Below are 57,044 nucleotides of genomic sequence, written 5' to 3'. Positions count from 1 at the left end.
AAGATATAGCTTTCCAGGATGATGCTGCGCTCGGCTGCCGCGATCGCGCTGAGCATCGCGGCATAGGCGGCGTCGCCGGTCTCCAGCGTCTCGATGCGGTTGCCGGTGGTCAGCGGATGGCGCGCGACGCGGTCGCCGAGCGTCTTGAGCGCAAGGAAGCGCCGGCCGAAATGCGTCTCGACCACCTCGTCCTCGACATGGAAGTCGGCCGCCGCCATGCCGTGGCCCGGCCGCTGCGCCAGGATCGAGGCGCGCCGGATGCGGTTGACCCCGGCGATGGCGTAGAGCAGCGGCCCGACGATCGGCGAGAGGATGATGACGCCGACCCAGCCGATGGCGGCGCGGACCTCGTCCTTCGTCATCACCGCATGCGCGCCGGCGACGGTCGACGTCACGATGGTGATGACGGCGAGGATATGCGGCCAATAGGCTGAGAGAATCTCCCACATGCGGCCAAGGCTAGCGTGGGGACGGGCGCTCCGCCATGCTCAGCCGGTTTTGGCGGTTCCCGCTCCCGGCCGCTGCATGATCGTCGCCTGAGCGAGCATGCGGACCGTCGCGATCACGGCGATGGCGGAGATCGCGGTCGCCAGCGAGAACAGGACGCCGTAGCCCATTGCGTCAGCGAGCTTGCCGGCCAGCATCGAGCCGGCGAGATAGACCAGCAATTGCGCGCAGGCGAGGATGGTGAAATCCGTGCCGGGCTGGTCCGAGGTCGTCACCGCCATGAACAGCGAATAGAGCGCGACGATCTCCATGTAGCGGATCAGGGTCTGGAAGCCGGCGGCGCCGAACAAGGGCCAGACCCCGACCACGGCGCCGAGCGCATGCGCCGCGAACAGCGCGAAGCAGATCGTCCGCAGGCCGCCGAGCAGGGCGAGCACGAAGGAGAGCCCCTGCCGCTGCACCATCCAGGCGGCGATCGCCGAACCCGCAAGCCCCGCGGTCGTCGCCGAGAGGCCGGAGAGATAGCCGATCTGGTCGAGCGGGATGCCGGCATCGACGAGATAGGAGCCTTCCATCGCCTTCACGAGACCTTCGCTCGCCCGATAGGTCAGGGCGATCCAGAGGATCTGGCGGGCCTCGGGGCGCTTCAGGAAGGTGCGGATCGACGGGCGCGGCGCCGGGGCGATGCCGGGCACGGGATCGTCCTCCCGCATCATCGCGGCGGCGATTAGGGGCAGGAGCGAGATCGCGGCGATGGTGACCAGCATCCCGGTCCAGCCGATATGATGGTAGAGCACGAGGCCGAGCGTGCCGCCGATGACGACGCCGAAGGCGACCGAGCCGCCCTGGATGGCGTTGCCGATGGCGCGGTCTGCCTCGGGCAGATATTTCGCGGCATAGCCGTCGGTCGCGATATCCTGCGTCGAGATCAGGAGCGAGGCGACGAAACCGATCGCGATGATCGCATTGACCTCAGTCGGCCCCACTAGGATCAGGGCGAGGATGGCAAGGATCGTCAGGCTCTGGGTGATGAAGACCCAGCCGGCGCGGTGCGCCCGCGCGAAGGGCCGGATGCGATCGACCCAGGGCGCCCAGAGGAATTTCAGGACGAGCGGCAGCAGGAGGATGCTCATCATGCCGATGGCGGTGCGGGAGACGCCGAGCTCGCGCATGATCGGCGGCAGTGCCGCAACGAAGAGATAGGACGGGATCGCCTGCGCCAGATAGAGCCCGCCCAGCACGGCGAAGAGCCGATAGCGCTGGCTCGGTTCAAGCGCGGCGGTTCTGCCCGAGGGCTCGATAGCGCTGCTCATGACGCTGCACCGTTGTAGTGGCTCAGCAGAAAGGCCCGGCCCACGGCCTCCTCGCGCTCTGCGACGATCGGGAAGGGCCAGAGCCGGCGGAAGATTTCCGCGGTCTTCTCGCTGGCATCGGGCCGCACGATCGCGCAGGCGCGGCAGGCGAGCGAGACCCGGTCCCGCGTCGCCTTGAACCAGAGCGCCTGCTCGCGCTCGCCCGCCTGCGAGAGGGCCCGCCCGCCGCCGAAGATCGTCAGTAGCGTATAGGGCTCGTCGCGCTGGCCGACCTGATGGAGCGCGTCGAGATAGGCGCGCTCGTCCTGCGGCTCATAGGGCGGCATGAAGCGCAGCGTCACCACCGCGTCGGCGTCGATCTCGAGGCTGACCATCAAATTCACCAAAATGACTTGGGCAGCTCAGCCCTCATCCTGAGGAGCGCTCGGAGAGCGCGTCTCGAAGGATGTTCCAGTGCGCTCTGGAGCATCCTTCGAGGCGCCGTTTCACGGCTCCTCAGGATGAGGGCTGAGGCATCCTATCTCAGAAGGTTTTGCGGAAGCCGACGGTGACGGTGCGGCCCCAGCCATAGTTCGGCAGGTTGCGCACCGAGGTCGCGGTCGGGTTCTGGTAGGCGCGGTCGAACAGGTTGTTGACCGCGACATAGGCCTCGCCCTCCCAGATCGGTGCGGTGAGCGCGAGGTTCATCGTCGCCGCGCCCTTCAGCTTGTAGCGCGTGCCGCGCAGGTCGATCGCGACGTCGCGGTCCGAGAAGGCCTCGCCCTCGACCCGGAACTGCATGCCGTTCACGAAGCGGTAGCTGCCATAGAGCATGCCGCGCCAGGGCGAGCCGATGCGGTTGTTCGGCAGGTTGCTGTCGAGCCTGCCGTCGCCGTCGGTGTCGTAGCGACCTTCGCGATAGGACAGGACCGTACCCATGGTGAAGGCGTCGGTGATGGTGACGTCGCCGGTCGCCTCGACGCCCCAGATCCGCTCCTTCTGCTGCGACATCGTGTTGGTGACGGAATCGAAGGTGACGCCGTCATCGGAGGTGCTGACGAAGCCGGTCAGCGAGCCCTTGAAGCGGTCATAGCTGCCGCGGATGCCGAGCTCGTAGCTGTTCACGATCTGCGCCTTCGGCGCGATCGCCGAATAGCTGATCGTCTGGCGGTTGGCCGGCAGGCAGCTCGGCAGCGCCACGGGGCAAGCGTATTGCGTCGAGATGCCGGCGCGGCGGGTGAAGGCGCCGACATCCGGCAGCGCGAAGCCCTGCGAGAAGCCGCCGAAGATTTCGCTGGTCTCGGACAGCTTGATCGTCGCGCCGAGATTGGCGGTCAGCGCCGAATAGTCGAAATCGCCGCCGAGCACGCGCAGCGCCGGCAGCACGAAGGCCTGGTAGCCCTGCGGGTTGTTGGCGGCGACCGCCGCATAGGCGGCCGGACGGGTATAGTCGCTGACCGAGAGCGAGAAATGCTCGTAGCGCAGGCCGCCGCGCAGCACGACGCGCTCGCCGATCGGGATCTGCAGCTGGCCGAAGCCGGCGGCCGTCGTCTGCTTCAGCGGCGTGAAGACGTCCTGTCCGCTGGTCAGGGTCTGCCAGGTCTTCTCCTGGATCAGGTCGCCGCCCCAGGTCAGCTTGGCGCCGGGCAGAATCACGTCGAGCGGGGTATCGATCGTGAGGTTCAAGCCACCACGCTGCGAATAGAGCGTCGTCTGGTTGTCCCGGCTCGTCGGCGAGAGCGGGTTGAACGAGTAGTAGACCTGCGAATTATACGGGAAGGAGAAGGTCGAATAATTGAAGCGCTTCTTGATATCGTTGTAGTAGCCGAGCACGCTGAGCTTGCCGAGCGCGAAATCGGGATCGCTATAGCGCAGCGACACGGACTTGGTGTCCTCCAGCACGCTCTGGCCGTTATAGAGCTGCGTCCGGTCAGGCCGGGCGAAGGGCGCCGCGTAATTGGTCAGGTATTTCGGGTCCTGGTCGAAGCCGATCCAGGAGGCATTGAGTTCGATGCGCTTGCCGCCGGCAAAGTCGTAGCCGAGCTTGGCCAGCAGATTGCCGGCCTTGTAGCGGTCGCCGCCGCCCTGGCCGAGCAGGCCGTCCGAGGGGAGTTCGCGCCCGGCGCCGTCATAGGTGCGACCCGCGCCGCGAATCTGGCCCGAGAACAGATAGTCGAAGCCATCCGGTACCTTGCCGGAGACCGTGACCGAGGTTTCCGGCGCCAGCGAGCGGCCGATATTCTGGGTGAAGCCGCGGATCGCGGTGTTGACCGTGACGCGCGGCTTGCCCTCGGCCGCCTTCCGCGTGATGAAATTGACCGTGCCGCCGGTGGCGCCCGCGCCATAGAGGCTGGAGGCGCCGGCGACGACCTCGATGCGCTCGACCGTGTTGAGGTCGATCAGCGAGAGGATGCGCGAGACGTCGCGCAGCGGCGTGTTCATCGGCACGCCGTCGATCATCACCAGCAGGTCGCGGCCGCGATAATTCTCCGAGGCGCTGGAGACCGTCTGCGTCGACATCGAATAGCCCGGCACCAGCTTGCCGAGCGCGGTCGCGGCATTCGGGCTGAACTTGAGCTGCTGCTCGATTTCCGTCCGGTCGATGACCTGGACCGATTGCGGCGTCTCGGCCGTGCTGCGCTCGGTGCGGGCGGCGGTCACCGTGATCGTGTCGAGATCGATCGTCGTCGGTGCGGACGCGGCGCGGCCCGGCGCTGCCGCGCGGCTTCCGGACTGTGGCGAAACCTGCGCCACCGCCATCGAGGAGGCGAGGAGGGCCACGAGGCTGGTGGCGAGGCTGATCGATCTGGTCATGGTTCTACCTGGCGGCGCCGGCAGCGGTTCTGCTCATGTCTTGGGCAGGAAACCGATGTCGCTCTGATGGTGGATTACTTGTCTTGCTTCAGAATTAGTTCTTTAGAATTATAGTAAAGTAGCTTGATTTCATCGCGGATTCGATGTGTGATGAGTGTCATCAGCGATTTCAGTTGTTGCTGTAATGTTGTTTCTGCGGTCTAAGCTTGGACTTCCGCGAACGCCCTATAGGACTGAGACGAATCCGGTGTCGAAAACGGGAGATGTGGCTGTCGCGACACGCCTTGGCCTGGAGGCGGCCCCGGAAGCGCGGAATTTCGTGCCGTTCTGGCTGGTTTCCGCCGATGTCGGCCGCGACGAGGCGAGCACGCTGTCGCGGCGCATCCTCGGCCGTAACGTCGCCCGCGAAGCCGCGGCGCCCGATCTGCCCCTGCCTTTCGACGCGCGCTGCGTCCTGACCACGCGCCCCGATATCGGCCTGCGCTCCTGTTTCGCTCCGGCCTCGCACTGGATCTGGCAGCCGGAGCGGGGTGAGAAGGGCGCGCGCTACATCCTCATCCGCCCGGCCGAGGCGCGCGTCGTGATCCGCCAGGGCGACCGCCGCATTGCCTTGCGGGCTCGCGAAGCGGCGGCGCTCGTCCTCGACCAGCCGACGGAGTTCGTTCTCGCCCAGCCGGGCCGCATCGACGTGATCGAACTCGACGCCGCCCTGTTGCCGCTGCTGGCCGGGGAGGGGGCGGGGCTGATGCAGGTCATCCCGCGCTCGAACCCGGGCTTGCAGGCGCTGGCGCATTACGGCGCGTTGCTGCTGCGCGGCCTGCTGCCCTTGAATTCGACCGAGCTTCAGGCTCTCGCCAAGGGCCATGTCCATGATCTCATCGGAGCCGCCCTGTCGGATCGCGAACCTGCGGCGCCGGCTGCGATGGCAGACCGGCGGGCCGGCCGCCTTGCCGCGATCAAGGCCGATATCGAGGCGCGGCTGGAGCGGCGCGAACTCGGCGTGGAGATGATCGCGACCCTGCACGGCATCAGCGCCCGCGTCGTGCAGAAGCTCTTCGAGGCGGAGGGCCGGACCTTCTCCGATTATGTGCTGGAACGCCGGCTCGACCGCGCCTGGCACCGGCTGGTCACGGCGGAAGGCGCCGCGCTGACCATCAGCGCTGTGGCCTATGAGGTCGGCTTCGGTGATCTCTCCTATTTCAACCGCTGTTTCCGCAAGCGCTTCGGCCGCCCGCCCTCGCAGATCAAGGCGCAGGCGGTCAGCGGCGAGGGCTGAGAGGTCTTTTAAACACCCGCCTCATCGCGAGAGTCTGGCCGCGAATGAGGTCGGTCATTTCAGGCGTTTGCGTTTTGACCTGAAATGCGCGGGTCATTCCGGACAAGCCGCGAAGCGGCGCCGATCCGGGATCCATTCCGGAGCGCTTCCGACCAAGGTTCAGGCATGGATCCCGGGTCTCCCTCCGGTCGCCCGGGATGACCCGTGCATTTTCCGCGATCAAATACTCTTTGAAATCATGATGCTAACTCGCGGCCAAACTCTGAGGAGCGCTTTGGGAAATGTCCAAACGGCCTTCGCTCCGCGTCACCCTCTGGCAGGGGCATGGGGACGGCCGGAAGACTCGACTCGCCTTCCGGCAAGGCTCGTTCTATAAAAGAACAAAGAGAGAACATTTATCGTGCCCCATGCCGGAAACCGCACCGACCCTGTCCGACCTGCGTCGCAGCTTTACTGAGGCCGCTCTGCGGAGCGGCCCGGCTGCGGCCGGCCGGATCGGCCTGGGCATGCCCGCTCTGGACGATGTCCTGAACGGCGGGCTCGCGCGGGCGGCACTGCATGAGGTCTATGCCGCCGAGGTGGCCGATCTCGCCGCCGCGACCGGTTTCGCGCTCGGCCTCGCATTGCGGGCGGGGCAGGCGGAAGAGAAGGCCGTCGGCCGCACCATTCTCTGGGCGCGACAGGATTTCGTCGATGCCGAGGCTGGGCGGCTCCATGCGCCGGGGCTGAATGAACTTGGCCTCGATCCGGCGCGCCTGCTGCTGGTGCGGGCGCGCGATGGCGAGGGCGTTCTGCGGGCCGGGGCCGAGGCGGCGCGCTGTGCTGCGCTCGGCGCCGTGCTGATCGAGCCCTGGGGCGAGCCGCGCCCTTTCGACCTGACGGCGAGTCGTCGTCTCGCTTTGGCGGCGGAGGCCTCGGGCGTGCCGGTGCTGCTGCTGCGCGTCGCGGCGGCCGAGGCGCCGAGCGCGGCGCGCACGCGCTGGCAGGTGAAGGCGCTCGCCTCGCGGGTGCTGGAGGCCAATGCGCCGGGCGCCCCGGCCTTCGCCTTGAGATTGCTGCGTCAGCGCGGCGGCGCGGCCGAGCGTGAGTGGCGTGTGGAGTGGGACCGTGACCGACATTGCTTTGCGGAACGCAGCCTTTTCGATCGAGCCGTCCGGACAGACCATGCCGCGCCGCTATCTCGCCCTCTGGTTCCCCTATCTGGCGACGGACAGGTTGCGGCGGACGGGCGCGATTCCGGCCTCCGGCGCGCCGGCTGAGAGGCCGCATGTCCTGACCGAGATGCAGGGTAATGCGCTGCGCCTCGTCGATTGCGACCAGCGCGCCGTCGCCCTCGGCCTGACCCGGGGGATGACGCTGGCCGATGCCCGCGCCCGCATCCCCGATCTCGTCGCGCTGGAGGCGCAGCCGCAGGCCGATCGCGAGTTCCTCGAAGCGCTCGCCGGTTTCTGCGACCGCTTCACGCCGCTCGTCGCGCTCGACGAGCCGCATGGCCTGATGCTCGATATCACCGGCTGCGCCCACCTTTTCGGCGGCGAGGCCGGGCTCGGCACGCTGGCGGCGCGGGCCATGCAGCGTGGCGGCCTTCAGCTCAAGGCCGCCATCGCCGGCACACCCGATGCGGCCCGCGCCAGCGCCCGTCATGGCCGTGGCGGCATCATCCCGCCGGGGCAGGAGGAGAGGTGGCTCCGCCCGCTGCCGACCGCCGCGCTCGATACCGACGCCGAGACCGTGATCGCGCTCTCCCGCGCCGGTCTCAAGATGCTCGATCATCTCGCGGAGCGGCCGTCCGAAACCCTCTCCGCCCGCTTCGGCGAAGAACTGGCAACGAAGCTCCGGCGCATCCTCGGCCATGAGGATCGTCGCATCACGCCGTTGCGCCCGCCGCCCGATTGCGTGGTCGAGCGCCATTTCGCCGAGCCTTTCGCCGATACCGCAAGCCTCGAGGCCGTGGTCGTCAGGCTGATCGGGGAGGCCGCGCGGGTGCTGGAAGCGCGTGGCGAGGGCGGGCGCGTCTTCGAACTCGGCTTCTTCCGCAGCGATGGCGCCGTGCGCCGTCTCGCCATCGAGACTGGCCGCCCGTCGCGCGATGCCAAGGCGTTGCTTCGGCTCTATCGCGAGCGCGTCGAGACCCTGTCCGACCCGCTCGATCCCGGCTTCGGCTTCGATGCGATCAAGCTTGCCGTGCCGCTTTGCGAGCCGCTCGACACGCCCCAGCACAGCCTCGACGGCCGCGCGGTCGAGGAGGAGGCGGTGGCCGATCTCGTCGACCGGCTCGTCACCCGCTTCGGCCGCGACCGGGTGCTGCGCTTCGCGGCGCAGGACACCCATCACCCCGTTCGCGCCGCCAAGGCGCTCTCGGCCGCGGCGCCATTGCCGGAGGCGGCATGGTCGGCGCCCGAGCCCGAGGAGCCGCCGGCCCGTCCGCTCCAGCTCTTCGAGCCGCCCCAGCCGGTCGAGGCCATTGCGGAAGTACCGGACGGTCCGCCGATCCGCTTTCGCTGGCGCCGCCTCATCCATGACGTCGCCCGTGCCGAAGGCCCCGAGCGTATCGCCCCCGAATGGTGGCGCGACGGCTCGGACGAGCCGATGCGCGACTACTACCGCGTCGAGGATGCCGAAGGCCGCCGCTTCTGGCTTTACCGCATCGGCTTCTACGAGGCCGACAGCGCCCCGCCACGCTGGTTCCTGCACGGGCTCTTCGCATGAATCAGATTGCGAATACCTTCGCCGAACCCGTTGCCGCCTCGCATTTTTCCTTCCTGCGCGGCGCCTCGCCGGGGCCGCATATGGTGCTGACCGCGCTGCTGCTCGGCTATTCCGGCATCGGCATCGCCGACCGCAACACGGTGGCGGGCGTCGTGCGCGCCTGGGCCGCGTTGAAGCAGCTGCGCGAGGACGGTCTGCCGGCGCCCGACAAGGTCAGGGAGGGTGGCAGCCCCGGCGAATATTACTGGGCCGAGAACCCTGAATTCGCCGCCCTGCCTTTCACGCCCGCGCAGATGAAGGCGAAGGTGGAGCGTTTCAAGCTCGCGACCGGCACCCGCCTCGTCTTCGCCGACGGCACGCCCGATATCGTCGTCTATCCCGCCAATCGGGCTGGCTGGGGTCGGCTCTGCCGCCTGCTCAGCCATGGCAACCTGAAGGATGGCGTGAAGAAGGGCGAATGCCGGCTCGTCCTCGACGACCTCCTGAACGACGCGCGCGACCTGCTGCTGATCCTGATGCCCGCGCGCAGCCTTGAGGGCCTGCCCGCGCTGCTCGCCCGGCTCGACGAGGCCGCGCCCGGCGCGGTCTGGCTTGCCGCCAGCATGCACCGGCGCGGCGACGATCGCCGCCGCCTCGCGCGCCTCAAGAATATCGCCGCCGCGACCCGCACGCCGCTGATCGCGACCAATGACGCGCTCTACGATTCCATCGCCCAGCGCGACCTGCAGGACGTGCTGACCTGCATCCGCGAGGGCACCACCATCGAGCGGGCCGGGCGCCTGCTCGAATCCAATGCCGAGCGCCATCTCAAGCTGCCGCAGGAGATGGCGCGTCTATTCCGCGATGCGCCCGAGGCCATCGCCGAGACGCAAGCCCTGTTCTCCCGCGTCGAGTTCGATCTCGGCCAACTCAAATACGAATACCCCGACGAGCCGATCCCGCCCGGCTGGAATGATCAGGACTGGCTGGTGGAACTGGTTCGGCGCTGCTGCCTGATCCGCTATCCCGACGGCGTGCCGGAGAAGGTCGAGAAACTGCTGGCGAAGGAGCTCGATCTGATCGGGAGGCTCGAATATGCCCGCTATTTCCTGACCATCCGCCAGATCGTCGAATTCGCCGAGAGCAAGGGCATCCTTTGCCAGGGCCGCGGCTCCGCAGCCAATTCCGCCGTCTGCTACGTGCTCGGCATCACCGCCGTCGATCCCAACGAGAATGACGTGCTGTTCGAGCGCTTCATCTCGACCGAGCGCAAGGAGCCGCCCGATATCGACGTCGATTTCGAGCATGAGCGGCGCGAGGAGGTGATCCAGTGGATCTATGAGTTCTACGGCCGCGAACGCGCCGGCATCGCCGCGACCGTGATCCATTACCGGCCACGCAGCGCCATCCGCGAGGCCGGCAAGGTGCTGGGCCTGACCGAGGACGTCACCGCCCGCATCGCCGATACCAATTGGGGCAGCTGGGGCAGCGAGATCGGCGATGCCCGCGTCCGCCAGGCCGGGCTCGACCCGACCAATCCGACGATCCGCCGCGCTGTCGGCTTCGCCACCCGGTTATTGGGCTATCCGCGCCATCTCTCGCAGCATGTCGGCGGTTTCGTCCTGTCGCGCGGGCGCCTCGACGAGACCGTCCCGATCGGCAACGCCGCGATGGACGACCGCACCTTCATCGAATGGGACCGCGACGACATCGACGCATTGCAGTTGATGAAGGTCGATGTGCTGGCGCTCGGCATGCTGACCTGCATCCGCAAGGCGTTCGACCTGATCAGGGAGAACGGGGGAAGGGATTACGCGCTCGCCGACCTCAAGGATGGCGACAAGGCGACCTACGACATGCTCTGCGAGGGCAAGTCGCTCGGCGTCTTCCAAGTCGAGAGCCGCGCCCAGATGAACATGCTGCCGCGGCTCAGGCCGCGGGAGTTCTACGATCTCGTCATCCAGGTCGCGATCGTCCGCCCCGGTCCGATCCAGGGCAACATGGTTCATCCCTATCTGAAGCGGCGGGCCGGGATCGAGGAGGTGACTTACCCTTCGCCATCATCGGAGCACGGGCCGCCTGACGAACTTTATGAAGTACTGAGAAAGACCTTTGGTGTTCCACTCTTTCAAGAACAGGCCATGCGTTTGGCCATGGTCGCTGCCAAATTCACGGAGCCCGAGGCCAACGGCCTCCGCCGGGCGATGGCGACCTTTCGCAATGTTGGCACCATCCATCATTTCCAGGACATGATGGTCGAGCGCATGGTGGAGCGCGGCTATGAGCGGGATTTCGCTCAGCGCTGTTTCGAGCAGATCAAGGGCTTCGGCAGCTATGGCTTCCCGGAAAGCCACGCGGCTTCCTTCGCCAAGCTGGTCTACATCTCCTCTTTCCTGAAGAAGCACTATCCGGCCGCCTTCGCTGCCGCATTGCTGAATTCCCAGCCGATGGGCTTCTATGCCCCGGCCCAGATCGTGCGGGAGGCGGAGGAGAACGGCGGCGTCGAGGCGAGGCCGGCCGATGTCAATTCCAGCTGCCTGGACAACAGCTTGGAGCCCGTTTCGGAATCAAGTTCTTATCGCGACCGGCCGCGCGTGGAGGGCGGGACAGATCCCTTCGCATTGCGCCTGGGCTTCCGTCAGATCGACGGCTTCAAGGATGAGTGGGGTGAGGCCATCGCCGGGGAGCGCGAGACGGGCGGCCCCTATCGCGATGTCGAGGAACTGATGCGGCGCGCTGCTCTTCCCGCTCGCGCCATGCGCCTGCTCGCCGATGCCGATGCCTTCCGCTCGCTCGGGCTGGATCGCCGCGAGGCGCTCTGGGCCGTGCGCCGCCTGCCGGACGATCCCGCTCTGCCGCTGTTCCAGGCCGCGCAGGCCCGTGAACTGGGCTCGGAACGCAGCATGGCGCTGCCGCTCATGCCGCTGGCCGAGCATATCGTCGCCGACTATCAGACCGTCCGGCTCTCGCTGAAGGGGCACCCGATGCAGCTCCTGCGCCCGCGCTTCCGGCGCGAGGGCGTGCTGAGCTGCGCGGAAACCGAGGCGAAGCCCGATGCCGCCTTCGTCCGCACGGCGGGTATCGTGCTGGTGCGCCAGCGGCCGGGCAAGGGCAACGCCATCTTCGTGACGCTGGAGGACGAGACGGGCATCACCAATGTCGTGATCTGGGCGCGCCTGTTCGAGCGTTTCCGCCGCGAAGTCATGGGCGCGCGGTTGATGCTGGTCGAGGGCAGGGTGCAGAAAAGCGTCGAGGGCGTCACCCATCTCATGGCCCAGCGCATCGCCGATCGCTCGATCGATCTGCTCTCGCTCTCGGACACGCATCGCGCCGAGGTGCCGATGCCGATCGACGAACTCAAGAACCCGCCGCTGCCGCGCCACCGCCATCCGCGCAATGTCCGCATCCTCCCGAAATCGCGGGATTTCCATTGAACGGCAGGCGTTTCGCCTCGTCCTTTCCACCCCGCGCGGGTCATCCCGGGCGACCGAAGGGAGACCCGGGATCCATGCCGGAACCTCTCTCGGTGAGGCTCCGGCATGGATCCCGGATCGGCGCCGCTGCGCGGCTTGTCCGGGATGACGGAGAGGAGAAGGCAAGGGCGAAGCCTCCCTCCAGGGGACGGTCATCATCGTCCATCAAAACAAACTTCTCCAATGGAAGTGAAATAAGAAAAAACACGCTATCTGTTGTAAATTGAACCTTTGCCGCCATGGGTATAAGTGGTTCGTTCGATTTACCGAACAGGCGGCCACGACCATGGCGAACGGCTTCGGCTCGGACGAACCCACGACGACAACGCCCGCAGAGGCGCTGTTGGCGCGTCGCGCGGCCGCGCTCGATGCGGCGTTCGGCAAGGCGGACGTTGCCGGGCGTCTCGCGGGCATCGTCGCGGAAGCGAACGGGCGGGTGGTCTTCACCACCTCCTTCGGCCTCGAAGACCAGGTCCTCACCCATTTCATCGCGACGGCCAAGCTGCCGGTCACCTTCGCCACGCTCGATACCGGCCGGCTCTTTCCCGAAGTTTACGCCCTCTGGCAGGAGACCGAGGAGCGCTACGGCATCCTGATCCGCCCGTATTACCCGCGCCATGACACGCTTGAGCTCCATGTTCGCCAGAACGGCATCAACGGCTTCTATGCCTCGCGCGATGCCCGTAAATCCTGCTGCGACATCCGCAAGGTCGAGCCGCTCGGCCGGGCACTCGCCGGTGCCTCCATCTGGCTGACCGGCCTGCGCGCCGATCAGTCGGCCGCGCGGGGCGGCGTGAAGCTGGCGGAGGCCGATGCGGCCCGTGGCCTCGTCAAGGCGAGCCCGTTGGTCGACTGGACGCATGAGCGCGCGTTCGCCTTCGCGCAGGAGAACGCCGTGCCGCTCAACCCGCTGCACGCGCAGGGTTTCGTCTCGATCGGCTGCCAGCCCTGCACCCGCGCCATCCGCCCCGGCGAGCCCGAGAGGGCCGGGCGCTGGTGGTGGGAGGACGACGCGGCGAAGGAATGCGGCCTGCATGTCGGGCAGGACGGGAAGCTGGCGCGCGTCCAGGCTGCGACGGTGGAGGTGCGCCAATGATTCAGCTCAGCCATCTCCAGAAGCTCGAGGCGGAGGCGATCTTCATCATCCGCGAGGTCGTGGCGACCTGCGACAAACCGGTGCTGCTCTATTCGATCGGCAAGGATTCCGCCGTCCTGCTGCATCTCGTGATGAAGGCGTTCTATCCCGCCAAGCCGCCTTTCCCGCTGCTCCATGTCGATACCACCTGGAAGTTCCGCGAGATGATCGCCTTCCGCGACGAGACGGCGAAGCGGCTCGGGCTCGACCTGATCGTCCATATCAACCGCGAGGGCGTCGAGGCCGGGATCAGCCCCTTCGCCTCCGGCTCGCGCGTCCATACCGACGTGATGAAGACGCAAGGGTTGAAGCAGGCGCTCGACCTCCACAGGTTCGATGCGGCCTTCGGCGGTGCTCGCCGCGACGAGGAGAAGAGCCGGGCCAAGGAGCGCGTCTTCTCGCTGCGCTCGCCTGAACATCGTTGGGACCCGAAGAACCAGCGCCCCGAGCCCTGGCAGCTCTTCAACACCCGCAAGCACCGCGGCGAGAGCTTTCGGGTGTTTCCGCTCTCGAATTGGACCGAGCGCGACGTCTGGGACTACATCGCGCTGGAGAACATCCCGGTCGTGCCGCTTTATTTCGCGGCACCGCGCCCGGTGGTCTGGCGCGACGGCGCCTGGATCATGCGCGACGACGAGCGCATGGAACTCCTCCCCGGCGAGACGGTCGAGACCCGCATGGTCCGCTTCCGCACGCTGGGTTGCTACCCGCTGACCGGCGCCGTCGAGAGCGAGGCGGCGAACCTCACCGACATCATCGCCGAGATGCGCTCGTCGCGATCCTCCGAACGGCAAGGCCGCGTCATCGACCATGACGGCTCCGGCTCGATGGAGCAGAAGAAGCAGGAAGGCTATTTCTGATGGGCTTCGCGCTCGCCAAGAAGAAAACACCGAAGCCGCCGCAGACCCCGCTTCCGGCCAACGATACGCCGGCCGCCTCCGAATCCGGCCAGCATTCGCTCCTGCGCTTCATCACCTGCGGCTCGGTCGATGACGGCAAGTCGACCTTGATCGGCCGCATGCTCTACGAGGCCGGCGCGGTCTTCGACGACCAGCTCAGCGCGCTCGACAGCGATTCCCGCAAGTTCGGCACGCAGGGCGAGGCGCCGGATTTCGCGTTGCTGGTCGACGGCCTCTCGGCCGAGCGCGAGCAGGGCATCACCATCGATGTCGCCTATCGCTATTTCGCGACGCAGACGCGCAGCTTCATCGTCGCCGACACGCCCGGCCACGAGCAGTACACCCGCAATATGGCGACGGGCGCCTCCACGGCCGATCTCGCGATCATCCTGGTCGATGCGCGTAAAGGTCTACTGCCGCAGACGCGCCGCCATTCCTTCATCGTCTCGCTGGTTGGCGTCCGCCATGTCGTGGTCGCCATCAACAAGATGGACCTCGTCGGCTATGACGCGGCCGTCTTCGAAAAGATCGCGGCCGAGTACCGCGCGGCGGTGCAGAGCCTCGGCTTCGCCTCGATCCGCTTCATCCCGGTTTCGGCCCGCGACGGCGAGAACGTCATGCGGCCTTCCGCGCTGATGCCCTGGTATTACGGCCCGGCGCTGCTGCCCTATCTCGAAGGCGTCGCGATCACCCACGCTGTGCCGGCCGATGAGGGCTTCATTTTGCCTGTGCAATGGGTCAACCGGCCCGATCTCGACTTCCGCGGCTATGCCGGTGCGGCTGTCGCCGGGCGCGCCCGCGTCGGCGATCCCGTCGTCGCATTGCCGTCCGGCCGCACCAGCCGCATCGCAAGGCTGATCGGCGCGGCTGGCGAGGCCAGCCAGATCGCCGCCGGGCAGGCCGCGACGGTGATGCTGGAGGACGATATCGACATTTCGCGCGGCGACGTCATCGCTGCAGCGGGCTCGGCGCTTCCGGTGAGCCGTGGTCTCAAGGCGCGCCTGCTCTGGACCGGCGAGCGCGCCATGCTCGAAGGCGGCCAGTTCCTGGTGAAGCTCGCGACGCAAAGCGCCAATGCCTCGGTCGAGGCGCTGCATCACAGCATCGACATCGAGGGTTTCCAGCCGCTGCCGGCGCAGAGCCTGGGCATGAACGGCATCGGCCTCGTCACGCTCCGGCTCGACCGGCCACTGGTCTCCTTGCCCTATGCGAGAAGCCACGAGCTTGGCGGCTTCATCCTGATCGACCGGATCAGCAACGAGACGGTGGCCTTCGGCTTCGTCGAGCCGGGTGAGGGAGCCGTCCAGCAGGCCGTGGGCGATGGCGGGGCGCTGGCCCGGACGAAGCGCGGCGTCGTCCGCATCGTCGGGCGGCCGGGTACGCCGGATCGCAGAGCCTGGCTTGCGGGCGTGAGCTGGCGCGTCCTGAGCACGGCGGGGCTGTTCGCGGCGGCCTTCGCGCTGACGGCCAATGCGGCGGCGTCCCTGGCGCTCGCTTTCGGCGACATCCTGCTGCGTCCCGGTTTGCGGGCGCTGCATATGCGGCTCTGGCGGAAGGCGCCGACAGGCATCTTGCAGGATGGCGCGGGGATTTGAGGGCGGGGGCTAAGCCCCCACCACCGCTGTCGCCTCGATCTCCAGCAGCGCTTCCGGCTCGACCAGCGCGGTGACGGCAACCACCGCCATCGCCGGGAAATGCCGGCCGAAGACCTCGCGATAGGCCGGCCCCATTTCCTTGAGGCTGGCGCGATAGGTCGCGATATCCGTGACATACCAGGTCAGGCGCACGATATCCTCGACGCGCCCGCCGCCGGCCTCGACCACCGCCTTGATGTTGAGGAAGGTCTGGCGCAGCTGGCCGATGAATCCCTCGGCAAAGACGCCCTCGGCATCCCAGCCGACGAGGCCGCCGGTGACCAGCACGCGGCCTTCCGCCACCATGCCGTTGGCATAGCCGCGCGGCTGCGGCCAGCCTTCGGGCAGGATGGCGCGGGATTGCGGAAGATCGGACATGGCGTATCGCCTCGGTTTCGGCCGTTCAGGCTCTGTTGGACGGAAAATCAGCTCTCGCCTTGCGCCAGCTGGCGCAGCGCGAAGCGTTGCAGCTTGCCGGTCGCCGTCTTCGGCAGGGCCGGGACGAATGCGATGGCACGCGGATACTTATAGGGCGCGATGCTGGCCTTCACATGCTCCTGCAAGAGCTTGACCAGCGCCGCGTCGCCCGTGATGCCTTCACGCAGCACGATATAGGCCTTCACGATCTGGCCGCGCTCGGGGCAGGGCGCGCCGACCACGCCGCACTCGGCCACGACCTCATGGCTGAGCAGGCAGGCCTCCACTTCCGGACCTGCGATATTGTAGCCGGCGGAAATGATCATGTCGTCGGAACGGGCCTGATACCAGAAATAGCCGTCCGCATCGCGCAGATAGGTGTCGCCGGTGATGTTCCAGCCGTTCAGGACATAGACCGCCTGTCGCGGATCGGCGAGATAGCGGCAGCCGGTCGGACCGCGCACGGCAAGCCGGCCCGGTGTGCCGTCCGCCACGTCGCACCCTTCGGCATCGACGATCTTGGCCTCGTAGCCGGGCACCGGAATCCCGGTCGAGCCCGGCCGGATCGCCTCGCGCGGCGCACCGATGAAGATGTGGAGCATCTCAGTCGCGCCGATGCCGTCGAGCAGCGGCATGCCGGTCCGGGCCTGCCAGGCGTCGAAGGTCGCCTTGGGCAAGGCTTCGCCGGCCGAGACGCAGATGCGGAGCGAGGAGATATCGCGTCCGTCGAGCTTGTCGAGGATGGCGCGATAGGCGGTCGGGGCCGTGAAGACGACGCTGACCTTGTGCTGCTCGACCGCGTCGATCAGGTCGGCCGGGCCGGCTTTCTCGGGCAGCACCATCGCGGCGCCGATCCGCATCGGGAAGAGCACGAGCCCGCCGAGCCCGAAGGTGAAGGCCAATGGCGGCGAGCCGGTGAAACGGTCGTCGGGCGAGGCCTTCAGCACGCGCGCGCCATAGCAGTCGCAGATCGCCAGCATGTCCTGGTGGAAATGCATCGTGCCCTTGGGCTCGCCAGTGGTGCCGGAGGTGAAGGCGATCAGGCAGACATCGTCGCGCGCCGTGTCGACGGCTTCGAACGCCTCATAGCCCGATTGCGCCATCAGCGCTTCGAGTTCGCTGCCGGCGCTGCCGAAGGCGACGATGCGGGCAAGCTCGGGCACCTGTCCCCTGGCGGTCTCCAGCTCGGCGGTGAGGCGGTGGTCGCAGAGCGCGAGCGTAATCCTGGCCTTGCGCAAGGGATAGGCGAGCTCGCCCGCCCGCAGCATCGGCATGGTTGCGACGGCGACGCCGCCGGCCTTGATCACGGCGAGATAGGCCGCGACCATCATCGGCGTATTGCCGGCGCGCAGCAGCACGCGGTTGCCGCTGGCCATGCCGAGATCGCGCGTCAGCACATTGGCGATGCGGTTCACCACCTTAGTGAGATCGGCATAGCTCCAGTGCAGATCGCTCGCGATCACCGCCGTGCGCCCGCCACGCCCCTCGGCGATATGCCTGTCGAGCAGTTCCGCGACGCAGTTTAGCCGCTCGGCATAGGCGAGCCCTGCCTCTTCCACTCTCAGATCGGGCCAGCTTTCGCGCGGCGGCAGGTTGTCCCGCGCGAAGCTGTCTTGGTGCCCCGATCTCGCGAATCCGGTTGCTGTCATTGCGTTCCCCTGCAAGAGCCGGACTCGATCAGGTCCCCTCGGCCTGATCGGTGAATCCGTCTCTAACGATCTGTTCTTCCGGCCTGTGCTTTCAGGAGGTCGCGCGCGATCACGACCTTCTGGACCTCCGAGGCGCCCTCATAGATGCGCAGCGCCCTGATCTCCCTGTAGAGTTCCTCCACCTTGACGCCCTTGGTGACGCCGAGGCCGCCATGGATCTGGACAGCCCGGTCGATCACGCGTTGGGCGTTCTCGGTCGCGACGAGTTTGGCCAGCGCCGCCTCGCGGGTGACGCGGGCCGCGCCGCGGTCCTTGGTCCAGGCGGCGCGGTAGACGAGGAGGGCGGCGGCATCGACTTCAGCCGCGCTCTCGGCGATCGCCGCCTGCGAAAGCTGGAGGTCGCCGAGCGTGCCGCCGAAGAGCTTGCGGCCATTGGCATGGGTCAGCGTCTCGTGCAGCGCTCGCCTTGCGAAGCCGAGCGCGGCGGCGCCGACTGTCGAACGGAAGATGTCGAGCGTCGCCATCGCGACCTTGAAGCCGTCGCCCGGCCCGCCGATGCGGTGCTCAAGCGGTACGCGGCAGCCTTCGAAACGCAAGGTGGCCAGCGGATGCGGCGCGATCACGTCGATCCGCTCGGTGATGGTCAGACCGGGTGTATCGGCCTCGACCAGGAAGGCCGAGAGACCACGGGCGCCGGGCGCCTCGCCGGTGCGGACGAAGACGACGTAGTGGTTGGCGATGCCGCCGTTGGAGATCCAGCTTTTCTCGCCGTCGATGCGGACATGGGATGCGCCATCCGGCGTCGCGGTCGTCGCCATCGCGGCGACGTCGGAGCCGGCTTCCTTCTCGGAGAGGGCGAAGGCGGCGATGCGCGTGCCGGCCGCGACATCCGGCAGGATGCGCCGCTTCATCGCCTCGGAGCCGGCGATCGAGATCGAGCCGGTGCCGAGCCCCTGCATGGCGAAAGCGAAATCGGCGAGCCCGTCATGCGCCGCCAGAATCTCGCGAGCGAGGCAGAGCGTGCGGACATCGAGCTTGTCGGACAATCCACCATAGGCGGCCGGCACGGCAGCCTTCAGGAAGCCCGCGGCGCCCAACGCTGCAACGCGCGCCCGGCAGGCCTCGTCGACATCGTCATGCGGCAGGTCGGCAAGATAGGAATCGGCCCAGCCGGACAATTCGGCGGCGAAAGCGCGATGGCTCTCCCCAAAGAACGGCCAGTCCAGCGTGTCGCCGAGGATATCGAGGCCGAGGGGAGAAGTGCTGCCCATCTCAGTTGCCCTCGAAAATCGGCTTCTGCTTGTTTGCGAAGGCGTGATAGGCGCGGGAAAAGTCCTCGGTCTGCATGCAGAGCGCCTGCGCCACGGCCTCGGCTTCGATCGCGCTCTCGACCGACATCGCCCATTCCATTTCGAGCATGCGCTTGGTCATGGCATTGGCGAAGGTCGGTCCATCGGCCAATTCGGCAGCGAGCGTCTGCGCTTCGGTCAGCACGGCGTCTGGCGTGCAGATGCGGTTGAGGAAGCCCCAGCGCTCGGCTTCCTCGCCCCTGAGTACGCGGCCGGTATAGAGCAATTCGGCGGCGCGGCCCTGGCCGATGATACGCGGCAGCATCGCGCAGGCGCCCATGTCGCAGCCGGCAAGCCCGACGCGGTTGAACAGGAACGCGATCTTGGCTCCGGCTGTGCCGAGCCTGAGGTCGGAGGCCATGGCGACGATCGCACCGGCGCCGGCGCAGACGCCGTCGATCGCGGCGACGATCGGCTGCGGGCAGGCGCGCATCGCCTTGACCAGCTCCCCGGTCATCCGGGTGAACTTGAGCAGGTCCTTGGTCTCCATCGCGACCAACGGCCCGATGATTTCGAGGACATCGCCGCCCGAGGAGAAATTGCCGCCGGCGCCGGTGACGACGATCGCCTTGACGCCCTCTTCCTTCTGCGCGGCGAGGAAGAAATCCGTGAGTTCGCGGTAACTTGCGAAGGTGAGCGGATTCTTTTTCTCAGGCCGGTTCAGCGTCACGGTGGCGACCTTGCCGGAGACTGAAAGGCTGAAATGCTCCGGCTTGAAACCCGCGAGCGGCAGGGTCGTGGCATTGGCGATCTGGGCCATCAGGCGTCTCCCTTGGCAGCCTCGTCGGCCCGCCCCGCGATGGCGCGATGCAGCGAGGTCTTGGTCTCTCCGAGCAGCCGGAAAAGCTGCGCGATGGCGGGCTGGTCGAGCCCGGCGAACAGTTCGGCGATCCAGTCCTCATGGCGCTCCGCCATGAGCTTGAACGCCTTGCGGCCCTGTGCCGTCAGCGTGAGAATCTGCACGCGCCGGTCCTGCGGGGCCGAGCGCTTGTCGACGAGTCCGTCGGTCACGAGCCCGGCCACGACCGCGGTGACGTTGCCGTTCGAGACCATCAGGCGCTGCGAGACCTCGCCCACGGTCATGCCGACCACGCTCTTGTCGAGCTGCGCCATCAGGTCGAAGCGCGGCAGCGTCGTCTTGAATTCCTCGCGCAGGCGGTTGCGGATCTCGGTCTCGATCAGGGTCGAGCAGGTCAGCATCCGCAGCCAGAGGCGAAGCTCGTCCTTGTGGTCGCCGGGGCGCTCGCTGGCCTTGGTCTCGCGGTCGAGGATCAGGGAAGAGGAGGGCGTCTCCATCTCAGAACTCCCCGCCATTGACGAGCAGCGACTGGCCGGTAACGGCATCGCTTCCGGGCCCGCAGAGATAGAGCACGGCAGCCGCGACCTCTTCCGGCGCGATCAGCCGCCCCTGCGGATTGTCCTTGATCATCGCCGCCAGCGCGTCCTCGCGGCTCTTGCCGGTCTTGGCTGCGACATTGTCGATGCTGGCGGTCGCCATGTCGGTATCGGCATAGCCCGGGCAGACGGCGTTGACAGTGATGCCGGAGTGCGCCGTCTCCAGCGCCAGCGACTTCACCAGCCCGACCACGGCGTGCTTCGCGGCCGTATAGGCGCTGACATAGGGGTAGCCGCGATGCCCGGCGGTCGAGGCGATGGCGATCAACCGCCCGCGACGGCGCTCCAGCATCGCCGGCAATGCGGCATGGAACAGGTTCACCGTGCCGATCAGGTTGATGTCGAGCATGCGGCGGAAGCGTTCGTTGTCGCTGCGCATGAACGGCCCGGTTTCGACCGCGCCGGCATTGGCGATCGCGATGTCGAAGGCGGGCTCGCGGGAGAGCCGATCCAGAGCGGCGGAAACCGATGCTTCTTCGCGCACGTCACAGGCCGCGCAGTCGGCGGCGACGCCGGCCGCGACGGCTTCCTGCAAGGTCGCTTCGTCGCGTCCGAGGATGCTGACCCGGGCTCCGGCCGCCGTCAGCGCGGCGGCGATGGCCCGGCCGAGGCCGCGTCCGCCACCCGTTACCAGTGCACGCTGTCCCTGCAGTGTCATGGCCGTTCGACCTCCGAATGCGAATATATTTTAAGTCTGAAGGAATTTGCAAGCGGCCTGATGACAGTGGCGCGGCGCAGGCATTCCGCAACGCAAAATGGCTACCTACGCGGCAGTTCGCGATATCCCGCGTTTGCTCCCTTGCGTGAGAGGCTGCAGAAGCCTCTTGAGCTTAAAAACATTTTAGGCTTAAAATAATTTCGCAAGCCGGGTCGGCCGGCTCCCTGATGGAGGCGTCGATGCGTATCGCGGTCGTGGGTGGAGGGCCGGCGGGGCTCTATTTCGCGCTGCTGATGAAGCGGGACTGGCCGGAGCTGACGGTCGATGTCTTCGAGCGCAACCAGCCCGACGATACGTTCGGCTTCGGCGTCGTGTTCTCCGACCAGACGCTCGACACCTTCCGGGCGGCGGATGCCGAGAGCTATGCCGCGATCCGCGACAACTTCGCCTACTGGGACGATATCGAGATTCACTTCAAGGGCGACAGCTATCGCGTGCCCGGCAACGGCTTCTGCGGCTGTTCGCGCCGTTCGCTGCTGATGCTGGTCCAGGCGAGGGCGCGCGAACTCGGCGTCAACCTGCATTTCGGCAGCGAGGTCGCCGATGCCGAGACGCTGAAGCGCGATTACGACCTCGTCGTCGGCGCCGACGGCATCAACAGCCGCATCCGCGAGAACTGGCGCGAGCGCTTCCAGCCGCAGACCGACCTGCGCCCGAACCATTTCACCTGGATGGGCTCGACCCGCCCCTTCGACGCCTTCACCTTCTTCTTCAAGGAGACGGAGCACGGCGTCTTCATCGCCCATTGTTATCAGTACGAGGCCGGCCGCTCGACCTGGGTGCTGGAAACCGACCCCGAGACCTTCGCGAAGGCGGGCCTCGGGGCCATGGACGAGGCGCAGTCGGCCGTCTTCCTTGAAGGCGTCTTCGCCGAGGAATTGCAGGGCCACAGGCTGATCACCAACCGCTCGCTCTGGCGCAATTTCCCGATGATCCGCTGCCGCCATTGGGTGGTCGAGAACGTCGTGCTGATCGGCGATGCCAAGGCGACTGCGCATTTCTCAATCGGCTCCGGCACCAAGCTCGCGATGGAGGACGCCATCGCCCTGCACAAGGCGATGGGGCAGGCGAAGCTCGATGTCGCGGCCGGCCTGAAGCTGTTCGAGACGCAGCGCCGCGAGGAGGTCGAGAAGACCCAGCATGCGGCGGATGTCTCGCTGGTCTGGTTCGAGGAACTGAAGCGCTTCTGGGATTTCGAGCCCCTGCGCTTCGCCTTCGGCCTGATGACGCGCTCCAAGGCGATCACCTACGACAATCTGGCCCTGCGCGCCCCGGAGATGGTCGAAGCCGTCGACAGGCTCGTCGCCGATGGCCTCGGCGATCTGGCGAAGCGGCGCAAGGACGGCTCGCCCGTGCCACCCGCCTTCCAGCCCTTCAAGCTGCGCGAGATGCGCGTCGAGAACCGCATGACGCTCTCGCCGATGTGCCAGTATTCGGCTGATAACGGCCTGCCGGGCGACTGGCACCTGATGCATTACGGCTCGCGCGCGATCGGCGGCCCCGGCCTGATCTTCACCGAGATGACCTGCGTCGCGCCCGACGCCCGCATCACCCCCGGCTGCACCGGCCTGTGGAACGACGCGCAGGAAGCCGCCTGGAAGCGCATCACCGCTTTCGTCCATGCGAATTCCGCTGCGAAGATTTGCCTCCAGCTCGGCCATGCCGGCCGCAAAGGCGCGACCAAGCTGATGTGGGAGGGCATGGACCGGCCATTGCCGGAGGGCGCCTGGCCGATCATCTCGGCCTCGCCGTTGCCCTATTATCCGGAAAGCCAGGTGCCGCGCGAGATGACCCGCGCCGACATGGACCGGGTCACGGCCGAATTCGTCGCCGCCGCCGAGCGCGGTGAGCGCGCCGGCTTCGACATGCTGGAGCTGCACTGCGCCCATGGCTATCTGCTGGCGAGCTTCCTCTCGCCGCTGACCAACAGGCGCACGGACGCATACGGTGGCTCGGTCGAGAACCGCCTGCGCTATCCGCTGGAGGTCTTCCGGGCGCTGCGCGAGGTCTGGCCGCGCGAGAAGCCGATGTCGGTGCGCATCTCCGCAACCGACTGGGCCGAGGGCGGCCTTTCGGCGGCGGATTCCGTCGCCATCGCGGAGGCTTTCGCCGCCGAGGGCTGCGACCTCGTCGACGTCTCGACCGGGCAGACCGCAAGGGAATCGCGCCCGGTCTATGGCCGGATGTTCCAGACGCCGTTCTCGGACCGCATCCGCAACGAGGCCGAGGTTGCGACCATGTGCGTCGGCAACATCACGACGGCCGATCAGGTGAATACGATCATCGCCGCCGGCCGCGCCGATCTCGTCGCACTCGGGCGCCCGCATCTGGCCGATCCGTCCTTCGTGCTGCGCGCGGCAGCCTGGTACGGCGTCGATACCGACCAGCCGGTTCAGTACGGGCCCGGCAAGGACCAGCTCATGCGGAACACGCCGCGCGAGCGGCAGGACCTGGAAGAGCTGAAGCTCAAGGCCAAGCCGAGCCGCCACGCGGTCGGAAAATAGGCGAGAACCTATTTCCCTTCGGCGTGGCTCCGCCGCCCCGAGGGCGAGACATCAGGGATGGTCGGTGGCGCCGGCTTGCGCTCGCCGAACGGATTGGCGGAGGGCGGGTTGCGCCTGAGGCGGAAGGCGAGATAGCCCGCCGCCGCCGCCGAGAGGCCGCCGAGATAGGCCAGAAGCCCGTTGGGGCCGACGGCCTGCATGAAGGCGGCGGAGACCAGCGGGCCGATCGCGGAGCCCACCGCCCAGAGGAAGAGCAACTGCGCTGAGAGGCCGAGCGCCCGCTCGCGGCCGAGCCGGAAATAGGCATGCGCGACGGCGACCGTGTAGATCGGCATCGAGCCCGCGCCGATCAGGGCGAATAGCCCGAACAGCCAGAAGCGGGCATGGGGCAGGGCAGACCAGAACACGGCTCCGAGCGCCAGCGTGCAGAGCACGACCGAGAGCGTGGCGCTCAGCATGATCTTGCGGCTCTCGACCCGGTCCGCCAGCAGGCCGAGCGGCCATTGCAGCATCAGCGCGCCGATCTGGATGCCGGCTGTGAGCAGGATCGCCCAGGCCTGGTCGAGCCCGATCAGGATGCCGTAGGCCGGGGCGACATTGGTCAGCGCGCCGCCCATCAGGCCGACATAGAGGCAACCGATCACGGAAGCCGGCGCGTATTGCCACATCGTGTTGAGGCGCACCGAGACGACCTCGCCTGATTCAGGGCCCTTGGCGCGGGTCATGCCGACCGGGATCAGCGCGATCGAGAAGGTCGCGCTCGCCAGCAGGAAGATGTCGTGTGACTGCAGCGAGACATAGCCGACGCCGATCTGCGAGCCGATCAGCGCGAGGCGGTTGAGGATCTGGTAGAAGCCGAACAGGCGCCCGCGCTGGCCGGCCTTGGCCTGGCCGCTGATCCAGCTCTCGATGCAGATCGCGTGGCCGGCGCCGGCGAAGCCCATGCCGAGCCGCGAGATGCCCCAGAAATCCAGCGATGTCAGCGCGAAGCTGATCGTGAACACCGCTTGCAACGCTGCGAACACGCCGAAGGCGCGGATATGCCCGACGCGGCGGATGAAGGCGGGGATCACGAAGCAGCCGGCGAGGAAGCCGACGGAATAGGCCGAACCGACGAGGCCGATCAGCAGGGGCGCCTTCTGCTCCAGCGCCATCTTCAGCGGCACCACCGTGTTCACGATGGTCGAGGCGATCTGCAGGATCAGCGCGCCGCTGACGATCGCGCCGAGCGCTGCGACGGAACCGGTCCTCGGCTCGGCTGGCTGGCTCACGGCGATCCCGGCCTCCGGCGCAGGCGCGTCGGAATCCCGCGATTCCGGCGGCTGCAACTCCTGCGGTTGCGATGCTTGCGACATATCCGATTCGACGGCTGGTTTGGGAAAAATAGGCTGGGATTGCAGCCTCGCCGGAAAAGATGGGCCAATCGGGGCAGCCGGCGAAAAATCCTCGTCTTTCTTCCTCCACTCTCCGGACTCGGTCGCGCCGTCTTTTGATGGTCAGGCAGGTCCGCGCCGAAGCCACGCTCCGCCGCGTGCGAACCGCGAAAATTTATCGATGCGGTTCACCGGCGATTAACCAAGGCAGCGCCTTATCGAAGCGGAACGAATTTGGGTTCTCCCGGCATGCTCGGTCACCTCGCGACGTGCATCGCGCTTCCTTCGGCTGGAGCGCGTGCGGCGGCGCCGTGTCTGCGGCCTCTGGGCGTGGCGTAAGCGTATCGAGAGTGCGGCGGATGACCTATGCGACCTATGTCCGGGAAGGTGGCGCGCCTTATGTGCGGCCCCGCCGTCGTCGCCGGCCCTTCCTGAAAGGTTTCCTGCTCGCGCTCGCACTGAGCGGCGGCGCAATGTCCGGCTTCTGGATGCTGGGGCAGGGCGCTCCCGGCACGAATGCCGACAACGCCTCTTCCGCGAATGCCCGCAAGGCGTCCTCCACCCGCGTCGCGCAGCAGCAGGGCCCGGCCTATAGCGGCCTGCTGAATCCCGGCCTGTCGGATGGCAAGGGCTCGGCCTTCGTGCAGGGTGCTCCCGCGCGCTCCGCCTTCCAGCCTGCGGCTCCGTCGTCCTCGCTCGCAGCCGCTGCTCCGGCGGAGCCTGCCTTGCCGCTGCCGCCGCAGCCGCCGGTCACTCTGGCGGAGAAGGCCGCGCCCATGCCGGTGCCGCGTCCGCTCGACCTGCTGCCGAAGACGGATTCCCAGCAGCCGCAGCAGCTCCAGCCGCGCGTCGCGCAGCCGACGACGCCGCGCCGCAACCGCACGGCGGCCGCAGCTCCGACGCCCGAGGATAACCGCAATTTCTTCGAGAAGCTCTTCGGCGTGCAGAAGCAGGCCGAGCCGGCCGGGACCGCGCTCGCCTATGCCGCGCCGCAGGATGACATCATCGATCGTGGCCGCATCACCCGCCTGAGCCCCTCGGCTGGCACGCCGCCGCGCACCGCCGAGGCCGGCACCGCGATCTACGATATCGCCGCCAAGATGGTCTACATGCCCAATGGCGAACGGCTGGAGGCCCATTCGGGCCTGGGCGAGATGATGGACGATGTCCGCTACGCCCATGTCCGGATGAAGGGCGTCACCCCGCCGCATATGTACACCCTGACCGAGCGCGAAGCCCTGTTCCACGGCGTGCGCGCGATCCGGCTCAACCCCGTCGGGGGCAGCAGCGCGATCTATGGCCGCGCCGGCCTGCTGGCGCATACCTACCTGCTCGGGCCGCGCGGCGACTCGAACGGCTGCATCTCCTTCAAGGATTACGACCGCTTCCTGCAGGCGTTCCTGCGTGGCGAGGTCAAGCGGATCAGGGTAGTCGCGAGCCTCTGAGGGGAGGGAGCGGAGCCGAGATCTGTGCGCTTTATCGCTGGCGTTGAGCTGTATCCTTTGTCATTCCGGGGCGCGCCGCAGGCGCGAACCCGGAACCCACGACCGGGTGAGCCGCTCGCAACCGAACACCTGATGTCTCACCCAGTCGTGGGTTCCGGGTTCGCGCCTGCGGCGCGCCCCGGAATGACAAAGGGGATGATCAAGGCGACCCAGTCGCAGGCCTCATGGCTGCTGTGAGCGGCTACTGATCCGCAGGATCATGCCGGTCGCAGTCAGGGCGCAGCCTAGCGCGAAGGGCGGGACGAAGACCATGAGGGCTTCGGTATCCTCCCAGCGAAAGCGGAACCGGTATAGGTCGCACCCGCCCGAGGCCAGACCGCAGGCGAAGAGATTGAGCCCGACCCAGCCGGCCAGGGCGACGAGACAGAGGATTGCTCCGCCTCCGATCAGGAGCCAGTTCGCGAGCCGCATTCAGGCCGTTCCGTGAAGGCGCGGCGCCGTCAGCCGCGCGCGGCTTTCGGCGCCTTCTTCGCGGCCGGCTCGGCCTCGGCTTTCTTGGCCGTGGCCTTCTTCGCAGCGGGCTTCTTCGCCGGAGCCTTGGCTTTCGTCGCGGCGCTGGCAGCCTTGGCTTTGCCCTTGGCGCCGCCCTTCGCCTCGGCCTTGGCGTTTGCCAGTTCGATCGCCTGTTCCAGCGTGATGCTCTCGGCCGTCATCGTCTTGGGCAGGGTCGCGAAGATCTTGCCCCAGGCGACATAAGGGCCGTACTTGCCGGCCTTCACCTCCAGAGCGCCGCCAGCGGGATGGTCGCCCAGCGCCCGGCCTGGCGTCGATGCACGGCCGCCGCGCCCGCCGCCGCTTTCCTTGGCGACGATCAGGTCGATGGCGCGGTTGGCGCCGAGTTCGAGCACGTCGTCGTCCTTGTCGATATTGGCGTAGACCTTGCCGTGCTGGACGTAAGGCCCGAAGCGCCCGATGCCGACAAGGATCGGCTCGCCGCTCTCGGGATGCCGGGCGACCTCGCGCGGCAGGGAGAGCAGGGCGAGTGCCTTCTCCAGCGTCACGCTTGCCGGGCTCATGCCCTTGGGCAGGCTGGAGCGCTTGGGCTTCTCACCCTCGCCGAGCTGGATATAGGGGCCGAAGCGGCCGTCTCGCAGCGTGACTTCGAGATTGGTCACCGGGTCGGTGCCGAGGATGCGCACGCCGGGCGCACCCTGGCCGCCCTCGGCCGAAGCCTCGCCATCCGCAGCCGGGACGGAGAGGGGGCGCGTATAGCGGCATTCCGGATAGTTCGAGCAGCCGACGAAGGCGCCGAACTTGCCGAGCTTCAGCGAGAGCTGGCCGTTGCCGCAGGTCGGGCACACCCGTGGATCGGAGCCATCAGCCTTCTTCGGGAAGATGTAGTCGCCGAGGATGCCGTTCAGCGCCTCCAGCACGTCGCCGACGCGCAAATCCTTGGTCTCGCCGATCGAGGCCTGGAACTCGTCCCAGAAGGCGCGCAGCAGCGCCTTCCAGTCGATCTCGGCATTGGAGACGCGGTCGAGATTCTCTTCGAGATTCGCCGTGAAGTCGAACTCGACATAGCGCTTGAAGAAGCTCTCCAGGAACGCCGTGACCAGCATGCCCTTGTCCTCGGGCACGAGGCGCTTCTTCTCGATGCGGACATATTCGCGGTCGCGCAGGGTCGAAAGCGTCGCGGCATAGGTCGAGGGCCGGCCGATGCCGAGTTCTTCCATGCGCTTGACAAGGCTCGCTTCCGAGAAGCGCGGCGGCGGCTCGGTGAAATGCTGGTCGGCGGCGATGTCACGCTTCTCCAGCTTGTCGCCAGCCTTCATCGCCGGCAGCTTCTTGGAGTCCTCGTCTTCCTCGTCGTCGCGGCTCTCCTGATAGAGCGTCAGGAAGCCGTCGAAGAGCACGACCTGGCCGGAAGCACGCAGCTCCAGATTGCGGGCGCCGACCTTGGCCGCGATATCGACCGTGGTGCGCTCCATTTCGGCCGATTCCATCTGGCTCGCGATGGTGCGCTTCCAGATCAGTTCGTAGAGTTTGGCCTGTTCGGGCTCGAGCTGGCGCGCGACCATGGCCGGCAGGCGGCCGAGATCGGTCGGGCGGATGGCTTCGTGGGCCTCCTGCGCGTTCTTGGCCTTGACCGTATACTTGCGCGGCACGTTCGGGACGTATTTGTCGCCGAATTCCTTGCCGATGACGCGGCGCGCTGCGGCGATGGCCGAGCCGTCCATGTCGACGCCGTCGGTACGCATATAGGTGATGAGGCCGACGGTCTCGCCGCCGATATCGACGCCTTCATAGAGTCGCTGCGCGAGCTGCATCGTCCGCGCCGGAGCAAGGCCGAGCTTGCGCGAGGCTTCTTGCTGCAGCGTCGAGGTCTGGAAGGGGGGCTGCGGATGGCGCTTGACCGGCTTGGCCTCGACCTCGCTGACATTGAAGAGCGCGGTTTCCAGCGCCGCCTTGAAGGCCTTGGCTTCTTCCTCGTTGCCGATATCGAGCCGGGCGATCTTCTTGCCGTCGGCGCCGACGAGCCGGGCCTCGAAGGTCTGGCCGGACGCGGTCGCGAGCGTCGCCACCAGAGACCAGTATTCGCGGGCCCGGAAGGCCTCGATCTCGCGCTCGCGGTCGCAGACGAGGCGCAGCGCCACCGATTGCACGCGGCCGGCCGAGCGGGCGCCCGGGAGCTTGCGCCACAGCACAGGGGAGAGCGTGAAGCCCACGAGATAGTCGAGCGCCCGGCGCGCCAGATAGGCATCGACCAGCGCCTGGTCGATGGCGCGCGGGTTGGCCAGCGCCTTCTGCACGGCGTCCTTGGTGACGGCGTTGAAGGTGACGCGCTCGACGGGAATGCCCTTCAGCACGCGCTTCTGGTTCAGCGCCTCCAGCACATGCCAGGAGATCGCCTCACCCTCGCGATCCGGGTCGGTTGCGAGGATCAGCTTCTCGGCGCCCTTCACGGCGCGCGCGATCTCGGCGACCTGCTTGGCGCCGCGGCCCTCGATCTCCCATTTCATCGAGAAATCGTTGTCGGGCTCCACCGAGCCGTCCTTGGCCGGCAGGTCGCGGATATGCCCGAACGAGGCGATCACCTCGTAGTCGGAGCCCAGGTATTTGTTGATCGTCTTGGCCTTGGCCGGCGACTCGACGACGAGGAGCTTCATGATTTTCGTGTCTCGATGACAGCCTTGATCAGAGCGCGGAACCGGCCGTGACCGACGGTTCCGCGACCCGCAAGACCGCTGCGGTTCGGATTTGCGCGCGAAAGTGGTTCAGCGCGCCGGCTCTGTCAAACCCCGAATGGATGACGACGACGATCGCCGGCCCGCTGATGCAGCGGTGAGACATGGGGGCGGTCGCCGGCTTTGCAAGCGGGGAGGTGATCGCTCCGTCACCAGGGGGCGTCCCGCTTTCGTCATGGTCGGGCTTGTCCCGACCATCCACGTCTTCGTTGGTCCAGGGGCGTGTTCAAGACGTGGATGCTCGCCACAAGGGCGAGCATGACGGAGAGGGCGATGCCTCAGCCCCGCGCCGCCACCAGCCTGTCGATGAAGCCGTCGGTCTGGGCGCCGTTGATCCAGCGCAGCACCGCGACGACGTCCTGCTCGGGGTCGACCCAGATCACGTTGCTGCCGGCGCCGAGCGCCGAGAAGGACGAGGCCGGCACGCTCGGGCGCGCCGCGAGCCACCAGAGATAGCCGTAATTCGTCAGGGTGGGCGAGGGCGTCAGCATGCGCCTGACCCAGTCCTGCGACAAAATCTGCCGGCCGCCCCAGTCGCCCTGCCGGCCGATCAGCAGGCCGAAGCGGGCATGGTCGCGCGCGCCGATGAACAATCCGCCGCCCCAATGGCCGCCGCCGGGCACCGATTGGATCGAGCGTCCGTCGATCTCCGTGAAGGAGGATGAGTAACCCTGCCACTCCCAGTCCGGCGAGGCGCCGATCGGGTCCATCACCCGCTCGCGCAGCACCTCTGGCAGCGGCCGGCGGAAGCGTTCGAGCAGCGCGTAGGAGAGCACGTTCACGCGAACGTCGTTATATTCGTAGAAGGTGCCGGGCGTCTTGAGCTCGCGGCGTTGGCCCTTGCGGCTGTTATCGGCGCCGGGGCCGATCTGGCGGTTATGGTCGACCTGATCGGATTTGCCGAAGATCTCGCCCTGCCATTCGCTCGACTGCTGCAGCAGGTGGCGCCAAGTGATCTGGCCGTTATGCGCGCCGGAAAAGACGGGGCCGGAAACCGTCGCGCCGACGGCCTCGTCCACATCCTTGATCAGCCCGTCGTCGAAGGCGATGCCGGCGAGCACCGCGAGATAGCTCTTGGCGATCGAGAAGGTCATGTCGGTGCGGGCGGTGTCGCCCCATTCGGCGACGATGCGCCCGCCCTTCAGGATCAGGCCGGCCGGGCCGCCACGCTCGCGCACCGGGCCGACGATCTCGGTCCAGGGGCCGCGCTCGTTCCACTCGACATTCCCGACATAGCTGCCATCCGGGTAGTACAGGCTGCGCGGCCAGGGGCTTTCCTGCTCGCGGGCGAATTCGACCGCTGCCTTCAGCCTGTCCGGGTCGAAGCCGGCCTTGGCGGGCGCGATCGTCTGCCACAGGGCGCCATCGGGGGCGGGGACGAAGGCATCGGTCGGGCTGGACAAGGCGGCATCCTCAAGCGCGGCGGAAAACACGATTGGTAGCGCGCTTCCGGCGAAAGCTCCACGACCCACAGGACATGCGCCCTCCCGGTCCGGGGCCGCTTGCGCCGCGCCCGACTCGCGCCTAAACAGCCTGCTTCAAATGACATCGTCAGCACCGCTCTACCCGCACCGCCATCTCCTCGGGATCGAGGGGTTGTCCCATCTGGACATCGAAGCGCTATTGGACAGGGCGGAGGACTATGTCTCCCTCTCCCGGCAGGTCGAGAAGAAGACCACGGCCCTGCGCGGCCGCACCCAGATCAACCTGTTCTTCGAGCCTTCGACCCGGACGCAGGCCTCCTTCGAGCTCGCCGGAAAGCGCCTCGGCGCCGACGTGATGAACATGTCCGTCGCCTTCTCCTCGGTGAAGAAGGGCGAGACGCTGATCGACACCGCCGCGACGCTGAGCGCGATGCGCCCCGACATCATCGTCGTGCGCCACCATGCGGCGGGTGCAGTGAACCTGCTCGCCCGCAAGGTCGGCTGCTCGGTGATCAATGCCGGCGACGGCGCCCATGAGCACCCGACGCAAGCCCTGCTCGACGCGCTGACGATCCGCCGCAACAAGGGTCGCATCCAGGGCCTGACGGTGGCGATCTGCGGCGACATCCTGCATTCGCGCGTCGCCCGCTCCAATATCATCCTGCTGAACGCGCTCGGCGCGAAAGTCCGCCTGATCGCGCCGACGACGCTGCTGCCGGCCGGCATCGAGCGCATGGGCGTGGATATCTTCACCGACATGAACAAGGGGCTGGAAGGCGCCGACATCGTGATGATGCTGCGCCTTCAGCTCGAGCGCATGAACGGCGCCTTCGTGCCGTCGGCGAAGGAATATTTCCGCTATTACGGGCTCGATCAGGAGAAGCTCGCGCGAGCGCAGCCGGACGCGCTGGTGATGCATCCCGGCCCGATGAACCGCGGCGTCGAGATTTCTTCCGCCGTCGCCGATGGGGCCCAGTCGCTGATCCGCGAGCAGGTCGAGATGGGCGTCGCCGTCCGCATGGCGGTGCTCGACGCGCTGGCCCAGCACCTGCCGAATGTCTGAGCGTAAAGAGACCGAACATGGCTGACACGCAGGACATCGCAATTGTCAACGCGCGCCTGATCGACCCCGCGACGGGGCGCGAGGGCGCGGGCTCCGTCCTCATCCGCGACGGCGCCATCGCCGCGGTCGAATGGCAGGGCGCGCCCGCCACGAGCGAGGGCGTACGCCGTATCGATGCCAGGGGCCAGGTGCTGACGCCGGGCCTCGTCGACCTGCGCGCCTTCCTTGGCGAGCCCGGGGCCGAATTCCGCGAGACGCTTGGCACCGGCTCGCAGGCCGCGGCCGCCGGCGGCGTCACCACCGTGGTCTGCCGCCCGGATACCAATCCGGTGATCGACGACCCCGCCATCATTGATTTCGTCAAGCGCCGCGCCCGCGACAAGGCCGTCGTCAACGTGCTCTCCTGCGCCGCCCTGACGAAGGGGCTGGAGGGCAAGGAGATCACCGAGTTCGGCCTGCTGCTCGAGGCCGGGGCGGTCTCCTTCTGCGACGGCGCCAAGGGCCTGCGCAATCCGCAGGTCATGCGCCGCGCCATGATCTATGCCCGCAATTTCGATGCCCTCATCATGAACCATGTCGAGGATCCCGACCTGCGCGGCTCCGGCGTGATGAACGAGGGCGAATTCGCCAGCCGCAAGGGCCTGCCGGGAATCCCGATCGAGGCCGAGACGGTGATGCTGGAGCGCGACATCCGTCTCGCTCGCGCCAGCGGCGCCCGCTACCACGCGGCGATGATTTCCTGCGCGGAATCGGTCGAGCTGGTGCGCCGCGCCAAGCAGGACGGCGTGCGCATCACCTGCGGCGTCTCGATCAACAACCTGACCCTCAACGAGAACGACGTCGGCGAGTACCGCACCTTCTGCAAGGTCACGCCGCCGCTGCGCCATGAAGACGATCGCCTCGCCATGGTCGCGGCTTTGGCCGAGGGCGTGATCGACGTCGTCGTCTCCGATCACGACCCGCAGGACGTCGAGACCAAGCGCCAGCCCTTCTCCGAATGCGCGGACGGTGCGCTCGGCATCGAGACCATGCTCTCGGCCGCCCAGCGCCTGGTTCAGGCCGGGCAGATCGGCCTGCCGCAACTTCTCGCCGCCCTCTCGGCGCGACCGGCCGCATTGATCGGCCTCTCCGCCGGCAGGCTCGCCATCGGCGCTCCGGCCGACCTCGTGCTCTTCGATCCCGAGGCGCCCTTCGTCGTCGACAAGCGCAAGCTCAAGTCGCGTGCCAAGAACTCGCCCTTCGACGAGGCGCGGCTGGAAGGCATCGTCGCCGCGACCTTCGTCGGCGGCCGGGTGGCTTACGAGGCCGAGCCGGGCTAGGCTGTCCGCGAACCGCGTGGGAAAAGGGGCGGCATGACGGATGTTCTGAACTGGGGCCTCTCCGGCCCTGCCACGCTGATCGCCCTCGTCGTCGGCTATCTCTTCGGCTCGATCCCCTTCGGCATCATCCTGACCAAGCTTGCCGGCGGGCCGGACCTGCGCAGCATCGGCTCCGGCAATATCGGCGCGACCAACGTCCTGCGCACCGGCAACAAGAAGCTCGCGGCGGCGACCCTCGTCGGCGACATGCTGAAGGGCACGGTCGCGGTCCTCGTCGGCGCGCGTTTCCTCGGCGGACCGGAGGCGGCGCTGGCGGCAGGCGTCGGCGCCTTCCTCGGCCATCTCTTTCCGGTCTGGCTGGGCTTCAAGGGCGGCAAGGGCGTCGCGACCTATCTCGGCGTGCTGATCGGCGTGAAGGCCTCGATCGCGCTGGTCTTCGCCGCGATCTGGCTGAGCCTGGCCTATCTCTTCCGCTATTCCTCGCTCTCGGCGCTGGTCGCCAGCGCCCTGACGCCGCTGCTGCTCTGGTTCTGGGCCGGGATGCCCAAGGCTGCGCTCGTCATGGCCGGGCTCACCGTCCTGCTCTGGATCATGCACCGGGAGAACATCGCCCGGTTGCTCTCCGGGCGCGAAGGCAAGATCGGCCAGAAGGGCTGACAGGGCCATGGCTGGGATCGCCCTCTCCGATCGCCAGCGTCTCGATTGGTTGCGGTTGATCCGCAGCGAAAGCATCGGCCCGCGCAGCTTCCGTTCCCTGATGAACCGCTTCGGCGGTGCGGCGGCGGCACTCGACGCGCTGCCGGGCCTCGCGCGACAAGCGGAGCGCGACATCCGCATCTGTCCGGCCGGGGAGGCGGAGCGTGAGTTCGAGGGGCTCGCGCGCCTCGGTGGCCGTTTCATTGCGCTGGGCGAGACCGAATACCCCGTGCCGCTGCAGGCGATCGATTCGGCCCCGCCTTTGCTGGCCGTGCTCGGCCGTGCCGAGGTCCTGCAACGACCGGGCGTGGCGCTGGTGGGTTCGCGCAATGCCTCGGCGGCTGGCATGAAATTCACCGCGCGTCTTGCCCGCGAACTCGGCGAGGCCGATTTCATAGTGGTCTCCGGTCTCGCGCGCGGCATCGACACCGCCGCCCATGAGGCGAGCCTGGAGACCGGCACGGTCGCGGTGCTTGCCGGCGGGCTCGACGAGATCTATCCGCCGCAGAATATCCCGCTCGCCCGCCGCATCCTGGAGCGCGGCGCGCTCGTCAGTGAGATGCCGCTCGGCTGGGTCGCCCGGGCACGTGACTTCCCGCGGCGCAACCGTCTCGTCTCGGGGCTGTCGCTGGGGACGGTCGTGGTCGAGGCGGCGCGTCGCTCGGGTTCGCTGATCACCGCGCGCTTCGCCAATGAGCAGGGGCGGCTGGTCTTTGCCGTGCCGGGCTCGCCGCTCGATCCGCGTGCCGAGGGTGGCAATCACCTCATCCGGGAGGGGGCGACGCTCTGCGCCGAGGCGGCCCATGTCATCGAGGCGTTGCAGCCCTTGCGACAGCGCGAACTCGCTCTGTCGCCGGCGCCCCGCCTGATGCGTGAAGCCCCCGGCGAGCCGGCGCCCGAGGCGATGTGGGACGAACTCGACCTGCCGGAGATCGAGCCGGCGCCCGGCTACGCCCGGCACGAAGACGGCTTCGAACTGCAGCCGCCCTCGTCTTTGCCGACGACAGCACCCGCCGATTCCGGTCGCCGCGTACTCGATCTCCTCGGGCCGACGCCGATCGCGCTCGACGATCTCGTGCGCGCGAGCGGGCTTCCTGCGGGCGAGGTCGGCCATGTCCTCGTCGAGCTGGAGCTCACCGGCGCGATCAGGCGCCATCCCGGCGGAACCCTGTCGCGCCTCGCGCCCTGAACCGGCCTGCGCGCTCAGTGGCGCTCGTTGCTCGGCGAAGCCAGTCGCTCGACCTCGGCGGAGGCTTCGATCCGGGCCATTTCGAGGAAATAGCTGAGGGCGCTGAGCTTGGTGTTGCGGGCCATGATCCGCAATTCCGCCGCCATGCCCTCGATGAAGGAGGCTGCTTCCAGCGGCGACATCGGGCGCATGGGGATGTCGTCGTCGTCGCCTTCGCGCGCGATGGACTCAAGCGAGACCAGCTTGGATGTTTTATGCTTCATGGCGAATGGATTCCCTCGCATAGTCGGGGACCAACTCGTCCGCAGGGCTGCGATTCCCTAACGGATATGCAATTGTAGATTGTAAATATGAATGAATTTCAAGCGTAAGTATATCAGACCAAAAGGATGACGGCTGCGGGAATCGTCGCCAGCGCGAGCAGGGTCTGCAGCGTCGTGATTTCCGCCATCAGGGGCGCGTCGCCGCCGAGGTCCCGCGCCAGGAAATAGGCTGCGGTCGCGGTCGGGACGGCCGCGGCGACCACGGTCATCGCAAGCGCCGGGCCGGTCACGCCGAACCAGCCGGCATAGAGCCAGGCGAGCACCGGCATCACCGCGAGCTTCAGGCAGACCGCCACGGCATGGGCCAGGCGCGGCCGCGCCAGCTTCTTGAGATCGAGCGCCGAACCGACGACCAGCAGGCCGATGCCGAGCGAGGCGCGGCCGAGCACGTCGAGATAGCCGGTGAAGGCGCTGGGCAGCATCCACTGGAGCTGGTTCAGCAGCAGGCCCACCGCCGAGGACCAGATGAAGGGATTGTAGAGGATCGAGCGGATCGTCGCGCCGAGGCTCATCGGCTTGCCGCTCGCGTAGCGGGCGAGCACGAAGACGCACATGATGTTGAGCAGCGGGATCATCGAGGCGACGGCGATGGCCATCAGCGTCGTGCCCGTGCGGCCCTGCAGGCCGGCGGCCAGTGCGAGGCCGACGAAGGTGTTCCAGCGCACCGATCCCTGGAAGATCGAGGTGAAGGCCGGCCCATCGATGCCGGCGCGCGCCAGCATCGGGCGCGCCACCAGAAGCAGGGCCGCGACGCTGAGGATGGCGAGCACGAGGCTCGACCCCATGCCGAGCACCGGCATGCTGCGCAGATCGGCCATGGCGAGGGTATGGATTACGACCGCGGGGAAGAGCACCTGATAGGTCAGGCGCTCGACGCCGACCCAATGCGCCGGCGAGACGACGCCGCGCTCCTTCAGGAACCAGCCTGTCGCAATGACCAGGAAAACGGCGATCAGGCTGTCGAGCATGGCGGGGCCGGGCGGGAGGGCAGGGCGGGAAGCTCAGCGGAACAATGGGGGCGGGCGGCCGTTTCAACTGACGAACCGACCTGTCCCTGTCATGCCGCGTCATGGCCGGCAAGGGCGCCGAGGAAAGGCCGCTCTGTCTCTGCCGCAATGCTGCCGCGATTGGTTCAGGTCCCATTCAACCGGGTTGCCCCATGCTGGCTTCAACGTTGGGTAATCTCGCGAAAGGAGATGCCGTCATGATGTCTCTGAAGAAAAAGGCCGCTGTTGCTTTGACCGTGGCTAGTGTTGCCGCCGGTAGCTTCGCGGTCCCCGCCATGGCGGCCCAGACCCGGGGCTTCGACGCGGCGCGCCTCGACAAGGCGCAGGTCGAGTATTCGCAGTATCGCTACCGTCACGGCTATCGTGGCCATTGGCGCGGCCCGTCGCGCGGCGCGGCCGTCGCCGGCGCCATCGGCCTGGGCATCCTGGGTGCGGCGGCCATCGCGGCCCAGAACCGTGCCTATGCGGCGCCGACCTACTATTACGATGACGACTACTATGAGGCGCCTGCGCCGGTCTATGTCGCGCCGCGGCGCTATTATGCGCCCTATGGCTACCAGCGCCCCTACGATTTCCGCGACTATCGCTGAGATCGATCGCGATTAACGTCGGTGAGGCCCGCGCGATCCGCGCGGGCCTTTTTCGTCGGCGGTCGTGGAACGTGGCTGCTGCGGCCCCGCGCCCTCAGTCGTAATGGTCGTCTTCATCGGCGTCCTGCGGGCCGAGCCGGCCGAGCCGGTCGAGCGCGCCCTGCAGGATGTAGGCTGCCGCCATCTTGTCGACGACGGCGGCCCGCTTGGCGCGCGAGGCATCGGCATCGAGCAGCGTGCGCGTCACCGCGAGCGTCGACATGCGCTCGTCCCAGAACACGATCGGCAGATCGGTGAGGGGAATGAGATTGCGCACGAAGGCACGGGTCGATTGCACGCGCGGGCCTTCCGTGCCGTCCATGTTGAGCGGCAGGCCGATCACCAGCCCGGCGACCTGATGCTTTTCGGCGATCTTCAGCAGCGCTGCTGCGTCGAGCCCGAATTTCACCCGCTGGATCGTCTCCAGGGGCGACGCGATCTGTCGCTCGATGTCGGACAGCGCGAGCCCGATCGTCTTCGTGCCGAGGTCGAGCCCAAGCAGCCGCGCATGCGCCGGCAGGTCGACAAAGGCTTCGAGCGGAACGACGGCGCTGGTCATGGGATGGCGGTATCACGCGCCGGCCGGCCTCGCGAGCAATACCTTCTCCGATGCGCCCCGCGAATAGCTGCTTCTCCATAGCTGTAGCGCGGAAGTCATCGCGCAACGCCGGCTATCAGGCTATATCCGCGCCCTTGGGTAGCGGCGCCGCCGCGTAGAAGGATATTTCCCGTGCCGGCGCGGATCTCGCTGCAAGTTCCCGACAAGGCTCTGCTCGGTGCCTATGAGGCGGCCTTGCGTGGCGGCTGGTCGCCGAACACGACGCGCAATGTCGCGCCCGAGCAGCTCGCCGCCATCGCTGCCGATCCGGACGCCTTCCTTGCCGAGATTCGCGGTGGCCCGGGCCGTGTGAAGCTGCCCGATGGCCGCGAGGTCGATCGCATTCCCGGGCCGACGCGCTGGATCTTCGCCGAAGACCGCCCGGAGCGCCCCTTCATCGGCTCGATCAACCTGCGCTGGCAGGAAAAGGACGGCCGCCCGATCCTGGCCCTGCCTGAACATGTGCTCGGCCATGTCGGCTACACCATCCTGCCGGCCTCCGCTGGCCACGGCTACGCCACTGCTGCACTCGCCGCGATGCTGGGCGTCGCGCGCGAGGCCGGCCTGCCTGAGATCACCATTACCTGCGACGCGACCAACCATGCCTCGCGCCGCATCATCGAGAAGAATGGCGGGCGGCTGATCGAGACTTTCGTCGCGCCGCTCTATAGCCCCGATCAACGCCTTCGTTTCATCGTCAGCACCGCCCCATGACCGATATCGCTGCCTCCCGCAAAGCGGGCTCCTTCGGCCCGCTCCTGCCGGGCATCCTGCTCTCGGCCGTGGTCGCCATCGCCTCGGCCCTGCTGGAGCCGGTTCTCAAGGCGGCGGCCGGCGGGCGCATCGGCATCCCCGCCATCGTCATCGCGCTGGTCATCGGCATGCTGCTGCATCCGGTAGCGAACACGAAGCGCTTCGCGCCGGGCATGACCTTCTGCGTCAAGAAGCTGCTGCGCTGGGCGATCGCGCTGCTCGGCCTGCGCATTGCGCTGGGTGACATCGCCGCGCTCGGCATCTCGACGGCGTTGCTGGTGGTCGGCTCGATGGTGATCACCGTCGTCGTCGGCTTCGCGCTGGCGCGGATACTCGGCCGCGAGGCGGGCATGGGGGCGCTCGCTGGTGTCGCCACCGCCGTCTGCGGCGCCTCGGCCGCGCTCGCCACCGCGACGGTCGTGCCGGACTACCGCAACAAGGCGGCCGACGTCGCCTTCACCGTCATCGCGATGAACGTCTTCGCCACCATCGCGATGCTGGCCTATCCGCTGGTCTGCACCTGGCTCGGCTTCTCGCCGCAGCAGACCGGCATCATGCTCGGCGGCACGATCCATGACGTGGCGCAGGTGGTGGGCGCCGGTCAGTCGGTCTCGGACGAGGTCGCCAACGCGGCGGTGATCGTGAAGCTCTTCCGCGTCTTCCTGCTGCTGCCCGCGGTGCTGATCGTCGGCTGGTGGCTGGTGCGCGACAACAGCGAGCTCTCCAAGGCCAAGGTGCCGGTCCCGGTCTTCGCCATCGTCTTCCTGGCGCTCTGCGTGCTGAACAGCCTGCTCGCGCTCGTGCCGGCCCTGACGCCGACCTATCAGCCGATCCGCGACGCGCTGCTCGAAGCCTCGCGCTGGGGCCTGCTCATCGCCATCGCGGCGCTGGGGCTGGGCACTTCGATGGCGGCGATGGCCCGGCTCGGCTGGCGCCATCTCGCGCTCGTCACCGGCACGACCCTGACGATTCTCGTGGTCGTCACCGGCGGCCTTGTGCTGCTCGGCTGAAAGCCCGACAGAAGGCTGCGGGGGAGATCATGACCGATATCGTCATCACCGAGTTCATGGACGACACCGCCGTCGCCAACCTGAAGGCGCGCTTCGCGGTCCATTACGATCCCGAGCTCTATGCCGATCCCGACGAGATGGCGCGGCTCTTCGCCGATGTCCCGGCCGTGATCGTGCGCAACCAGACGCAGGTTCGCGGCAAGGTCCTGGAAGCGGCGAAGAAGCTGAAGGTGATCGGCCGCCTTGGCGTCGGCCTCGACAATCTCGACATGGAGGCTTGCGCCGCGCGCGGCATCCGCGTCTTCCCCGCGACGGGGGCCAACAGCCTCTCCGTGGTCGAATATGTCATCGGCACGACGATGACCCTGCTGCGCGGCGCCTATTTCGCCAATGCCGCGATGGTCGCCGGCGAATTCCCGAAGACCAAGCTGATCGGCCGCGAGATCGCCGGCAAGCTGATGGGCCTCGTCGGCTTCGGCGCCATCGCCCGTGACGTGGCCCGCCATGCCCGCGCCATCGGCATGGAGGTCGCGGCCTACCATCCGCGTCTGCCCGTAGACGATCCCGCCTGGAGCGGCGTGCGCCGGCTGGAACTCGACGAGTTGCTGGTCGAGGCTGACGTGATCAGCCTGCATGTCCCGCTGACCTCGGAAACGCGTGGTATGATCAATGCCAAGGCCTTCGCCCGGATGAAGCCAGACGCGATTCTGATCAACACGGCGCGCGGCGGCATCATGGACGAGGCGGCGCTGGTCAAGGCGCTCAAGGCCGGCAAGCTCGGCGGCGCCGCGATCGACGTCTACGAGCAGGAGCCGCTCGGCAAGGACGCCGCCAAGGTCTTCGCCGGCGCGCCCAACCTGATCCTGACCCCGCATATCGCCGGGAATACGGTGGAGTCGAACGGCCGGGTGTCCGGGCTCGTGGCGGAGAAGGTCATGGCGGCGCTGGAGGAACGGATTTAGGGCGTAGATTGGTGAGGTGGGAAGAGCGGCTTCTTTTGGCCCAAAAACGGAAACGCTATCACTTCACCTGAGGCGATTGCAGCTACTCGCTACGCTGCTCTTTGCCAGCACGGCGCTTCTTGAGTTCCCCAAGATAGAGGATGGGGAAGCAAATTATTATTATCAGTATCAATGGGATGAGTGGATTTAGGCCCGGCAAATAGAACACATAGGCGGAAATTACCGCCATCATGATTATCAAACTTGCGACTGAGGCCAGCATGATGCTTCTCGATACGTATGGATGATCAGAATGTAGTCGGATAATCCAAATTATCTGTTGAACTGATTCGTCAAAGAAATTGAGAAGGCAAATTTCTGTTCCCGATCCAAAGCAGGCTCTGCTTGATCAGTGCATCCCGAATCCCGCCTCCGCAGCCTCACACGAAATCGAACCGATCGACATCGACCAGTCCCTTGTCGGTGATCTTGAGATGCGGGATCACCGGCAGGGTCAGGAAGGCGACCTGCAGGAAAGGCTCCGCCAGCATGACGCCGAGCGCCTTCGCCGCCGCGCGAAGCTTCTCAAGATCGTTCCGCACCGCCTCGAAGGGTTGCTCGCTCATCAGCCCGGCGACGGGCAACGCCAGCTCCGCCGTGACCTTGCCATCATCGGCCACGGCGAAGCCGCCGCCGAGCTCGATCAGCCGATTGGCCGCCGCCGCCATCGAGACCTCGTCGACGCCGACGACGCAGAGATTATGGCTGTCATGCCCGACCGAGGAGGCGATAGCGCCGCGCTTCATGCCGAAGCCACGGACGAAGCCCGTGGCGATGCCGCCGTTCTTGCCGTGCCGCTCGATCACCGTGACCTTGATCGCGTCCTGCGCCAGATCGGGCAGGGCCTCGCCGTCGCGTGAGGGCAGGGCCATTGCCAGCCGTTCGGTGATGATCCGCCCCGGCACCACGCCGATCACCGGCGTCTCGCCGTCGCGAGCCTTAACAGTGAAATCGGCAGGGTTGAGCCTGCGGCTCTTCACGCTGCCGAGCCCGACCGGCGCGATCGCCGCCCGATCCGCGAACAGAGCCTCCTCGACCAGCCGGCCCCCCGTCAGAACCTGCTTCACCGAGCAGGCGGCGAGGTCCTCGACCAGCACGATATCGGCGCGCTTGCCCGGCCCGATGAAGCCGCGATCGAACAGCCCGAAATTCCGCGCCGCCGAGAGCGAGGCGATGCGATAGGTTGCGAGCACATCCGCGCCCTCGGCAATGGCGGTGCGGATCATGTAGTCGAGATGGCCTTCCTCGCCGATATCGAGCGGGTTGCGGTCATCGGTGCAGAAGGCGAGGAAGGGCGAGGCGTCGCGCGAGATCAGCGGGATCAGCTGATGCAGGTCCTTCGACACCGAGCCCTCGCGGATCAGGATCGCCATGCCCTTGGCGAGCTTTTCGCGGGCTTCGTCGGCGGTGGTGGTCTCGTGGTCGGTGCGGATGCCGGCGGCGAGATAGGCGTTGAGGTCCATTCCGCGCACCAGCGGTGCGTGCCCGTCGATATGGCGGTGCGAGAAGGCTTCGAGCTTGGCGAGGCAGCCGGGATCGCGATGGATCACGCCCGGAAAGTTCATGAACTCGGCCAGGCCGATCACCTTGGGATGATCCATCATCGGCGTCAGGTCGCCGGCTTCCAGTTGGGCGCCCGCCGTCTCCAGATGCGTCGCCGGCACGCAGCTCGACAAATTGACGCGCAGATCCATCCGCATCGCCTCGGCACAGGCGAGGAAATAGCGGATGCCCTCAGTGCCGAGCACGTTCGAAATCTCGTGCGGGTCGCAGATCGCGGTGGTGACGCCATGCGGCAGCACGCAGCGCTCGAATTCGAGCGGCGTCACCAGCGAGGATTCGATGTGCAGATGCGTGTCGATGAAGCCGGGCACGGCGATCAGGCCTTTGGCGTCGATGACGCGCTTGCCTTCGTAGGTTCCATATGTCCCGACGATGGTGTCGCCGCAGATGGCGATATCGCTCTCGACCAGTGCGCCGGTGACGAGGTCCAAGAGCTTCGCGCCCTTGATGACGAGATCGGCCGGCTCGTCGCCGTGCCCCTGGGCGATCCGGCGGGCGAGCGGGGCAGCGTCGGTCATGGGGCGATTCCGTTGTGTCGACATGGCGCCAACCTGCCTCTCTCTGCCTGCAATGTCGACTTGGTCGGCGGCCCGGATCGGCCTAGATAGGGCCGGCATTTCGAAAGCTCGGAGCCTTCGCATGAAACTCACCTGGTACGGCCATTCCGCCTTCCGCGTCGATCTCGACGGCGCCGCCATCCTGATCGACCCGTTCTTCACCGGGAATCCGGCTTTCGAGGGCGATGTCGCCGCGATCTCCAGGGGCGTCAGCCATATCGTCGTCACCCACGGCCATGGCGACCATGTTGGCGACACGCTCGACATTGCCAACAAGACTGGCGCGACGGTCGTCACGAATTACGATCTTGCGATGCATCTGGCCTCGCAGGGCCTGAAGAATTTCAGCCCGATGAACACGGGCGGCACGGTCGATCTCGGCCCGTTCAGCGTCACGCTCGTTCGCGCCGATCATTCGGCCGGGATGGGCGAGGGCGGCGTCAACGTCCCCGTCGGGAGCGCCAATGGCGCGATCATCAAGGCCAGGGGCGAGAAGACGCTCTGGCACATGGGCGATACCGACATCTTCTCGGACATGGCGCTGCTCAGCGAGATCCATGGCGTCGAGGCCTGCATCTGCCCGATCGGTGACCGCTTCACCATGGGCGGCAAGGTCGCCGCGCTCGCCATGACGCGCTTCGTCAAGCCGAAGGTCGCGATTCCCGCGCATTACGGCACCTTCCCGATCATCGACCAGAACGCCGATGCCTTCGTCGCGGGCATGCAGGGCAGTGGCGTCGAAGTCATGCTGCCGAAGAAGGGCGAGGCTTTCGCGATCTGAGATCCCACCGCGAATCGATCCCTCCGCCGTCATCCCGGGCAGAGCGCAGCGGAGACCCGGGATCCATGCCTGAACCTGTGCCGGAAGCGCTCCGGAATGAATCCCGGATCGGCGCGGCTTCGCCGCTTGTCCGGGATGACGCGCGGGGTAAGTAAGCGCTTACTTACTTCGCCGCGTCTGCTATAGCGCGGCGAACCGTTTCCGGCGCGTGATCCGCGCCCTATCCAGGAGTCCGCCATGTCGGTCGATCTCGCCACCGTCAAACGCGTCGCGCATCTCGCGCGCATCGCCGTGCCGGAGGCCGATCTGCCCAAGCTGCAAGGCGAGCTCAACGCCATCCTCGGCTTCGTCGAGCAGCTCAACGAGGTGAATGTCGACGGCGTCGAGCCGATGACCTCGGTGACGCCGATGGCGATGAAGCAGCGCGAGGATGTCGTGAACGACGGCGAGATCGCCAATGCGATCGTCGCCAACGCCCCGGCTTCCGAGGACAATTATTTCATGGTGCCGAAGGTGATCGAATAAGCGCACGGCGCGCGCCTTCGATCATCCCGGATCCGCCTCGCGATCCGGCCTTTGCGACCAGATAAAATCCGGAATCATCCCGTGACCGATCTCACCCGCCTGACGCTGACCGAGGCCCGCGACGGCCTGAAAGCCAAGACCTTCTCCGCGACCGAATTGACGAAGGCGCATATCGCTGCCGTCGAGAAGGCCCGCGCCCTCAATGCCTATGTGCTGGAAACCCCCGAGCACGCGCTGAAGCAGGCCGCGGCCTCTGACGAGAGGCTCACCAAGGGCGAAGCCGGCCCTCTCGAAGGCTTGCCGCTCGGCATCAAGGACCTGTTCGCGACCAATGGCGTGCGCACCACCGCCTGCTCGAACATCCTCGGCAATTTCGTACCGGCCTATGAATCGACCGTGACGAGCCAGCTCTGGCGCGACGGTGCCGTGATGCTCGGCAAGCTCAACAACGACGAATTCGCCATGGGCTCGTCGAACGAGACCTCGGCCTTCGGCAATGTCGTCAATCCCTGGCGCCGCAAGGGCTCCAATGTCGGCGCCGGGCAGGGCGGTTCCGTCGAGGGCAACCATCTCGTGCCGGGCGGCTCGTCCGGCGGTTCGGCCGCGGCCGTCGCCGCCGATCTCTGCCTCGCCGCGACCGCGACCGACACCGGCGGCTCGATCCGCCAGCCGGCCGCCTTCACCGGCACGGTCGGCATCAAGCCGACCTATGGCCGCTGCTCGCGCTGGGGCACGGTCGCCTTCGCCTCCTCGCTCGATCAGGCCGGGCCGATCGCCAAGACCGTGCGCGACGCGGCCGTGATGCTGCGCTCCATGTCCGGCCACGATCCGAAGGATACGACCTCGGTCGACATGGCCGTGCCGGATTACGAGGCGGCCGTCGGCCGCTCCGTGAAGGGCATGAAGATCGGCATTCCCCGCGAATACCGGCTCGATGGCCTCAATGCCGAGATCGACGCGCTCTGGCAGCAGGGCATCGCCTGGCTGAAGGCGGCCGGCGCCGAGATCGTCGAGATTTCGCTGCCGCATACCAAATACGCCCTGCCGGCCTATTACATCGTCGCCCCGGCCGAGGCCTCCTCGAACCTCGCCCGCTATGACGGCGTCCGCTACGGCCTGCGCGAGCAGGGCAAGGACATCGTCGAGATGTACGAGAAGACCCGCGCCGCCGGCTTCGGCGCCGAGGTCAAGCGCCGCATCATGATCGGCACCTATGTGCTCTCGGCCGGCTATTACGACGCCTATTACGTCAAGGCCCAGAAGATCCGCACCCTGATCAAGCGCGATTTCGAGACGGTCTATGCGCAGGGCATCGATGCCGTGCTGACGCCCGCGACACCGTCCGCCGCCTTCGGCATCGGCGAGAAGGGCTCGGCCGACCCGGTCGAGATGTATCTCAACGACGTCTTCACGGTGACGGTGAACATGGCCGGCCTGCCGGGTATCGCCGTCCCCGCCGGCCTCGACGCGCAGGGCCTGCCGCTGGGTCTGCAGCTCATCGGCCGCCCCTTCGACGAGGAGACGCTGTTCTCGCTTGGCGAGGTGATCGAGCAGGCCGCCGGCCGCTTCGCGGTCTCCGAGCGCTGGTGGGGCTGAGCGCTTCGCTCACTCCGAAGGACGACACTTCAAAAAAAGGGCCGCGCGAGCGGCCCTTTTGAATTTCACAACCGTGCCCGACGGCGTGCCGGCGCGCTTAGTCGCTTCCGCAGCTGCTGCCGTCACCGCTGCAGTTGTTGCCGCCTCCGCCGCAGCCGCCTTCCTCACCACGGCGCTGCCTGAGCCAATCCAAGTGGTAGACGAACCCTCCTTCGATCTTCAGCCGCTCGTCGATCGTGAAGAGGAGGGGGAGGCGGTGCGGCTCCTCCGGCTCGATGCCCTCTTCCCGGCAGCACAGCTTCCAGACGCGGTAGAGGCCACGCTCACCGGGCTTGCGCGGCGCGCTGTGGACCACCGACGGGACGTGATGCAGGAAGCGGCCGAAGGCCCGCTGGCAGAAAAGCTGGTAATCGCGCGTATGCAGGATGAACTCGTGCCAGAGATCGTCGACCACGCGGGACGGCATGGCGATAGCGCGTCCGCCCGCATGCAGATAGGCGCGAAAGAACTGGCGCAGGCCGCGAGAGACCAGCTCGATCTCATCGGAAGTCAGGGCAGGGTGGTGTTCGGCCAGCCGCTCGATCAGGCCGGGTGGCCAGGCATAGCTGTCGATGGCCTGCGTCCCGGCCTGCCGTTTGCGATCGACGGAGACATAGACATAGCCGGCGGTCGCCATCGCGGCGGCGGAAAGCATGATGAGGATAACGGGCATCGTCATCGTGCCGGCTCGAAGGCTCCGTCGGCCCGTCGCGCGGCGATGCTGCCCGCGAGGGACCTCGCATCCTTTGTGCTATCGAACCGCCCCGGAATCCAGAGGGCCGCCCGAAAGGCGGCCCCGAGGGAGAGAAGCATGGCCCTTCCTCCACAAAGGAGGAAGGGCATTGCATCGGTCAGTGCGCGGCGGTCGGCTGTGCGGCGGCCTTGCGCTTGTTCCCGCGCAGGTCCGCCAGCCAGCGCACCATCACGTAGAACACCGGCGTGAAGATCAGCCCGAAGAAGGTCACGCCCAGCATGCCCGAGAACACCGCGATACCCATCGCCTGGCGCATCTCCGCGCCGGCGCCGACCGAGATCGTTAGCGGCAGCACGCCGAGGATGAAGGCCATCGAGGTCATCAGGATCGGCCGCAGGCGGGTCTTGGCGGCAGCGACCGCCGCGTCGCGGCGGTTCATGCCTTCGTCTTCGGCCTGCTTGGCGAATTCCACGATCAGGATCGCGTTCTTCGCGGCGAGGCCGACGAGCACCACCAGGCCGATATCGACCAGAATGTTGCGGTCGAGCCCGGCATAGTTCACCCCGAACATCGCGGCCAGGATACACATCGGCACGATCAGGATGACCGAGAGCGGCAAGAGCCAGCTCTCGTAGAGCGCCGCCAGCAGCAGGAAGACGAAAACCACCGCGAGGCCGAAGGCGATGACCGCCGTGTTGCCCGCGAGCTTCTCCTGCAGCGCGATCTCGGTCCATTCGAAGCCGAAGCCTGCCGGTAGCCGCTCGGCCGCGATCTTCTCGACCGCCGCGATGCCCTGTCCGGTCGAGTAGCCATGCGCCATCGAGAGCTGCACTTCCGCCGCCGGATAGAGGTTATAGCGCGGCACGCGATAGGCGCCGGTCGTATCGTGGAAGGACGCGATCGAGCCGATCGGCACCATCTCGCCATCCGCGTTGCGGGTCTTGAGATTGGCGACGTCGCGGGTGGTCAGGCGGAACGGGTTGTCCGCCTGCGCGGTGACGCGATAGGTCCGGCCCAGCAGGTTGAAGTCGTTGATATAGGCCGAGCCCATATAGACCGACAGCGTCTCGAAGATGCGCGTGATCGGCACGCCGAGCATCTCCGCCTTGGTGCGGTCGATATCGGCATAGATCTGCGGCGTCTTGGTCGAGAACAGCGTGAACGGCTGCTGGATGCCCTGGACCTGCCCGGCCGAGCCGGCGACGACCCAGGCCGCGCCTTCGAGAGCCGCAAGCCCACGTCCGCCGCGATCCTGCACATAGCCCTTCAGGCCACCGCCGGTGCCGATGCCGGGAATGGCCGGCGGCTCGATGACGAGCGTGAAGGCCTCGGGGATCGTGAACATCTGCTGGCGCAGGTCGTTCAGGATGCCGGCCGTGGTCAGGCCTTCCTTCTCGCGGTCCTTGAACGGCGAGAGCGTCACGAAGGCGACGCCGGCATTCGGCGCGATCGTAAAGGTCGCGCCGTCGAGGCCGGCGAAGGCGACGGTATGGGCCACGCCCGGCCGCGACTGCAGCAGCTCGTTGGCCTTGCGCAGCACCGCGTCGGTGCGTTGCAGCGAGGCGCCCGGCGGCAGCTGCATCGCGACGATGAAGTAGCCGCGGTCGAGCTGCGGCACGAGGCCGGTCGGCGTCCTGCGGATGTCCCAGACGGTCGCCGCGATTAGGCCGGAATAGACGATCAGCAGGATCACCGCGATACGGATGAGCCGCGAGGTGACGCGCCCATAGCTGCGCGACAGCCAGTCGAAGCCGGCGTTGAAATAGTGGAAGAACCAGCGGATCGGCGCTCCCAGCTTGTAGAGGAGGCCGTGCTGCTCGTGCTCGTCATGCTTCTTGTGCGGCTTCAGCAGCACGGCCGACATCGCCGGCGAGAGCGTCAGCGACACGAAGCAGGAGATCGCCGTCGAGGCTGCGATCGTCACCGCGAACTGCTGGTAGAAGGTGCCCTGCAGGCCGCTGATGAAGGCGGTTGGGATGAACACCGCGCAGAGCACGAGCGCGATCGCGAGCAGCGCGCCACCGACCTCGTCCATGGTCTTGTGCGCGGCTTCCTTGGGTGAGAGGCCCTCGGCGAGATAGCGCTCGACGTTCTCCACGACGACGATTGCGTCGTCGACGACGATGCCGATGGCGAGAACCAGCGCCAGCAGCGAGATCGTGTTGAAGGAGATGCCGACCGCGCTCATCACCAGGAAGGTGCCGACCAGCGAGACCGGGATCGCGACGATCGGGATGATCGCGGCGCGCCAGGTCTGCAGGAACAGGATCACCACGATCACGACGAGCACGACCGCTTCGAGCAGCGTCCGGACGACCGCGTCGACGGACTCGCCGATGAATTCGGTCGGGTTGTAGATGATGCGGTGCTCGAGGCCGACCGGGAACTGTTTGGCCATCTCGCCCATCGTCGCGACCAGCTTGTCGGAGGTCGCGAGCGCGTTCGAGCCCGGGCGCTGGAAGACGCCGATGGCGACGGTGTTCTTGTTATCGAGATAGGCGTTGGTGGTGTAGTCCTGCGAGCCGAGCTCGACGCGGGCGATGTCGCGTACGCGGATCGTGCCGCCATCGGCATCGGCACGCACGACGATGTTCTCGAACTCGGAGACGTCGGTCAGGCGGCCGAGCGTGTTCACCGAGAACTGGAAGGCTTCGTCGGACTTTGCCGGCGGCTGGTTCAGCGCGCCGGCCGCGACCTGCACGTTCGCGGCCCTGAGTGCGGCGACGACGTCGCCCGCCGTCAGGTTGCGCGCCGAGACCTTGGCCGGGTCGAGCCAGATGCGCATCGAGAAGTCGCGCGCACCGAAGACCTGCACGTCGCCGACGCCGTCGACGCGGGTCAGCACGTCCTTCACGTAGAGCGAGGCGTAGTTCGAGATGTACTGCGCGTCGCGAGACCCGTCCGGCGAGATCATGTTGATGACCATCAGGAAGTCCGGCGAGGCCTTGCGGACCTGGATGCCGAGCGCACGCACGTCCTGCGGCAGGCGCGCTTCGGCTTGCGAGACGCGGTTCTGCACCAGCACCTGCGCCTGGTCGACATCGACGCCGGCCTTGAAGACGACGTTGATCGTCACCCGCCCGTCACCGGTCGATTGCGAGGTGATGTAGAGCATGTCGTCGACGCCGTTCACCTCCTGCTCGATCGGCGTCGCCACGGTGGCGGCGACGACCTCGGCAGAGGCGCCGGGATAGGTGGCGGTGATCGAGACCGTCGGCGGGGCGATCTCGGGATATTCGGAGATCGGCAGCGAGCGCTGCGCGATGGCGCCGGCGATCGTCAGCAGCACCGAGAGAACGGTGGCGAAGATCGGCCGGTCGATGAAGAAATGGGCGAAGCGGAACATGGGTATGTCCTGGCCGGAATAAGGCGGGCGGGCGCCCATTGGCGCCCGTGTTTCAGTGCCGGGCCAGGCATGGCCCGAGAGGCGGGCACCGGCTTTCGCGGAAAGCCGGCGCGGCAGGCGCTCAGTTCGTCGTCGCGACCTTGATCTCGCCCGGCTGCGGCGTCACGGCGACGCCGGGGCGGACCATCGGGTTGGCGTTGCCGCCGATGATCACCTTGTCCTGCGCTGTGAGGCCGGAGCGGATCACCCGCAGGCCTTCGCTGAGCGGGCCGAGGACGACCGGCTTCGGCACGACCTTGTTCTCCGGGCCGACCGTGAGCACGATCTTGTTGGCCTGGTCCGAGGCGATGACCGTGTCCGGCACGAGCAGCGCATCGGCTTCGCCGGCGAAGAAGCGCAGGCGGCCGAACACGCCGGGCGTCAGGAACTGGTCCTTGTTCTCGAACACGGCGCGGCCGCGGATCGTCGCGGAGCGGGCGTTCAGCGCGTTGTCGAGGAAGTTGACGTTCCCGCGGCGGCCCCATTTGGGCTCGTCGGCGAGCCGCACCTCGACCAGCGTGCCGGCATCTTTGCTGCCGGTGCCCTCGCGCGGATTGCTCATGCGGGCATAGCGCAGGTAGTCGGCCTCCGAGACGTCGAAGGTGAAGTAGATCGGCGAGACCGCAACGATGGTCGTCAGCAGCGAGGCGCCCGACTGGCCGCCGGCGATCAGGTTGCCCGGATCGACGCGGCGGTTCGAGATGCGGCCGGCGAGCGGCGCACGCACCTCGGTCCATTCGAGGTTGAGCTCGGCATTCTTCAGGTTCGCCTCGGCGCCCTGCTGCGTGCCGACCGCGCTGTTCAGGTTGGCGCGGCGCTGGTCGACGTCGCGCGCCGTGATGGTGCGGTTCTGCGTCAGGCCCTCGGCGCGCTCGACCTCGTTCTGGGCGAGATCGACCTGGGCCTTGGCGCGGGCCACCTCGGCGCGGGCCACGTCGACGGCCAGTTTGTAAGGCCGCTGATCGATGGTAAAGAGCAGGTCGCCCTTCTGGACGAGCGAGCCGTCGCGGAAATGCACGCTCTCGATGAAGCCGGAGACGCGGGCGCGCACGTCGACCTGTTCGCTGGCCTCGAAGCGGCCGGTGAACTCGTCCCAGTTGGTGATGCGCTTGGCGAGCGGGGTGGCGACCTGCACCGGAGGAGCCGGCGGGGCTCCCTGCGCGGCAGCGTCGAACGCCGTCAGGGTGGTCGACGAGAAGGCGGCGGTGAGCACCAGACCGATGAAACGGCTGCGTGACATGACGGAACTCCGGGTAACGAGCCGGCACAACCAATGGGGGTTTCCGGCATTTTGCGCAAGAAGGGTTGGCGAGTGACGAATGTCAAGAACCATCACCCGTCAAATTGCGCGATATTGCGCCACATAAGCCACATTCCCGCCATCTGGTTGCAGGAGCGCAACGCGACGGGATGTCTCGGGGGCTCGTGAAGGCGGTTACGGCGCAACGGAAGCTTGCCGCCCGCCCGCCGACATCGTAACGCGTAGGCGAATATAGCAGCCGGAAGAGTCCAGATGAACGCGCATGCCCGCCCCGCCGACCCGAAGAAGCTGATCAAGGGTGCGACCGGCGATTGGGAGATCGTGATCGGCATGGAGATTCATGCTCAGGTCACCTCCAATGCCAAGCTGTTCTCCGGCGCCTCGACCGGCTTCGGCGCCGAGCCGAACGAGCATGTCAGCCTCGTCGATGCCGCCATGCCCGGCATGCTGCCGGTGATCAATGCCGAATGCGTGAAGCAGGCGGTGCGCACGGGCCTCGGCCTCAACGCGCAGATCAACAACCGCTCGGTCTTTGACCGCAAGAACTACTTCTATCCGGACCTGCCGCAGGGCTACCAGATCAGCCAGTACAAGAGCCCGATCGTGGGCGAGGGCGAGATCGTCGTCGATCTCTCGCCGACCGAGCAGATCACCGTCGGCATCGAGCGGCTGCATCTGGAGCAGGATGCCGGCAAGTCGATCCATGACCAGCATCCGACCATGAGCTTCGTCGATCTCAACCGTTCGGGCGTCGCGCTGATGGAGATCGTCTCCAAGCCGGACCTGCGCTCGGCGGACGAGGCGAAGGCCTATGTCTCGAAGCTGCGCACGATCCTGCGCTATCTCGGCACCTGCGACGGCGACATGGAGAAGGGCAATCTCCGCGCCGACGTGAACGTCTCCGTCCGCAAGCCGGGCGATGCGCTCGGCACGCGCTGCGAGATCAAGAACGTCAACTCGATCCGCTTCATCGGCCAGGCGGTCGAGACCGAGGCGCGCCGCCAGATCGGCATCATCGAGGATGGCGGCACGATCGACCAGGAAACCCGCCTCTACGATCCCGGCAAGGGCGAGACGCGCTCGATGCGCTCGAAGGAAGAAGCGCATGACTATCGCTATTTCCCGGATCCCGACCTGCTGCCGCTCGAGTTCGACGATGCCTTCGTCGAGAGCCTGAAGGGTGCACTGCCGGAATTGCCGGACGCCAAGAAGGCCCGCTTCATCGCGACCTACGGGCTCTCGCCCTATGATGCCTCGGTGCTGGTCGCCGAGCGCGATCAGGCCGACTACTTCGAGGAAGTCGCCAAGGGCCGTGACGGCAAGGCCGCCGCGAACTGGGTGATCAACGAGCTCTTCGGCCGCCTGAACAAGGAGGGCAAGGACGTCACCGCTTCGCCGGTTTCGGCCGCGCAGCTCGGCGGCCTCGTCGACCTGATCGGCGAGGGCGTCATCTCTGGCAAGATCGCCAAGGACCTGTTCGAGATCGTCTGGACCGAGGGCGGCGATCCACGTGAGATCGTCGAGGCCCGCGGCATGAAGCAGGTCACCGATACCGGCGCCATCGAGAAGGCGGTCGACGAGATCATCGCCGCGAACCCCGACAAGGTCGAGCAGGTCAAGGCCAAGCCGACCATGCTGGGCTGGTTCGTCGGCCAGGCCATGAAGGCCTCGGGCGGCAAGGCCAACCCGCAGGCGCTGAACGAGATCCTGAAGCAGAAGCTGGGAATCTGACTCTGAAACATGCCGTCATCCCGGACGCAGCGAAGCGGAGATCCGGGATCCATGCCTGAACCTTCATCGGAAGCGTTCCGGAATGGATCCCGGGTCAAGCCGGGGATGACGTCGGTGTTTCCTGCGCAAGCTGGACGATTGGGATGATCCCCGCCGATCTCGTCATTCGCGACGCCGAAGCTGCCGATCTCCCGGCGGTCAGGGCGCTTTTGGTCGAGACCTGGCACGCCACCTATGACGGCATCTATGGCTGGCAGCGCGTCGCAGAGATCACCAATGCCTGGCACTCCCTGGAAAACCTGAAGGCGCAGCTCGGTCGCGACGAGGGCGTCTTCCTCGTCGCGCTGGTCGGCGAGGAGATCGTCGCCACGGCCTCCGCCCGGCAGGAGCGCGATCGTGCGGCCCTGCTGACGCGGCTCTATGTTCTGCCGAACCGGCAGGGCGTCGGCATCGGGCGCACCTTGCTGCAGGTTGCGCTGGCGTGCTTTCCGGATGCGCCGGTGGCGCGGCTCGAAGTCGAGAGCCAGAACGAGCCGGCGATCACCTTCTACGAGCGCATGGGCTTCTTCCTGCAGAGGCAGGCGCGCTTCGACGGGCGCGACGACACGCCCAATACGCTCCTGATGGCGAAGCGGCTCTTCGTTGCCTGAAGCAGGCGACCAACGGACGAGACAGGCCTATGACGAAAACCGAAGCTTCCGAGATCCGCATGCGCGAGGCGGTTAGGGCCGATGTGCCGCGCGTCGCGGAACTCATCATGCATGGCGCGTCGGTGCAGAAGCGCACGCCGGAGCAGATCGCGGAAGAGGCGCAGGACCCGGTCTATCTCAAGGCCTTCGAGGCCGTCTCGGCCAATCCCTACAACTCGCTCTTCGTCGCCGAGCTGGAGGGCAGGGTGGTCGGCACCTACCAGATCACCGTCCTGCCGGGCATGGCCGAGCGCGGGCGCATCCGCGCCAAGATCGAGAGCGTCCATGTCGCACCGGAATGCCGCGGCCGCGGCATCGGCGCGATCATGATGCGCCATGCGATCGCCTTCGCGGCGGAGAAGGGCGTCGGCCTCGTCGAACTGACCTCGCACAAGGCCCGGCCCGAAGCGCACCGCTTCTATAACAGCCTCGGCTTCGTGCAGAGCCACGAGGGCTTCAAGATGGCGCTCTCGCCCTGAGCGAGCCCGCCGTGAGGGCATGGCGCGGTCGCGCCGAAAGCGCACCGCAGCCCCTTCCGGGGCCTTCGCAAGCTTCCTAGGTTTCGGGGCGAGGCCTCCCGCCTGAAAGGAAGCGACCGATGTCCGAAGCCCCCGCCAAGCCGATCGACCTCTATTACTGGCCGACGCCGAACGGCTTCAAGATCACCATCATGCTCGAAGAGGTCGGGCTGCCCTACACCATCATCCCGGTGAATATCGGCAAGGGCGACCAGTTCAAACCGGACTTCCTCGCGATCTCCCCGAACAACCGCATGCCGGCGATCGTCGATCCCGACGGGCCGGGCGGCAAGCCGATCTCGGTCTTCGAATCCGGCGCGATCCTGCAATATCTCGGCCGCAAGACCGGACAATTCTATCCGAAGGACGAGCGCGGCCGTGTCGAGGTCGACGAGTGGCTGTTCTGGCAGATGGGCGGCTTCGGCCCAATGCTCGGCCAGACCCATCATTTCCGCCTCTATGCGCCCGAGCCCGTGCCCTACGCGATCGACCGCTACACCAACGAGGCCAACCGGCTCTACGGCGTGCTGAACAAGCGCCTCGAAGGCCGCGACTATATCTGCGGCGCGTATTCGATCGCCGACATGGCCTGCATCGGCTGGGCTCGCGGCTGGGAAAAGCAGGGCCAGGATATCAGGCAGTTCCCGAATGTCGCGCGCTGGCTGGAGACGATGCTGGCACGGCCCGCCGTGCAGCGCGGCATCAAGGTCGGCGAGGAATTGCGCAATCCGGCCGGCATCAGCACGCCCGAGGAAAAGGCGATCCTCTTCGGCCAGAAGGCGCGCTGACCTTCTTATCCTTCTCCCCTTGGGGGAGAAGGTGTCTGCGAAGCAGACGGATGAGGGAAGGACGGCGGGACACAGCCCTCATCCGTCAGCGCTTCGCGCTGCCACCTTTTCCCCACTGAAGTCGGCTGTTGCCGACTTCAGCACTTTAAGCTGCCCATCTCGGGCAAGCCCGAGATGGGTGGGAGAAGGGAAAATGACGTCAGTTCGACCGGTTCCACTTTACCGAGCGGCAGATCAGCCCGCCCATGACGCAGCCGGCCGTCGTCAGCGTATTGCCCGAGAGCGTCATCGTGCCCGAATAGGTCTTGCCGTCCTCGGGATTGAAGGCGCTGCCGCTCCACTTGTTCGCGCCGTTCGGCTTCATGTCGTAGAAGATGCGCTGGCCGACCTTGGCCGGGCCCTTCTCGTCCTTGAGCCAGGACAGCGAGCCGCAGAGCGCATCGCCGCATTTGGTGAAGCGCACGCGCGAGGCGCCGGTGTCGCGCTCCCAGGTGCCGACGACTTCCTGCGCGGCCGCGCCTGAGACGCTCGCCAGCAGCCCGAGCGCAGCGAAGGCCGCCAGCTTCGATCCGGTTCCGTGATGCATCCGATCCTCCCGTGTTCGACCAGCTATGTCTGCATGGTTCAGATGTGAACCATATCGCGGATTTTGCCGGCCTCCAAGCTGCCGTAGCGGAAGAGGTTTCCCCTGCTTCCGCGGCGCAAGGTGAATCCATCCTCAACGAGCACGGCTGTGACGTTAGATCAGACTATTGAAATCATGTCGCTTTTTGGATTTCCGAGATGAATCCTTCGTTGATTTAACCGGCTGATTACGTCTCGTTGAGACTCGATTCATCGCGAAATTTAGGACGCATTTTAAAGATCGGGACCACTCTCGCACTCATCAGCCGGGGCCTTTGGACGGGTGGCCGGCACAACGACAAGAGGGTGGTTGTCATGGCACGCATGGAGATGAGCGCGGTTCCCGCTTCGCTGGTGATCCCGGCGGAGGTGTCGGCGGAAGCCTATTATGAACTCGGCCTGATGCACGCCTCGGGGCGCGCCGGCGCCGTCGATCTGGTCAAGGCGCAGATGTGGTTCAACGTCGCCTTCGCCCGTGGCTGCGCCCGTGCAGCGGCGCATCGCCAGGAGCTGGCGCTCGAGATGAACCGCGACGAGATCGCATCGGCGCTGCGCGAAGCCCGCGCTTTCCTGACGCGGCACTGAGCGCCACGTTCGGCCGTCTGGAGAATGGCGCCTGCTGCGCCGTTCAGAACGCCGCGATGCCGCCAGAGGGCGGGGGCTGGTTGCCCCTGCGATCCCTGGCGATGGATTCCGACGTTACGAACAGGATCTGACAAAGCAGCGTCAGGCAGCTGGCGAAGGCGAGAGCAATGAGCACCATAGGTCGGCTCCTTGTCGTCAACGCCTCACTCTAGCACGGAATTGATCTGCCGGCTCATGGTTTCCGGACATCCGGGCGCGGCCGGGGAGCCTTGTGGGGTACGAAGGCGGCAGCTATAAGCGCGCCGCATTTCCTTTTTCCGTACCCCATCCAAGGATCGATCGATGGCTGTCCAGCGTACCTTCTCCATTCTCAAGCCCGATGCGACGAAGCGCAATCTCACCGGCGCGGTCAACGCGGTCATCGAGAAGGCTGGCCTGCGCATCGTCGCGCAGAAGCGCATCCAGATGACCAAGGCTCAGGCCGAGACCTTCTACGCGGTCCACTCCGCCCGTCCGTTCTTCGGCGAGCTCGTCGAGTTCATGACCTCCGGCCCGGTCGTCGTGCAGGTTCTGGAAGGCGAGGACGCCATCGCCAAGTACCGCGAAGCGATGGGCGCCACCAACCCGGCCAACGCGGCCGAGGGCACCGTCCGCAAGCTTTTCGCCCTCTCGGTCGGCGAGAACACCGTGCACGGCTCGGACGCGCCGGAGACCGCCGCGATCGAGATCGCGCAGTTCTTCTCGGGCAACGAGATCGTCGGCTGATTTCAGCCACCCGCTGAAAAGCAGAAAGGCGGGCCGGTTTCCGGCCCGCCTTTTTTTGTTGAGATTGACCTTTGTCATCAACTCAGTATTTAGCGTCTCTGAGCCTTGCGTTTGCGACGACGATGATGCGTCGCATGATGGCGACGATAGCGACGATTGGCTTTTTCTGGCGCTTGAT

48 protein-coding genes (1 of these 48 running past the window's edge) are annotated in these 57,044 nt (G+C 66.8%); 26 read left to right on the top strand and 22 right to left on the bottom strand.

Going from position 1 to position 57,044, the window contains the following annotated elements:
• The 4 genes from WFK61_RS16920 to WFK61_RS16905 all read right to left on the bottom strand — a co-directional run.
• On the bottom strand, positions 1-449 hold the 5' portion of the coding sequence (locus WFK61_RS16920) for a phospholipase D-like domain-containing protein (protein ID WP_336813258.1). The gene continues 997 nt to the left of window position 1, outside the view; 449 of the gene's 1,446 nt are visible here — the first part of the coding sequence; it begins with the start codon at positions 447-449; its stop codon lies off the left edge, out of view.
• A 39-nt stretch (positions 450-488) separates the two neighbouring features.
• On the bottom strand, positions 489-1,760 hold the full coding sequence (locus tag WFK61_RS16915; protein ID WP_336813257.1) for an MFS transporter: 1,272 nt from the start codon (positions 1,758-1,760) through the stop codon (positions 489-491).
• A complete protein-coding gene (locus WFK61_RS16910; protein WP_336813256.1) occupies positions 1,757-2,134 on the bottom strand; it encodes a hypothetical protein in 378 nt (125 codons plus the stop codon). The genes WFK61_RS16915 and WFK61_RS16910 overlap by 4 nt, the downstream gene beginning before the upstream one ends.
• A gap of 148 nt (positions 2,135-2,282) precedes the next feature.
• Positions 2,283-4,553 carry a TonB-dependent receptor gene (locus tag WFK61_RS16905; protein WP_336813255.1) on the bottom strand — a complete coding sequence of 757 codons (2,271 nt, stop codon included), beginning with the start codon at positions 4,551-4,553 and terminating at the stop codon, positions 2,283-2,285.
• Between the two features lie 247 nt (positions 4,554-4,800).
• Here WFK61_RS16905 and WFK61_RS16900 point away from each other — a divergent pair, with 247 nt between their 5' ends.
• The 7 genes from WFK61_RS16900 (at position 4,801) to WFK61_RS16870 (ending at position 15,619) form a co-directional block, all read left to right on the top strand.
• The gene (locus WFK61_RS16900) at positions 4,801-5,829 is read left to right on the top strand and encodes a helix-turn-helix domain-containing protein (protein WP_336813254.1); all 1,029 of its coding nucleotides are present in this window, start codon (positions 4,801-4,803) and stop codon (positions 5,827-5,829) included.
• A 506-nt stretch (positions 5,830-6,335) separates the two neighbouring features.
• A complete protein-coding gene (locus tag WFK61_RS16895) occupies positions 6,336-7,088 on the top strand; it encodes an ImuA family protein (protein WP_336813253.1) in 753 nt (250 codons plus the stop codon).
• Complete coding sequence (locus WFK61_RS16890) at positions 6,994-8,538, top strand: Y-family DNA polymerase (protein ID WP_336813252.1); 1,545 nt, start codon at positions 6,994-6,996, stop codon at positions 8,536-8,538. The genes WFK61_RS16895 and WFK61_RS16890 overlap by 95 nt, the downstream gene beginning before the upstream one ends.
• Positions 8,535-11,951 (top strand): error-prone DNA polymerase, encoded by a 3,417-nt coding sequence (locus tag WFK61_RS16885; RefSeq protein ID WP_336813251.1) that lies wholly within the window; start codon positions 8,535-8,537, stop codon positions 11,949-11,951. Before WFK61_RS16890 ends, WFK61_RS16885 begins: the two co-directional genes overlap by 4 nt.
• Before the next feature lie 325 nt (positions 11,952-12,276).
• Complete coding sequence (locus WFK61_RS16880) at positions 12,277-13,086, top strand: phosphoadenylyl-sulfate reductase (RefSeq protein ID WP_336813250.1); 810 nt, start codon at positions 12,277-12,279, stop codon at positions 13,084-13,086.
• Positions 13,083-13,985, top strand: coding sequence for a sulfate adenylyltransferase subunit CysD (cysD, locus tag WFK61_RS16875; RefSeq protein ID WP_336813249.1), 903 nt, complete (start codon positions 13,083-13,085; stop codon positions 13,983-13,985). Before WFK61_RS16880 ends, cysD begins: the two co-directional genes overlap by 4 nt.
• The gene (locus WFK61_RS16870) at positions 13,985-15,619 is read left to right on the top strand and encodes a sulfate adenylyltransferase subunit 1 (protein ID WP_336813248.1); all 1,635 of its coding nucleotides are present in this window, start codon (positions 13,985-13,987) and stop codon (positions 15,617-15,619) included. The genes cysD and WFK61_RS16870 overlap by 1 nt, the downstream gene beginning before the upstream one ends.
• A 9-nt stretch (positions 15,620-15,628) precedes the next feature.
• Here the strand turns inward: WFK61_RS16870 and WFK61_RS16865 are convergent, their stop codons facing one another.
• From WFK61_RS16865 to WFK61_RS16840, 6 genes are all read right to left on the bottom strand, one after another.
• Positions 15,629-16,036, bottom strand: coding sequence for a RidA family protein (locus WFK61_RS16865; RefSeq protein ID WP_336813247.1), 408 nt, complete (start codon positions 16,034-16,036; stop codon positions 15,629-15,631).
• Positions 16,037-16,083: 47 nt separating this feature from the next.
• Positions 16,084-17,724: a benzoate-CoA ligase family protein gene (locus WFK61_RS16860; protein ID WP_336813246.1), complete on the bottom strand. Its 1,641-nt coding sequence runs from the start codon at positions 17,722-17,724 to the stop codon at positions 16,084-16,086.
• Between the two features lie 62 nt (positions 17,725-17,786).
• Positions 17,787-18,995, bottom strand: coding sequence for an acyl-CoA dehydrogenase family protein (locus tag WFK61_RS16855; protein WP_336813245.1), 1,209 nt, complete (start codon positions 18,993-18,995; stop codon positions 17,787-17,789).
• Between the two features lies 1 nt (position 18,996).
• Positions 18,997-19,833, bottom strand: coding sequence for an enoyl-CoA hydratase family protein (locus WFK61_RS16850; RefSeq protein ID WP_336813244.1), 837 nt, complete (start codon positions 19,831-19,833; stop codon positions 18,997-18,999).
• A complete protein-coding gene (locus tag WFK61_RS16845; RefSeq protein ID WP_336813243.1) occupies positions 19,833-20,369 on the bottom strand; it encodes a MarR family winged helix-turn-helix transcriptional regulator in 537 nt (178 codons plus the stop codon). The genes WFK61_RS16850 and WFK61_RS16845 overlap by 1 nt, the downstream gene beginning before the upstream one ends.
• Position 20,370: 1 nt before the next feature.
• Entirely contained in the window at positions 20,371-21,126 is a 756-nt protein-coding gene (locus tag WFK61_RS16840) for an SDR family NAD(P)-dependent oxidoreductase (RefSeq protein WP_336813242.1), read from the bottom strand.
• A gap of 239 nt (positions 21,127-21,365) precedes the next feature.
• Here WFK61_RS16840 and WFK61_RS16835 point away from each other — a divergent pair, with 239 nt between their 5' ends.
• Complete coding sequence (locus WFK61_RS16835) at positions 21,366-23,690, top strand: bifunctional salicylyl-CoA 5-hydroxylase/oxidoreductase (RefSeq protein WP_336813241.1); 2,325 nt, start codon at positions 21,366-21,368, stop codon at positions 23,688-23,690.
• 8 nt (positions 23,691-23,698) lie between these two features.
• Here WFK61_RS16835 and WFK61_RS16830 read toward each other — a convergent pair whose 3' ends face one another.
• Entirely contained in the window at positions 23,699-24,961 is a 1,263-nt protein-coding gene (locus WFK61_RS16830; RefSeq protein ID WP_336813240.1) for an MFS transporter, read from the bottom strand.
• Positions 24,962-25,422: 461 nt separating this feature from the next.
• On the opposite strand from WFK61_RS16830, the gene WFK61_RS16825 reads away from it, so the two are divergent.
• Complete coding sequence (locus tag WFK61_RS16825; RefSeq protein ID WP_336813239.1) at positions 25,423-26,508, top strand: DUF2778 domain-containing protein; 1,086 nt, start codon at positions 25,423-25,425, stop codon at positions 26,506-26,508.
• 222 nt (positions 26,509-26,730) lie between these two features.
• Here WFK61_RS16825 and WFK61_RS16820 read toward each other — a convergent pair whose 3' ends face one another.
• The 3 genes from WFK61_RS16820 to WFK61_RS16810 all read right to left on the bottom strand — a co-directional run bounded on the left by WFK61_RS16820 (position 26,731) and on the right by WFK61_RS16810 (position 31,156).
• The gene (locus WFK61_RS16820; protein ID WP_336813238.1) at positions 26,731-26,979 is read right to left on the bottom strand and encodes a hypothetical protein; all 249 of its coding nucleotides are present in this window, start codon (positions 26,977-26,979) and stop codon (positions 26,731-26,733) included.
• Between the two features lie 29 nt (positions 26,980-27,008).
• Positions 27,009-29,675, bottom strand: coding sequence for a type I DNA topoisomerase (gene topA, locus WFK61_RS16815; RefSeq protein WP_336813237.1), 2,667 nt, complete (start codon positions 29,673-29,675; stop codon positions 27,009-27,011).
• Between the two features lie 356 nt (positions 29,676-30,031).
• Positions 30,032-31,156 carry a serine hydrolase domain-containing protein gene (locus WFK61_RS16810; protein WP_336813236.1) on the bottom strand — a complete coding sequence of 375 codons (1,125 nt, stop codon included), beginning with the start codon at positions 31,154-31,156 and terminating at the stop codon, positions 30,032-30,034.
• A 139-nt stretch (positions 31,157-31,295) separates the two neighbouring features.
• On the opposite strand from WFK61_RS16810, the gene WFK61_RS16805 reads away from it, so the two are divergent.
• The 4 genes from WFK61_RS16805 to dprA are packed head-to-tail and all read left to right on the top strand — an operon-like array spanning position 31,296 to position 35,444.
• Positions 31,296-32,240 (top strand): aspartate carbamoyltransferase catalytic subunit, encoded by a 945-nt coding sequence (locus tag WFK61_RS16805; RefSeq protein WP_336813235.1) that lies wholly within the window; start codon positions 31,296-31,298, stop codon positions 32,238-32,240.
• Between the two features lie 17 nt (positions 32,241-32,257).
• Positions 32,258-33,559, top strand: coding sequence for a dihydroorotase (gene pyrC, locus WFK61_RS16800; RefSeq protein ID WP_336813234.1), 1,302 nt, complete (start codon positions 32,258-32,260; stop codon positions 33,557-33,559).
• A gap of 33 nt (positions 33,560-33,592) precedes the next feature.
• Positions 33,593-34,216 carry a glycerol-3-phosphate 1-O-acyltransferase PlsY gene (gene plsY, locus WFK61_RS16795; RefSeq protein WP_336813233.1) on the top strand — a complete coding sequence of 208 codons (624 nt, stop codon included), beginning with the start codon at positions 33,593-33,595 and terminating at the stop codon, positions 34,214-34,216.
• Positions 34,217-34,232: 16 nt separating this feature from the next.
• On the top strand, positions 34,233-35,444 hold the full coding sequence (gene dprA, locus WFK61_RS16790; protein WP_336813365.1) for a DNA-processing protein DprA: 1,212 nt from the start codon (positions 34,233-34,235) through the stop codon (positions 35,442-35,444).
• Between the two features lie 14 nt (positions 35,445-35,458).
• Here dprA and WFK61_RS16785 read toward each other — a convergent pair whose 3' ends face one another.
• Positions 35,459-35,707 carry a hypothetical protein gene (locus WFK61_RS16785; RefSeq protein WP_336813232.1) on the bottom strand — a complete coding sequence of 83 codons (249 nt, stop codon included), beginning with the start codon at positions 35,705-35,707 and terminating at the stop codon, positions 35,459-35,461.
• A 113-nt stretch (positions 35,708-35,820) separates the two neighbouring features.
• Entirely contained in the window at positions 35,821-36,735 is a 915-nt protein-coding gene (locus WFK61_RS16780; protein WP_336813231.1) for an AEC family transporter, read from the bottom strand.
• Between the two features lie 236 nt (positions 36,736-36,971).
• Here WFK61_RS16780 and WFK61_RS16775 point away from each other — a divergent pair, with 236 nt between their 5' ends.
• A complete protein-coding gene (locus tag WFK61_RS16775; RefSeq protein WP_336813230.1) occupies positions 36,972-37,364 on the top strand; it encodes a hypothetical protein in 393 nt (130 codons plus the stop codon).
• Positions 37,365-37,458: 94 nt separating this feature from the next.
• Here WFK61_RS16775 and ruvX read toward each other — a convergent pair whose 3' ends face one another.
• Positions 37,459-37,962 (bottom strand): Holliday junction resolvase RuvX, encoded by a 504-nt coding sequence (ruvX, locus tag WFK61_RS16770; protein WP_336813229.1) that lies wholly within the window; start codon positions 37,960-37,962, stop codon positions 37,459-37,461.
• Between the two features lie 171 nt (positions 37,963-38,133).
• Here ruvX and WFK61_RS16765 point away from each other — a divergent pair, with 171 nt between their 5' ends.
• The 3 genes from WFK61_RS16765 to WFK61_RS16755 are packed head-to-tail and all read left to right on the top strand — an operon-like array spanning position 38,134 to position 40,726.
• Complete coding sequence (locus WFK61_RS16765; RefSeq protein ID WP_336813228.1) at positions 38,134-38,715, top strand: GNAT family N-acetyltransferase; 582 nt, start codon at positions 38,134-38,136, stop codon at positions 38,713-38,715.
• Entirely contained in the window at positions 38,712-39,764 is a 1,053-nt protein-coding gene (locus tag WFK61_RS16760; RefSeq protein WP_336813227.1) for a YeiH family protein, read from the top strand. The genes WFK61_RS16765 and WFK61_RS16760 overlap by 4 nt, the downstream gene beginning before the upstream one ends.
• Before the next feature lie 29 nt (positions 39,765-39,793).
• On the top strand, positions 39,794-40,726 hold the full coding sequence (locus WFK61_RS16755) for a hydroxyacid dehydrogenase (RefSeq protein WP_336813226.1): 933 nt from the start codon (positions 39,794-39,796) through the stop codon (positions 40,724-40,726).
• Positions 40,727-41,145: 419 nt separating this feature from the next.
• On the opposite strand, the gene ade is transcribed toward WFK61_RS16755, so the two are convergent.
• On the bottom strand, positions 41,146-42,846 hold the full coding sequence (gene ade, locus WFK61_RS16750) for an adenine deaminase (protein WP_336813225.1): 1,701 nt from the start codon (positions 42,844-42,846) through the stop codon (positions 41,146-41,148).
• A gap of 121 nt (positions 42,847-42,967) precedes the next feature.
• Here ade and WFK61_RS16745 point away from each other — a divergent pair, with 121 nt between their 5' ends.
• From WFK61_RS16745 to gatA, 3 genes are all read left to right on the top strand, one after another.
• Entirely contained in the window at positions 42,968-43,666 is a 699-nt protein-coding gene (locus WFK61_RS16745) for a metal-dependent hydrolase (RefSeq protein ID WP_336813224.1), read from the top strand.
• Positions 43,667-43,903: 237 nt separating this feature from the next.
• Entirely contained in the window at positions 43,904-44,191 is a 288-nt protein-coding gene (gatC, locus tag WFK61_RS16740; RefSeq protein WP_336813223.1) for an Asp-tRNA(Asn)/Glu-tRNA(Gln) amidotransferase subunit GatC, read from the top strand.
• Positions 44,192-44,272: 81 nt separating this feature from the next.
• Positions 44,273-45,787, top strand: coding sequence for an Asp-tRNA(Asn)/Glu-tRNA(Gln) amidotransferase subunit GatA (gene gatA, locus WFK61_RS16735; protein ID WP_336813222.1), 1,515 nt, complete (start codon positions 44,273-44,275; stop codon positions 45,785-45,787).
• Between the two features lie 97 nt (positions 45,788-45,884).
• Here the strand turns inward: gatA and WFK61_RS16730 are convergent, their stop codons facing one another.
• The 3 genes from WFK61_RS16730 to WFK61_RS16720 form a co-directional block, all read right to left on the bottom strand.
• Positions 45,885-46,499 carry a glycine-rich domain-containing protein gene (locus WFK61_RS16730; protein WP_336813221.1) on the bottom strand — a complete coding sequence of 205 codons (615 nt, stop codon included), beginning with the start codon at positions 46,497-46,499 and terminating at the stop codon, positions 45,885-45,887.
• Between the two features lie 178 nt (positions 46,500-46,677).
• Entirely contained in the window at positions 46,678-49,866 is a 3,189-nt protein-coding gene (locus WFK61_RS16725) for an efflux RND transporter permease subunit (protein ID WP_336813220.1), read from the bottom strand.
• A gap of 121 nt (positions 49,867-49,987) precedes the next feature.
• Positions 49,988-51,145 (bottom strand): efflux RND transporter periplasmic adaptor subunit, encoded by a 1,158-nt coding sequence (locus tag WFK61_RS16720; RefSeq protein ID WP_336813219.1) that lies wholly within the window; start codon positions 51,143-51,145, stop codon positions 49,988-49,990.
• Between the two features lie 273 nt (positions 51,146-51,418).
• On the opposite strand from WFK61_RS16720, the gene gatB reads away from it, so the two are divergent.
• From gatB to WFK61_RS16700, 4 genes are all read left to right on the top strand, one after another.
• Positions 51,419-52,897 (top strand): Asp-tRNA(Asn)/Glu-tRNA(Gln) amidotransferase subunit GatB, encoded by a 1,479-nt coding sequence (gene gatB / locus WFK61_RS16715; protein ID WP_336813218.1) that lies wholly within the window; start codon positions 51,419-51,421, stop codon positions 52,895-52,897.
• A gap of 143 nt (positions 52,898-53,040) precedes the next feature.
• The gene (locus tag WFK61_RS16710) at positions 53,041-53,547 is read left to right on the top strand and encodes a GNAT family N-acetyltransferase (RefSeq protein WP_336813217.1); all 507 of its coding nucleotides are present in this window, start codon (positions 53,041-53,043) and stop codon (positions 53,545-53,547) included.
• A 29-nt stretch (positions 53,548-53,576) separates the two neighbouring features.
• The gene (locus tag WFK61_RS16705; RefSeq protein ID WP_336813216.1) at positions 53,577-54,065 is read left to right on the top strand and encodes a GNAT family N-acetyltransferase; all 489 of its coding nucleotides are present in this window, start codon (positions 53,577-53,579) and stop codon (positions 54,063-54,065) included.
• A 119-nt stretch (positions 54,066-54,184) separates the two neighbouring features.
• Positions 54,185-54,892, top strand: a complete 708-nt coding sequence (locus WFK61_RS16700; RefSeq protein ID WP_336813215.1) for a glutathione S-transferase N-terminal domain-containing protein — start codon at positions 54,185-54,187, stop codon at positions 54,890-54,892.
• Between the two features lie 199 nt (positions 54,893-55,091).
• Here the strand turns inward: WFK61_RS16700 and WFK61_RS16695 are convergent, their stop codons facing one another.
• Positions 55,092-55,478 carry a DUF2147 domain-containing protein gene (locus tag WFK61_RS16695; RefSeq protein WP_336813214.1) on the bottom strand — a complete coding sequence of 129 codons (387 nt, stop codon included), beginning with the start codon at positions 55,476-55,478 and terminating at the stop codon, positions 55,092-55,094.
• A 353-nt stretch (positions 55,479-55,831) separates the two neighbouring features.
• On the opposite strand from WFK61_RS16695, the gene WFK61_RS16690 reads away from it, so the two are divergent.
• Together WFK61_RS16690 and ndk are read left to right on the top strand one after the other, a co-directional pair.
• Positions 55,832-56,101 carry a hypothetical protein gene (locus tag WFK61_RS16690; protein ID WP_336813213.1) on the top strand — a complete coding sequence of 90 codons (270 nt, stop codon included), beginning with the start codon at positions 55,832-55,834 and terminating at the stop codon, positions 56,099-56,101.
• A 342-nt stretch (positions 56,102-56,443) separates the two neighbouring features.
• Positions 56,444-56,866 (top strand): nucleoside-diphosphate kinase, encoded by a 423-nt coding sequence (ndk, locus tag WFK61_RS16685; RefSeq protein ID WP_336813212.1) that lies wholly within the window; start codon positions 56,444-56,446, stop codon positions 56,864-56,866.
• The last annotated feature ends 178 nt before the right edge of the window (positions 56,867-57,044 follow it).

It is taken from the genome of Allobosea sp. MMO-172, assembly GCF_037147855.1.
In the GTDB taxonomy this organism is placed as follows: domain Bacteria; phylum Pseudomonadota; class Alphaproteobacteria; order Rhizobiales; family Beijerinckiaceae; genus Allobosea.
Note: the sequence above shows the minus strand (reverse complement) of the source record. Positions and strands in the feature narration are given on the sequence as shown.

What these genes read in the sequence shown, in the direction of transcription:
- WFK61_RS16915 (WP_336813257.1), bottom strand. Translation starts at nt 1,760, where the DNA reads ATGAGCAGCGCTATCGAGCCCTCGGGCAGAACCGCCGCGCTTGAACCG.
- WFK61_RS16910 (WP_336813256.1), bottom strand. Translation starts at nt 2,134, where the DNA reads ATGGTCAGCCTCGAGATCGACGCCGACGCGGTGGTGACGCTGCGCTTC.
- WFK61_RS16905 (WP_336813255.1), bottom strand. Translation starts at nt 4,553, where the DNA reads ATGACCAGATCGATCAGCCTCGCCACCAGCCTCGTGGCCCTCCTCGCC.
- WFK61_RS16895 (WP_336813253.1), top strand. Translation starts at nt 6,336, where the DNA reads ATGCCCGCTCTGGACGATGTCCTGAACGGCGGGCTCGCGCGGGCGGCA.
- WFK61_RS16890 (WP_336813252.1), top strand. Translation starts at nt 6,994, where the DNA reads ATGCCGCGCCGCTATCTCGCCCTCTGGTTCCCCTATCTGGCGACGGAC.
- WFK61_RS16885 (WP_336813251.1), top strand. Translation starts at nt 8,535, where the DNA reads ATGAATCAGATTGCGAATACCTTCGCCGAACCCGTTGCCGCCTCGCAT.
- WFK61_RS16880 (WP_336813250.1), top strand. Translation starts at nt 12,277, where the DNA reads ATGGCGAACGGCTTCGGCTCGGACGAACCCACGACGACAACGCCCGCA.
- cysD (WP_336813249.1), top strand. Translation starts at nt 13,083, where the DNA reads ATGATTCAGCTCAGCCATCTCCAGAAGCTCGAGGCGGAGGCGATCTTC.
- WFK61_RS16870 (WP_336813248.1), top strand. Translation starts at nt 13,985, where the DNA reads ATGGGCTTCGCGCTCGCCAAGAAGAAAACACCGAAGCCGCCGCAGACC.
- WFK61_RS16865 (WP_336813247.1), bottom strand. Translation starts at nt 16,036, where the DNA reads ATGTCCGATCTTCCGCAATCCCGCGCCATCCTGCCCGAAGGCTGGCCG.
- WFK61_RS16860 (WP_336813246.1), bottom strand. Translation starts at nt 17,724, where the DNA reads ATGACAGCAACCGGATTCGCGAGATCGGGGCACCAAGACAGCTTCGCG.
- WFK61_RS16855 (WP_336813245.1), bottom strand. Translation starts at nt 18,995, where the DNA reads ATGGGCAGCACTTCTCCCCTCGGCCTCGATATCCTCGGCGACACGCTG.
- WFK61_RS16850 (WP_336813244.1), bottom strand. Translation starts at nt 19,833, where the DNA reads ATGGCCCAGATCGCCAATGCCACGACCCTGCCGCTCGCGGGTTTCAAG.
- WFK61_RS16845 (WP_336813243.1), bottom strand. Translation starts at nt 20,369, where the DNA reads ATGGAGACGCCCTCCTCTTCCCTGATCCTCGACCGCGAGACCAAGGCC.
- WFK61_RS16840 (WP_336813242.1), bottom strand. Translation starts at nt 21,126, where the DNA reads ATGACACTGCAGGGACAGCGTGCACTGGTAACGGGTGGCGGACGCGGC.
- WFK61_RS16835 (WP_336813241.1), top strand. Translation starts at nt 21,366, where the DNA reads ATGCGTATCGCGGTCGTGGGTGGAGGGCCGGCGGGGCTCTATTTCGCG.
- WFK61_RS16825 (WP_336813239.1), top strand. Translation starts at nt 25,423, where the DNA reads ATGACCTATGCGACCTATGTCCGGGAAGGTGGCGCGCCTTATGTGCGG.
- WFK61_RS16820 (WP_336813238.1), bottom strand. Translation starts at nt 26,979, where the DNA reads ATGCGGCTCGCGAACTGGCTCCTGATCGGAGGCGGAGCAATCCTCTGT.
- topA (WP_336813237.1), bottom strand. Translation starts at nt 29,675, where the DNA reads ATGAAGCTCCTCGTCGTCGAGTCGCCGGCCAAGGCCAAGACGATCAAC.
- WFK61_RS16805 (WP_336813235.1), top strand. Translation starts at nt 31,296, where the DNA reads ATGACATCGTCAGCACCGCTCTACCCGCACCGCCATCTCCTCGGGATC.
- pyrC (WP_336813234.1), top strand. Translation starts at nt 32,258, where the DNA reads ATGGCTGACACGCAGGACATCGCAATTGTCAACGCGCGCCTGATCGAC.
- plsY (WP_336813233.1), top strand. Translation starts at nt 33,593, where the DNA reads ATGACGGATGTTCTGAACTGGGGCCTCTCCGGCCCTGCCACGCTGATC.
- WFK61_RS16785 (WP_336813232.1), bottom strand. Translation starts at nt 35,707, where the DNA reads ATGAAGCATAAAACATCCAAGCTGGTCTCGCTTGAGTCCATCGCGCGC.
- WFK61_RS16780 (WP_336813231.1), bottom strand. Translation starts at nt 36,735, where the DNA reads ATGCTCGACAGCCTGATCGCCGTTTTCCTGGTCATTGCGACAGGCTGG.
- WFK61_RS16775 (WP_336813230.1), top strand. Translation starts at nt 36,972, where the DNA reads ATGATGTCTCTGAAGAAAAAGGCCGCTGTTGCTTTGACCGTGGCTAGT.
- ruvX (WP_336813229.1), bottom strand. Translation starts at nt 37,962, where the DNA reads ATGACCAGCGCCGTCGTTCCGCTCGAAGCCTTTGTCGACCTGCCGGCG.
- WFK61_RS16760 (WP_336813227.1), top strand. Translation starts at nt 38,712, where the DNA reads ATGACCGATATCGCTGCCTCCCGCAAAGCGGGCTCCTTCGGCCCGCTC.
- WFK61_RS16755 (WP_336813226.1), top strand. Translation starts at nt 39,794, where the DNA reads ATGACCGATATCGTCATCACCGAGTTCATGGACGACACCGCCGTCGCC.
- ade (WP_336813225.1), bottom strand. Translation starts at nt 42,846, where the DNA reads ATGACCGACGCTGCCCCGCTCGCCCGCCGGATCGCCCAGGGGCACGGC.
- WFK61_RS16745 (WP_336813224.1), top strand. Translation starts at nt 42,968, where the DNA reads ATGAAACTCACCTGGTACGGCCATTCCGCCTTCCGCGTCGATCTCGAC.
- gatC (WP_336813223.1), top strand. Translation starts at nt 43,904, where the DNA reads ATGTCGGTCGATCTCGCCACCGTCAAACGCGTCGCGCATCTCGCGCGC.
- WFK61_RS16730 (WP_336813221.1), bottom strand. Translation starts at nt 46,499, where the DNA reads ATGCCCGTTATCCTCATCATGCTTTCCGCCGCCGCGATGGCGACCGCC.
- WFK61_RS16725 (WP_336813220.1), bottom strand. Translation starts at nt 49,866, where the DNA reads ATGTTCCGCTTCGCCCATTTCTTCATCGACCGGCCGATCTTCGCCACC.
- WFK61_RS16720 (WP_336813219.1), bottom strand. Translation starts at nt 51,145, where the DNA reads ATGTCACGCAGCCGTTTCATCGGTCTGGTGCTCACCGCCGCCTTCTCG.
- gatB (WP_336813218.1), top strand. Translation starts at nt 51,419, where the DNA reads ATGAACGCGCATGCCCGCCCCGCCGACCCGAAGAAGCTGATCAAGGGT.
- WFK61_RS16710 (WP_336813217.1), top strand. Translation starts at nt 53,041, where the DNA reads ATGATCCCCGCCGATCTCGTCATTCGCGACGCCGAAGCTGCCGATCTC.
- WFK61_RS16705 (WP_336813216.1), top strand. Translation starts at nt 53,577, where the DNA reads ATGACGAAAACCGAAGCTTCCGAGATCCGCATGCGCGAGGCGGTTAGG.
- WFK61_RS16700 (WP_336813215.1), top strand. Translation starts at nt 54,185, where the DNA reads ATGTCCGAAGCCCCCGCCAAGCCGATCGACCTCTATTACTGGCCGACG.
- WFK61_RS16695 (WP_336813214.1), bottom strand. Translation starts at nt 55,478, where the DNA reads ATGCATCACGGAACCGGATCGAAGCTGGCGGCCTTCGCTGCGCTCGGG.
- WFK61_RS16690 (WP_336813213.1), top strand. Translation starts at nt 55,832, where the DNA reads ATGGCACGCATGGAGATGAGCGCGGTTCCCGCTTCGCTGGTGATCCCG.
- ndk (WP_336813212.1), top strand. Translation starts at nt 56,444, where the DNA reads ATGGCTGTCCAGCGTACCTTCTCCATTCTCAAGCCCGATGCGACGAAG.